The sequence below is a fragment of the Ruegeria sp. O6 genome (assembly GCF_056535045.1).
This window is the reverse complement of the sequence record NZ_JBQERM010000007.1, coordinates 114,970-172,640: the sequence shown is the minus strand read 5'-3', so window position 1 is coordinate 172,640 and position 57,671 is coordinate 114,970. Positions and strand designations below refer to the sequence as shown.

Genomic DNA, 57,671 nt, shown 5'->3' with positions numbered 1-57,671 from the left:
GTCGCGGTCACGGCGGCTTATTGGGCCTTCATGCTGACCGACGGGGCGCTAAGGATGTTGGTGCTGCTGCACTTTCACACCATGGGGTTCTCACCGGTTCAGCTGGCCTATCTGTTTGTACTTTACGAGATTGCTGGGATCGTCACCAACCTGACCGCAGGCTGGATTGCCGCCCGGTTCGGGCTAACGTCCACCCTGTATGCAGGATTGGGGCTGCAGGTGGTGGCGTTGCTTGCCATGACACAGCTTGATCCGCACTGGACCGTTACCGCCTCGGTCAGCTTTGTGATGATGGTGCAGGGGGCAAGCGGAGTGGCCAAGGATCTGGCCAAGATGTCGTCGAAATCATCAGTCAAATTACTGGCCCCGGCCGAAAGCGGCGGGTTGTTTCGGTGGGTCGCTGCGCTGACCGGATCAAAAAATGCCGTCAAAGGCCTGGGTTTCCTGTTGGGCGCGGCCATGCTGGCCACGTTGGGATTCATGGTGGCAATCCTGGTCATGGCGGCGGTTCTGGCACTGATCCTGTTCGCAGTTATCCTGTTCATGCCAGCGGGCCTGCCGAAGGGGCGAAAAGGGGCGAAATTCTCGGAAGTATTGTCAAAATCCGCCAATGTGAACTGGCTGTCCGCGGCGCGGGTCTTTCTGTTCGGTGCGCGCGATGTCTGGTTCGTGGTCGGCATCCCGATCTATTTCTATGCCGTCCTGTCGGATGGCACCGAGGACGGCAACCGTTCCGCGTTCTTCATGATCGGAACATTCATGGCGCTGTGGGTCATCCTATATGGTGCGGTGCAGGCTATCGCGCCAAAGATTCTTCGTGCGGCGGATCGAACCGAAGGTGATTTGATCCGCGCGGCACGTAATTGGGCGATTGTCCTTTTCTGCGTTCCTGCGGCTCTAACATTCGCCGTATCGCTGTCAAATGGGCCTGAAACCTGGCTGACCACAACGCTTGTGGTTGGGTTGCTGATCTTCGGAGCGATATTTGCGGTGAATTCATCGCTGCATTCCTATCTGATCCTGGCCTTCACCCGGTCCGAACGCGTGACAATGGACGTCGGATTTTATTACATGGCAAATGCAACAGGCCGGCTGATCGGCACGGTTCTGTCCGGCCTGACCTATCAGATCGGAGGATTGCCAATGGTCCTCGGCACCGCGTCCGTGATGTTGGCCCTTGCTGCGCTGACTTCATGCAAACTGACAGACCAAACCTCCGACGCACTGACGTGACCGTTTTTGAACGAAACCTCATTGACTGAATCGCCCTCGCCATGATTGGTAGCGATCTGATCGGCGGGGCTGCGCAAGGTTATAGAAAATCGAATGGCGCGAATTTTACATGTTTCGGCATATGCCTTCGCAATGTTCAGTAAACCATGACGACTCCGCTGGCCGCTGAATCCCGGTATCCGACATATTATCCTGTATTTTTGGTGACCCCGGCAGGATTCGTACCTGCAACCTGCCCCTTAGGAGGGAGTTATTCATCTTTGATTTCCTTCTTTGTTTTCCGTTTCTTAAGTGATTTTGGCTTTGCCGCTTGTACAGGCTTCGTACGAAAACGCGCCCTGATGGCGGCTTCGTCGGTCTCTGCATGGGCATAGATACGCATCGGCAGATTGGGATCTTACCACCGCCCTGCCCTGGCTGCTGTCACTGGGTCAACGCCCTGCCGGACCACCAGTTCTGTGAAAAACCCATGCCTCCCGGCGGGGTGCGCCGAAAGGTATGGAATGCCCGCACGCTTGCAGATCGTCTTCCAGCGGTTGTTAGAGCCGGTCGAGCTGCCGTAACCAAAAACACGGGGAGACAGGAGCTGTCCGGTTTTCAGGTTCTTGGGCCGCTTCGGCTGCAAGGCCTCAAGCTCAGCCATCATTTCGGGAGAAACTGCAATCCAGCTTTCGGCATGGCCTTTCTGAGCCTTGATACGAACCTCGCAGGTTTCGGGTCTCAGATCGTCCGGCTCAATTGAAATCGCCTGGTCAATGCGCGCTGCCGTCTCAAACATGAAGCGCGCCATCGCGGCATTGTAGGGATCGGCCGCCGCGCAAAACGCCTCGATCCATTCGCGCGTTGCCGGGATGCGCTCAACTCGGCTGGTTTTCTGCCTGCGCTGATCTTGGGCAATCCGCTCGAACTTGTCATACCGTTTAACCCGCAGGAGTGGCGTCCCCTTGAATTCGTGCGCGTTGTTGATGACCGCGCGCGCCGGAGTCACGATCTCGCGCCACCAAGTATCTGTGCAAGCCTTCGGTTTCAGTTTGGGTCCAAGGCTCTTGAGTAGCGCCCCCGTGATCGCACCGAGAGGCAAGTCCCCGATTTCTTCCAGTATCGGCAGGAGCTGCTTCGCCGTTTGGGGCGACGGGAGATAAATCTCAACGGCGTCAGCAAATCGCAAGGTGTGTTCTTCGCCGATGACATGCTTACGGATCTGAAGTTCCGTTTCATCCCTTATCCAGTCCCTTGCGCAGCCTCAGTAGTCGCTCGCGTGCTTTTGCGATATGGACCGGCGATCGGTCGACCGTTGTATTCGATCCAGCCCTTGACCCAGTAGACCGATCCGCGTTGGTAGGGTTCGAGCGGCATCCTTGGCTCTACATCAAAATTCTGTCGAGTTGCGATGGGGTGATAATCATCGCATTTCCAATCTTGAATCGTGCACCCAGCCGATTTGCCTTCTCTCGAACCGTTCGTTCGGTAATCCGGATCCCACGGCTGACCAACACCTCGACCCACTGGTCCGGTGTCTTGCCCGTTGCCAGAATTTCCGAACCGAAAGAGGAGCCGGGCGCACCATTCATCTTTATTGGCCCATCGCTTTCTGTGACGACTTGATCAGCGCTTCGAGGTGCTCGGGTGTCAGCTACATCAAACGACCGATATTGTAGAAGTTCCCGGTCCTGTGCGCCTTTTCCCGGATAAGCCGGGGCGAAACATGCACGCCGTGTTCGCGCAAGCTCACGCTCCACGCCTCTGGTGTCTGACTCTGCGTTAGAAGCTCCGACATTTCTCCACCTGCAATCTTCGTAAACTCTTGCAAGAAGTTGCAGGCCATAGGTAAGAAGTCACGCGACAGTACAAATATTCTACATTTTCGGAACATATGTTCCGAAATCAGGAGTGCCATGCCGTTTGTTCCGCAGAAACCGCCTACACCTGAAGAAGAAGAGCAGGCCAAACGCGAGCGAATGAAGCAAGATTTGCTCGATTACAGGCGGGCATATCATTCCCCTGTGTCGCCTCTGCATGAAAACTTGCGAACCCTTCGAATCAACCGACAGCTAAAGAAACAGGATATGGCTGATCTGATGGGGATCACGCCGCGCACATATTATACCTATGAAAGTGGCGCGCGGCCTGTTCCTTCAGACTCACTTGCTAGGCTCGCAACCATGATCGACGTCGATCTGGATATGCTCCTAATGGGACGTTCTCTCAAGCCGACACCACAGATCATTGAGAGTGCAATCGACGACCTCATGAAAATCCTTGAGTTTCTGGATCGCGAGTATCCAACCATGGATTGGAAGACCCGGATGAAAGTTGCTCGACATGCCGTCATGGCTGATACAGGTGACTGGCCCCGCGTGGATCCCGAGATGATCCGTGGATCAGTTAAAGTCCTTACCAGGTACAAATTTCATCCGGAAAATCTCCCCCAACCACCTAATCCTGACGACTACGGCGATGATGATCGACCGCACGGTTATGAACGGGACATGGCTGCCTGGCAGGCCATTGTTGATCAAGATCTTGGAGACGACACCTAAGGCTTCAGCAGCGTCCAAGCCTCAACGCCGAACCCCTCGGCCACCCGATACAGGTTGTCGATCGAGATGTTCTGTTCCGAGCGCTCGACCGCGCTGAGATAGGTTCGGTTCAGCCCGGCCTCGTTCGCCAGATACTCCTGCGACCAGCCACGCTCGGCGCGCAGCTTGCGCATATTGCGCGCGACGATGTCTCGCAGGGGGCTCTTGGGCGTCGTTTTCATGCACAATGCTATTGTGCTTTGACGCTTTTAAATCTACCTGTTTTAACATACATTCGACGAGTTGGAGAGTACCCATGCCCCAATGCCCCACTGTATGACCGAGATCCACGAAGAGGCACGGGTTTGCCCGTCCTGCGGCGCAAAGAAGGGCGTTCTGGGCGCGGGGTTCACTGGGCGCTACCTGAAGGTTCGGGCTGGTATCGTGGCGGCGATTGGCCTGCTGCCGCTCCTCGTCGGGCTTGGCTTTCTTGTCACAGGCGACGTCATTGGCTTCATGCTGCTGGGTGGGCTTGCCGCCATACCTTTCGCCATCGCTGCCGGAATCTTTGTCGCATCGGAGGGGCGCGAAAAATGGTATCGCTGAACCTTCACGATCCGGACGGCGTGCAGCGCCGCTTGCAGGCCTTTCTTGTCCAGTTCACCGTGCCGCATTGGGTTACGCAGACCCAGACCAACGCCACGATTGAGGATCAGGAACGCGCCGCAGGGGGGCTGGACCTCGTTCTGGATATCCTGCTCGATGCGCAGCTCGGGCTGGAGGCCGATCTGGTTCCTGCCGATCAAGAGCAATTCTGGCACAGCCCGCGCTGTTTGCACGCGCCGGAAACGGGGGCGCAATTCGATATCCGCGTGGGTGCGCGCGGCGGCTATGGTCTGCGCGTCACGGCGGGCAACGCTGTGTTCACCGATAACGCAATAAGCTTTGAGGCCCTGACCATGGCACTGCGCAGCTTCGCTGCCCTGCACCGCGAGGCCACCGCATGAGCGAGCAGAAGCACACCTCTTTCTACATCAGCGCCGAGGGCCACAAGGCTCTGCGGCTGGAGGTGATCAAACGCGGCCTGTCGATGAGCCAACTCATCGCCCGCGCGCTGGCCGATGCGGGGGTCGATATTCCGGCAGAGGATTTGAAGAAATGAAAACGCTGTTCACCGCCGCGCTGATCGCGCTCGCCAGCCCTGTCATGGCCGGGGGCTGATATTTCGAGGCATCACTGGAAGGCGGGGCCGAATTCTGGACCTTCACCAATGCGACGGGCGATGTCAGCCCGCGCCGCCAGACGGGGGATGAAATCTGGCTCATACGCTCGGACGAGGTGAGCGAGCTGGGGCCGGACGGGGCCTGCACCTTTGACAACTGCGCCGTGAAGGTGCTGCCAGGCGGGCAAGTTCCAGAAGCGCGGGAACGGGTGCAGCTCACCTTCTCGAACGGCGAGATGCTGGACTTCGAGGCGCGCGGCGGCGAGATTCTGTTCGACAACTATTCCGCCGCAGGCATGGGCGCGACCGCGCTGTTCGTCGAAAACATCCGCGCGGCGGAATGGGCCGAAGTCGGCTTTGGCGGGCTGGCGCACAGGTTCAGCCTTGCCGGATCGGCTAAGGCGCTGGATGCAATCAGGGTGTATCTGCAATAGGCGTGCGATGGAGATATAGGGCGATAGCACTATCACACGATCAAATGAGGGCGCGGTATGGCGCGGTTTCTGGTCTGGAGCGACCTGCTTGACGAATTCTGGGGCGGCTTCGACCTGCCCGATCTGTCCGCTCCGCTGGACGGGATTCTGATAGCGGGCGATACGCACACGCGAGGGCGGCATCTGGAGATTCCGGCGTATGCCGCGCACAAATATAGCTGCCCGGTCGTGGTGATCTGGGGCAATCATGAACCCTATGGCTCGGTCTGGGCGGAACTGTTGACCGAGGAGGAGCGCCAGCTTACCGAACTGCGCGCCGAAGGCCTCGACGTCCGCGTTCTGCATGGGGCCGAGACCGAAATCGCGGGCGTCCGTATCATCGGTGCGACGCTCTGGACGAATCTGCAACTCTATCCAGAGTTCGACGACCTCGCGCGGATCATGGTCTCGGCCTACATGCAGGACTACCATGCCATTCACACCGCGCCCGATACCCGCTTTACCATCGACGACATGCTGGAACGTCATGCGCAGGACAAAGCTGCGATCCCCGCCGCCCTGCGTGCCCCATATGATGGCCCGACCGTAGTTATGACCCACCACCTGCCGCTGCGCGAACTGATCGCCCTGTGCGCATCATCGGCGGCCACGTGAAGCGCGCGATGAACAACGGGTTTGCCTGCGACCTCTGGGACGAGATCCGGGGCTTCGACATCGACACATGGATTTGGGGGCACAGCCACGAGGGAGAGAGCCGGACATTCGAAAGCGACCACGGACCGATCCGCTTTGTCACGAACCAGCGGGGATATCCAGGTGAGGAGGTGTCGTTCGATCCGGCCTTTGTGCTGGAGGTCTGAGAGTGTCAGGATAGGGCGATAGCGCTATCCCGCTGCCGCATGATCGCTTCGAGCCTATTTTGTCGGATGCTGCGTCGTGCATGAATGTCTGGCTCCAATTCAAGCAGGATGCGTTGCTCTCCGCAAAAAAGTTGCAAACGGTAGTCTTGGGCTTTCTTTACCAATTGTGAATAGAACATTTCCGGCACGCTTTCGGAGATTCCATGCAACACAGTTTCAGCCACTTCTTAAGGCACGGCGGTGACGGCAAGTACGAGATCGCGCAGCGACACGGTCATCTGATTGGCCGCCGCGTAGGATTATCGCTCAAGTCGACATTTCCTAACTACACAGCTCTACGGGCCGATTTCAGCGAACGCCTCGACCAGGTGATCTCCGAAAACACTCGGATGCTTCTGAACGCGCTGACCCCGCCTGACACAGTGCCAATTGTCTCCGAAGCTGAATTGCGGGATGTGTCAGATGCAAAGTCAGAAGCGCTCGACGCCTGGGACGCGCGCCTTGAGAGAATATTCGGCGAATACCAAAACCATCCGCAACGGTTGCGGCCACTGCGCACAGACATGGAAGAACGTCTCGTTCGGGCTTTTGCGGGAGTAATAAATCGGCTTCGGCAGGAAAGCTTGGGGATTCAGCAATACATCTGGCGCTCGCGAGATGATGCCAAGGTGCGCGACAGCCATGCGGCCTATGACGACCGCGTTTTCCGCTGGAACAATCCACCGGAGGGCGGGCATCCCGGCGAGGCACACAATTGCAGGTGCTATGCCGAGCCAGTGTTGCCGGGCGTTCAGAGCAATGTGGTACTCGCTGACTTTGCACCCACGGCAAATGGTGTCCCCGCTCTCGATCTGACGGAGGCGATGCGTGGCTTGCGCGCTCTGACGGGCGTCGGCGCGGCGCTTCTTGCGTCTGATGCGCTGCAAAACTGGACGCAAGCCATGCGTGATAGGCGCGTGGACGATGCTGGCGCGCGACTGGGGGTCGATGTAACAACTGTAGAAGGTCGCCTGGCGGCGACAGCCTATGCCCTCGTGCAGGAAGGGATTAGCACCGGCGAGTATCCGGTCCTGCCCAAGACCCCCGAATTCGCACGAATAGGGGCCGAAGCGGCAGCGCTTTATGAGTTGCTAAATCCCGGCACCATTCTTGATACGGGCGTTGGCGGTGATCCCGCGAAACAGCGCGCTTTGCAGGATTTCATCGCAGCCGCCGGGGCAGCGTTCGCGCGCGGTGAACTGCGGCTTCAGGATGGGGAACTGGCGCAAGGCTGGGTCGAAGTCTTTCCTGAGCTTGCGGAGGATGAACGCCGCTTGGGGCAACTGCCGGGCTTCACTCCGGAACGGGTCGAGCAATGGCTTGAAACCTATCCGATTGAAGAGCTTGGCCTGCCGAACCACACCGGATCGCCAATTCCTGATGATCCGACCGACAACATTGTCTCAACGCCGATCCCGGAAGGGGCGGGGCCGAATATTGTCGAAGCCCGACCTGGGGCCACAACGACACCTGGCGGCAACAGAATTCTGCCCCACGGTGGCAAAGGGGGCGGGCGAGAATATATTGGCCTCAAAGGCCACGATGTTGAGCAAATTGACGAGATCATCGCCAATCCTCGTCCAGATCTGAGTGGTATCGTTGAAGGGCGCGGCAGATACAAAGGGCAGGATATGACCCTGTTGACAGGCCAGGATGGCCATTGGGTTCTTCTTGACCCCGATGGTAACGTCTTCGCTGTAAGCAATCGTAATCTGCCGCTTGGGCACAAAGAGAACCAACCGGACGACATCATCCGTCCTCTGGAGGAGCAATGAATACACGGTTTGAAGACCTGATAGAGCAGGCACAAACAGGGGCAGGCACTGAATGGATTTCCGAAGCCGAGCTTCTGGACTTCAACGAATATCTTGCCACGCGCGGCTTTGGCATTTCAAGAATGGAGGTCGCACAGGCAGCCGGTGGGACCGTCAAGCGAAATTTCGGCTACGGCATCTTGCCTGCCCCAATCGGCGACGACCCCGAACACTGGCTCAATCATTTCGATCCCCAACGTTCCGCCGCATATGTTCGCGAAACTGTTCAGTTTGCCAAAGAAGACGGCGCCCTGTTCGACTACAAGGTTTGGGCCGAGCTGCCTTAAATCACCGAGAAGCTTGGTCAAAAAACATACGTTTCTGCCCTGCCAACCCTGAGCCGCCATTGGTGCGATCGCAGAGAAACGAGGCTTTGTCTGCATTTCTGCCGTCTAACACTTCTAGCTGGGCTGATCTTTGAAGCTGCGCTTCCGCCAACTGAACTGCCACTATGATGCTTTTGGGGACAAGCGCTGACGCCCGCCAGAAACCCCACAATCGCTCGATCCTTGGCGTCTCGCTCATGTAGATTTTCCGGCTCCCGTTGCACACACCGGCCCTGCCTGACATCGCCCCCCACATGGCAGGGATAGCGACTGCCGCCCCGTAGGGGTATGGGCTTAAGCGGAGCACTCAAGTTCGCCTGTCCGCAAACAAAGCCACCTGATTTCGTCGTTTGTTCTTGATTAAGGTGACTCATGTAGACATTGTGTCAGAAAAATTCCCAGAGGGGCGATGACACATGCAGGCTGACTTTTCGACTCTACTGGCGCAGGCCGGATACACTGTGCCAGAGGCCGCGCGCGTGCTTGGCTATTCTGAAGGCCACATCTATCGCTGGAAGCGCGGTGAGGAAATCCCCCGTGAAAGCGTGATCCGCCTGCTGAACATGGAGATCGAGCGGCGGCGCGATACGGGCGATGCGGAAAAGACCTTTACCTTCATTGATCTCTTCGCCGGGATCGGCGGGCTGCGGCGGGCTATGGAGAGTGCGGGCGGGCGCTGCATCTTCACCTCTGAATGGGACAAGTACGCCCAGCAGACCTATATGGCGAACTTTCCCGACAACCGGCTTCCGGTGGGCGATATCCGGGAAGTCGACGCCGAAGACATCCCCCGGCATGACGTTCTGGTTGCGGGCTTTCCCTGCCAGCCCTTCTCGATCGCCGGTGTGTCCAAAAAGAATGCCCTCGGCCGCGCGCATGGCTTTGAGGATGAAACCCAGGGAACGCTCTTCTTCGATGTGCTGCGCATCCTGATGCATCACCGCCCTGCGGGTTTCATGCTGGAAAACGTCAAGAACCTGAAAAGCCACGACAAGGGCCGGACCTTCGAGGTGATCCGCCGCAAGCTGACTGAGGAGCTGGGTTACACGCTGGAGACCCGGATCATTGATGCCGGGCATTTCGTGCCGCAGCACCGCGAGCGGATTGTGATGGTCGGCTTCCGTGAAGCGACCGGGTTCAGCTTTGATGACGTGCAACTTCCGACTTACGGCACCAAACGGATGCGCCATATTCTGCATCCCGAGAATGGCACGGAACAGCCAGAGGGCCATTTCACCGTTGGGTCGGATGCGGTGGTCAGCGACAAATACACCCTGACCGACAAGCTCTGGGCCTATCTGCAAGGCTATGCCGCAAAGCATAAGGCCAAGGGAAACGGTTTCGGCTTTGGCATGGTGGACGGGGACAGCATCTCGCGTACGCTTTCGGCCCGCTATTACAAGGACGGCTCTGAAATTTTGGTCAGCCGGGGTGAAGGCAACAACCCGCGCCGCCTGACGCCACGCGAATGTGCGCGCCTGATGGGCTACCCGGATGACTTCCGGATCCCGGTCTCGGATACGCAGGCCTACAAACAGTTCGGCAACTCGGTCGCGGTGCCTGTCTTTGCCGAGGTGGCAAAGGTGATGGCTCCGCACATCCTCGCGCTGACGAGAGCTGAACCGCTCAAAAAAGTTGGCTGACGTTCACGACAACAAGACCCGCAGCCGGAATATGGCGGCGATCCGTGGCGCTGATACCAAGCCTGAAATGCTGATTAGGCGCGGGCTTTATGCCCGTGGTTTTCGTTATCGGCTCCATGATCGAAAACTGCCGGGTAAGCCGGACATCGTGCTGCCAAAGCACCGTGCCCTGATCTTTGTGAATGGCTGCTTCTGGCATGGCCACGACTGCCCGCTCTTTCGATGGCCCGCAACGCGGAAGGAGTTCTGGCGCACGAAGATCACCGGCAACATCGAGCGGGACGCCCGGAATATCGACATGCTGATCGCGTCAGGCTGGCGTATCGCGATTGTCTGGGAATGTGCGCTGAAGGGACGTGGCAGGTTGTCGCCGGAGGTGGTGATTGACTCCCTGGCCCGATGGATATGTTCTGGTGACCAAAGGCTGACTCTTGAAGGCCTGAACACGAAAACAGGCGATTTGAGTTGAGCGAGCAAGGTATTTTCGATTTTGAGGGTGAAGGCGGCGGGCAGGCTGGGCTTCTGACGGACCTTCTGAGCCGGGCCGAACGGGTTCTGGTCAAGAAGCTTTCGAACAATGACCGGGACTGGGCGCGCTATGCCAACAAGCACCAGGCTGGGGTCTATATCCCGGCGGAACAGCGCGAGGGCGGGTTCTTTCCGCCGCTGGAGGTCAAGGCGCGCAAAGACCCGGATGCGGCCCCGATCCGGGAGGCCTGGTTCGAAACGCTCTGGCCGCAGGCTTCGGGCGATGCGCAGGCCAAACGCACCCGGATTGTGCATTACACGAGCAAGGGCCCTGAGACGCATATGACGCGCCTGCCGAAAGAGTGCTTTGAGCAGCTTTCGCCAGCCTCTTTCCTCGTGATGGGGCGGTATCGGCAGGGTGAAAACACCGTCTATGAATGCCTGACCATCGATTCCGCCAGCGATGAAGCCGACCTGCTACTGATGCATCTCGATATCACGCCGGATTTTCTGATCGGTGAGTTTGAGCCCGCCGTGATCCGGGCACGGGAACAAGACCGCGTTCTGGACTTCGCGGAAGAGCTGATCGCGGCCTGGAAGGCCGGTACGATCGTCGAATTCGGCCGCTCTCGTGCGGCCATGCCTAAACCCCTGGAACTGGCCGGGCTGGCGCGCGCCCGTTACCTGGAAATCCACGGTCTGGACTGCCTAGATCCTTTTGCCATCGAGCGCCCCGGTGATGCGCTCCGTGAAATCAGCCGCAGCATCGAGTGGGATATGTTCCGCGACTTCCAGCGCCGCGAGCGGGCTGTCGAGCTGGTGCGCATCGTCTTGGGTGACAAGCCACGCGACATGACCGTCGCAGAGATCATCCGGCAGCTGATCAATGAACTGCCCCGGATTGACGCGCTGATGCTGTCTGCCAGCCAGCAGCGGAAATCACGGGCGGGCTATTCCTATGAACACCATATCGAGGCGATGCTGAGCGGCGGGAAGATCCCCTTCGAAAAGCAGGTGGTCATCGAAGCGAAGAAGCGCCCCGACTTCATTCTTCCCTCGCTGGCCTTCATCAGCAGCGGTGAAGTCCTCGCCGCGACAGGCCTGATACTGAGCGCCAAAACCACCCTGCGCGAACGCTGGAAACAGGTCGAGCGTGAGAAGGGTGAACGCAGGCTGTATCTCACCACGGTCGATGAGAATATCGCGGGCAACGCCATTCAGGACATGGCGGGCATCGGCGTCCAGCTCGTAATCCCCGAGAGCCTGATGGACGCCAAAGAAACCGAATATGCCGGGCACGCGAATGTGCTGACCTTCCGGCGGTTCTGCGATGAAGTGGTGCAGCCGAACTTGGCGGTTTGGGCGTAGTGCGATGGCCGGTTGTTTAGGCATGAAGGGCGGGAAGACGTCAATCGCTGCAAACGCATGAGAGCCGGTAGGCATCCAAGGGCACGGCACTCTGGAGGACGGGCCAGGATCAAAACTAGGCACCAAGGCCTCCGAGGTTGCATCTCAAGGCAAGTGAACGGCCCACCACCCACTATTTAATTTCCAACGCCCACTGTGAATTCATAAAGCGAATAGTCAGACATGTGAAGACTGACAGGGCCCTTGGCGGTTGAGCGCGGCTACCCACCCGCATGACAAGCATATATACAGACACCAGCGCAGCAATTCCTGCGCGGGAGAAACCGATATAATGAAACTTACACGCATTGAAATCTTCAATTTTCGCAAGTTGCGGCGCGCCCGTCTGGACCTTTCGGACAAGCAGACGCTGCTCGTCGGGGCCAACAACAGCGGCAAGACATCGGCCATGAAGGCGCTGCGCAAATTCCTCAAGGATTGCGGCGGTATCGACTCGCGTGATGTTACAGCCTCCAACTGGGCCGCGATCGAACAAACCGCTAGCGCCTGGACACAGGAGGCTGAGGCGGATCTCAGCCCGCTCCTGGCTCAGCTTCCGTTCCTCGACGTCTGGCTCCATGCTGACACGTCAGAGTTGCACCATGTCGCGCATTTGATCCCAACACTTACCTGGACTGGCGGTCTGCTGGGCGTGCGCCTGCGCATGGAGCCAAAGAAGGGGGCGGACATCAAGGCGCAGTACCTGGCTGCGCGAGAGGCCGCTCAGACGCTACGACCCGGCGGCGCAACGGCCGACGGCTTCGCGCTTTGGCCACGCGACTTTCGGGAATTTCTGGACAAGCGCCTGAAGGACCTGTTCGAGCTCAACGCCCATATTTTGGACCCTGCGAGCTTCACCACGACAGGGCCGGTGGAGCCAAATCCCCTGCCGCCCTTGTCGGAGGGGATCGGTGCGAACCCATTTGCTGGCCTCATCCACATTCGTGAGATCAACGCGCAACGCGGTTTCGCAGATGCAGGAGACAGTAAGGGCGACGACGATGAGCCGAGGAACGCAACCAGCCGGAAGATCGCCTGCCAGATACAGCCTTATTTTCGCAAACATATCGACCCCGAAACAGACCCCACGCCGAACGACATCAAAGCGCTCAAAGCCATCCATGATGCCGAAACCACCTTCAATGCCCGTCTCAAGGATGGTTTCGCCGATGCCATCAAGGAACTGGAAAATCTTGGCTACCCCGGCGGACTTAACAATCCGAAACTCTCCATTGCCACGCAGATCAAACCCGTTGACGGACTCGATCACCCGGCGGCCGTGCAATACGATATCTCTGGCAACGCATCTGGGGTGAAACTGCCTGAAAGCTACAACGGCTTGGGCTTCCAGAACCTGATCTCCATGGTTTTTCAGCTCATGCGTTTCCGGGATGACTGGATGCAGGTGGGCAAGTTCAAATCACAGGTGGTGACCCCGGACGACAGGGGCATCGAACCCCTGCAACTGGTGCTGATTGAGGAGCCGGAGGCGCATCTGCATGTTCAGGTGCAGCAGGTCTTCATGGCTAGGGCACATAAGGTGCTGCGCAACCATGAGGATCTGGAGAGGGAGGACTCGGCTTTTACCACGCAACTGGTGGTGAGCACCCATTCGGGCCACATTGCGCACGCCGCTGCGTTTGATGAGTTGCGCTATTTCAAGCGCGAGCTACCCGGTAACGGAGTTGTGCCTACGGCCAGTGTGGCGAATATGACGGGGCTCTTTGGCGCGGACACACAAACCCGTCGCTTCGTGACGCGCTATCTGCTGAGCACACATTTTGACCTGTTCTTCGCCGACGCCATCATCGTGATCGAGGGCGCCGCGGAGCGGATTCTGCTGCCGCATCTGATCCAGCATCACTACCCTGACCTGGCTGCGGCCTATCTATCCTTCCTAGAGCTGGGGGGCAGCCACGCGCACCGCATGCGTCCCTTGATCGAGGCACTGGAGGTGCCGACGCTGATCATCACCGATCTCGATGCCGTGGCGAAGGTCGACAAAGACGGAAAGACTGTCTCGCAATCGGCCCGACCACGCTCGGGAGCGGCTCAAATCACCGTGAACCACGTGCTGAAAACCTGGCTCCCCGGAATCGTGGAGATCGATACGCTAATGGCCGCGCCGCCGAATACGCTCTGTCATACCGATGCCACCCGCCCAATCGCCGTCGCCTACCAGACCCCGCAAGAGGTGACGCAGGGTGCGCAGACCCAAGCCATCACGCCCATCACGTTTGAGGATGCTCTTGTTCTGGCCAATGCGGAGACCGTGACGGACGCAGCAAAGGCAGGGTTCGCTTGCCGCATGACTCGTGCTTTTGCGAAATCCATCACCGCAGAGCCCACGCCTGAGGACCTTGCCACGGCGCTCTTTGATCGATTGGCAAAATATCCGGAGAAGGCCGCCTTTGCCCTGGATCTTCTATACATCGAAGACATCAAAGTGTTGCGCGCGCCCCCCTATATCGAGAAGGGCTTGATCTGGCTCGCCGACACACTGACGGGCGGGGAGGGCGCGGCGTGACAGACGTGACCGACGACAACCGCGATGCTGACGCTGACGCGACGATCCGCGCGTGCCTGTCCCTCGATAAGCCACACAGCTTCTTTCTCTTTGCCGGGGCGGGATCTGGAAAGACGCGATCTCTCAAGGAGGCACTTGAGGGATTGGACGCACAGACCCTGACCACCTTGCGCAAACACAGCCGCAAGATTGCCGTCATCACCTATACTAACGCCGCCGCAGATGAGATCACACGCCGCGTCAAGGCCGATCCGGTGTTTCAGGTGCAGACTATCCACAGTTTCGCCTGGTCGCTGATCGAGGGGCGCACAGCTGATATTCGGGGCTGGCTAGAAAGCAACCTGCGGACAGAAATTGCCAAGATCCAGGCAGCCCATGCGAAGGGCCGGGCGGGCAACGCCCATGACGAACGCGTCAGGAAGATGGCCTCCAAGACAAAGCGGCTGGAGCGCCTGGCCGAGATCCGCACCTTCACCTACGCGCCAGAAGGGGACAATTTCGGCCGCGATGCGCTTCAACATACCGAGGTAATTGCGCTCGCCGCGCATTTCCTGACCGAAAGCGAGACGTTTCAGAACATCGTTCTGGCGCGCTACCCGTTCATCCTGATCGACGAGAGTCAGGACACGATGAAACCGTTGATGGAGGCGCTTTTGACCTTCGAAGCGCGCCATCGCGGCCGCATCGTCTTGGGGTTGCTCGGGGACACGATGCAGCGCATTTACACCGATGGTTTGCGCGATCTCGACAAACGGGTGGGGGATTTCGCGCAACCGGCCAAACAGATGAACCACCGCAGTCGCGCGCGGATCGTGGACCTGGCGAATGCGATCCGGCGCGACGATGATGGCCGCCAGCAGCGGGCGCGCGCAGACAAGCCGGGGGGCACCGTGCGTGTCTTTCTTGCGCCAAGCGAGGGCACGGATCGCGCAGCCTTCGAAGCCTCCGCCCGAGCGGAAATGGCCCGCATCACCGGAGATTCCGCGTGGCAGAACGCGGAGGCGATCAAGACCCTCACGATTGAGCGTCACATGGCCGCCGCGCGTCTTGGTTTCAGTGAGCTGTTTGAGCCCCTGAGCAAACCCGACAAGCTCAAGGACGGGTTTCGCGACGGTACCTTGCCCGCGATGCGGCTTTTCACCCACCGGGTCTTGCCTTTGGTGACGGCACAACGGAATGGGGATGCCTTTGCCGCGATGGCAGTGCTGCGCGACGGCTCACCGCTGGTCGACAAGCGAGATATCCGGGCAGGGCGCGCGGGCCAAGCCACTGGCCTCGACGTGGCACGGGCAGGCGTCGCGGCGCTGAAGGCGCTGTTTGAGGGCGAACGGGATCCGAGTTGTGCCGAAGTGTTAGCGGTCGTGGCCGAGCACCGGCTGTTCCCGATTCCCGACCAGCTTCGGCCCTGTTTGCCGGACGGCAGTCCCGTGGCTCAGGACATGGCCGACATCCTTGCCGAGCTTGGTTCCTTCTTTGACGAGCTGGACCAGACCGCGTCCAAGGCCACACCAGCCACCGACACCACTATCACCAAGGCTTGGACGCTGGCGCTTGGTGCCCCGTTTTCCCAGGTGGCGCGCTACCTCGCCTATGTTGAAGACCGCAGCCCCTATGGCACCCACCAAGGGGTCAAGGGGCTCGAATTTGCCCGGGTCATGGTGATCGCCGATGACGCCCACACGCGCTTCAAGGGGCTTGCTTCCTACGAGACACTGTTCGAGGTGAAGCCCCTTGGGTCAACCGCGCAGAAGAAAGCAGACAACGGTGAGGAAACCACGATCGAGCGCACACGCCGCTTGCTCTATGTCACTTGCACCCGTGCTGAAGAGAGCCTCGCGCTTGTGCTCTATTCCGAGGCCCCCGACACGATCCGCACGTTCCTGAGCTCCAACGGATGGACGGCCGAGGACGAGGTCGTGATGGCTGCGGCCGACGGAACCTATCAGGAAGCTTCAGTGCAACGCTGAACCAGTTCTGTAGTGACCGCTTTGGGCTAACAGGATTCAGAATTGCCAAGCAAAGCGTCTACAAATCTAGGGACACCTCATTGCACCCATCGTGCTTCTTGCGCTTTCTATGGTTTGTACCCATCTTCGGTGTATGGACCTAATATACCCAATAAATTTCGTCGGCCACGATGAGTGGATAGACAGTGGATACGAACCCAAACTGGCGCATGGCGACGTCGTCACTCGCGACGGTGAAGTTCTCGGAAGCTGGCGAGTCGTAGATTACGACTCCAAAGACGAATATTCGAGTGGGCGCTTTGAGTTCATCTTGAACGGGGCAAGTGCGGTGAAATTTTCTGAGGATTTTGCGATGCTCGATGTCCGGACCAGCCGTGGGTTCACGTTATCAAACCTGACAAGAGCAATCCGCGCATGGCACCAAAATGAACAGCAATGAGAATTGGCCCACGTTTGCTTGCCTTGGTTGGGGGTCATTGATCTGGGAGCCTGGAGGCCTGCCCATTTCGCACGAATGGCACGGAGACGGACCAGACCTGCCGCTTGAATTCGCGCGAAAATCAAAGGATGGCCGCATGACACTTATTGTGTGTAAGCAGGGTACTCTGTGTTCGACACTTTGGAACACTTTGTCATCTACATCGCTAGATGAAGCGCGCGAGGCACTTGCCGAGCGCGAAGGCCTTCCAAGTACTAAGAATGCAGCATTTTGGACTGGTTCTGGCTCATCTGGTCACCATGGTGCGGAGCTTGTTGGGGCTTGGGCGAATAAACGTGGCTTCGCGGGCGTCGTATGGACTGGTCTTCCCCCAAAATCACCAGTCACGGATCAGAACGACGACCATCCGTCAATTGAGGATGTCATCTCGCATCTTCGCGGTCTCAAGGGAAACTCTGCGGTTCGGGCCGAAGAGTACGTTCGCAGAGCTCCAAACCAGATTTCGACTTCATACCGAGCTCGCATTATCGAAGAGTTCGGTTGGAACTGACTGATCCATCGTAGAATTCCAAACCAAGGTCGGCTCTAAAGACGCTGCAATGCCGCATCGGTTGGCAAGGCCAATGTCCTCAATTGGTCGTTCATGAAATTGCGAGCCGGTGACGGGCAGGTACGAAAGGCGGCGAGAACTGTTCTACGGATCATTCATCGCTTGTGTGGGCGGGTTGTGTGCCAATGGGCTGGCGCCTCGCTGACAGGCTGGGTTCAGGGGCGCAGCGCCTGATCGACATTTTGCGGGTGGGTGCGTCAGCAGCCGGGCCCCGCAAAATAATATTCGGTCACCAATACTTAGCGAGAACCACGAAGTTGGATCATGATGGATCAACTTAGGTCATTTTCCCGACCCCGATATCAGTCTGACGTGAAACGAAACACAGCCTTGGATTGTGGCGGGTCAGACACCGCATTCTGGGGGACTAGCGCGGCAACACCAAGCGCACGGTCGAGATCTCGCCGCGCTGAGGCTTCGATGTCGCGCCACGCTGGGGTTGCTTCAATTGTCCCCGCCAGAGTGTCAGGCCGTGAGGGCCAGCCGAACATCCGCTGCGCCGTGCGGGCGATCCGGTCTGCCAGTTCTTCCCACCGGAACCAGCGGGGTATCGCGGCGGCCAACCGGCTGGTCCAGTCCGTCACCATTGCCAGCATGTCGCGAAACCTCTCCGAAAGGCTGACACCCGGAGAGTCTGCGCTCAACGCATCGAGCCCCTCAAGAATGATCGGATCGACGCAGGCATGAAGTGCCGCGTTTTCATCGGCGTTTCGGGCCGGATAGCCACGCGGGTCTGTCCGGCGATCCAGACGCGCCAGCAGACGTTCATCTGTTTCTGCGACAGCAAGTGCGCTGATCAAACCTTCCGCTGCCAACCTCTGCCCAAGTTCAGCTTCTTGCAGCCACTGCGCAGCCGAGCGCTGTGAAGCGGCCAGCTCGCGTGCTTCGGCCTGCTCGGCCCGATCGTTGGCTGACGTCGCGCGTCGTTCTGCTTTTTCCGCATCCTTCAGGAGTGCGATACGGTTCTGCTCAGCCTTCCAGGTTGTCCTGTCTAGGCGGCGGCGCTTTGGCCCGGTGCGGGCCTGCCCGTGTTTTGATCCGACCTCGCTGTGATAGCGATCCTGCCAAGTGCTCATCACCCTCCGATAAGATCGCGATGGCGATCCTGACCAGCGATTCCTTATGTGCTCGTCCTGGGCAACGTGCCCTTCATGGCACAGCTTTGAATTCATGCGCGGGTTGGCGTCTGAGATCAGGGGCAAGGCGAGAATATGCAGGTGCGGATGAGACTCATCGCGGTGTTCGACGATCGTCATGACTTCGAGGCTGTTCGCCTCTGCATCGCGCTTGGCGAAGGCAATCACGGCTTCGCGCCACGCCTGATATTCTTCATTATCCGCGTCTTCGACGGTATCGAGATAGCTGAACACCGATGCCACCAGAACGTGCGTATCGACACGGATCCCGCGCAGTTCGGCCTTCTGGTCGGGGCATTGCTTGCGCAATTTTCTTAAGACCCGGTTCTGCTCGGCCACGCGTGCCTCGATCATGCCAATCAGGTCGCGCGGCTGCATCCCTTCTAGGATGCCGGGAGGCTGAGGGCATGGAACATACGGACAAGCACCCTCCAGCCGCTCAAGCTCTTCGATGATCGAGCGAACGGACCTGCTCTTGGAATTACCTTTCTGGCTGTAGGTTTGCTTATGGGCGAAGATAGATTTTCCCGTTACTGGCGGCACGTCAGTCATGGCACCCACCTTTGGCGAAAGCGATCAGTTCACCCAGCAGCCGGTCAAGAACGGCACTTTGGCGTGCTTCGCTCCGCACCATGCTGATGAACGCCGCAGCAGTATCCCTCACCCGGCATTTATCAGAGCGCCCAGCATTGTGATCGGCCACCAAAAGGCACAGAGCTGCCCTCGATCCGCCCAAAATCTCGCACTGGCGCTGCCAGATACCCTGCGCGATACCGATCTGACAGCCGCGCTCCCGCGCCGCCAGCTTAAGGCTTCGCCATGTTGCTGATCCCCCTGGCTCACCCATCGCGTAAAACTCAATAAGCTCACGAAACTCCAGGCCAGCCAGTCGCAAAGCAAGCGCGGGGCTGACGCGCACCGGCCGCGCTTCGCACTGCTTCTCAGCCCTACAGGTTTTATTGATATTTTCTTTACTTGTATTGGGTGGGGGTGAAATGTCGCACTGGTGGGGCTTTTCACCCCTACGGACTTCCGCAGAAAAATCTTCCCAGACCTCTTCCAAGGCTTCGGCCACCTGCTTCAGGCGCTCGAAGCTCTGAATGGTAGACGGGCGGCGGTTCGGCAGGATTTCTTCAGCGGCCTTTATTGCACCCTCGAAGCACAGCCTGCGAATGTCTCCGAACAGCTTTTTGATCCGGGCGCGCAGCCGTTCGGCCTCCTCCTCTTCAAAGGTCGCCATTCGAGCCGCCGCCTGAATCTCGGCGGCACGCGCAATCAGGGGCGCGAGGTTGATCCCGAATTCGTGGCCGATCCTGCCATCTCTTCGGGAGCCTACGCGGCGACTGTGATCGGAAGCTGATTTCGCCAGAAAGCCCCGCTCAATTAAACTAGCCTCGATCCGTGCGACCTGCCGCCGGTCAAGCCCGGCCTGCGATGCGGTTTTCGTTATCGAAATCCAGAAACCGCAAATCCGGCCAGCAACGTAATCTTCATCCATTATGTTGGAGATCGCGACCTTCAGATAGGCGATTGCGCCCTTGCTGAGTCCGAGCTGCCGCCGGGCTCTCTCGATCAATCCAAAGAACTGCCAGCGCGTCATGCCCTCCGGGAGGCCACCATGCGTAAGATGCTGCGTCATGACAGCACCTCTTTTCTGGACGGCATCTCTCTGGTGATGCTATAAGCGTCGGGAAAGTCGGATACTTTCACATGCACTTTGACCCCGGTTTCGGTTACCGCCGAGCCGGGGTTTTCATTTGGGCTGCACCTGGCCGCAGCAGCGTGAAGAGCGGATATCTGTACAGGTTTTGTACAGACGAAGCCCGGATTCCGTCCGAAATGGACCGGAAAATCATGCAAACTGCTGCATGAAGCTCCAAGGTTAATCCGGCAGTCATTTGATTTTAAATAAGAATTTGGTGACCCCGGCAGGATTCGAACCTGCAACCTGCCCCTTAGGAGGGGGCTGCTCTATCCAGTTGAGCCACGGGGCCGTGCCAGGCTCTCTGTAACCGGGATTTTCCGGGTTGTCATCGCCTTTGCACAATTGTTGTACACACTGACCTGTTCACGCTACCATCGGACAAAACAACAACGCAGGTGCCTCCCGTGAACAGTGAAACCAAACGCCCGCTTACCCTTCGTGATGTGTCCGAGGCTTCCGGAGTATCCGAGATGACGGTAAGCCGGGTTCTGCGTAACCGGGGGGATGTGTCTGACGCCACCCGCACCCGCGTTCTGGCCGCCGCCAAAGAGCTTGGCTATGTCCCCAACAAGATCGCGGGCGCATTGGCGTCCAGTCGGGTTAATCTGATCGCGGTGATCATCCCTTCGCTTTCGAACATGGTCTTCCCCGAGGTGATGACGGGCATCAACCAGGTGTTGGAAGACACCGAATTGCAACCCGTGGTCGGGGTAACCGATTATCTGCCCGAGAAAGAGGAAAAAGTGCTGTACGAGATGCTCTCGTGGCGGCCCTCTGGCGTGATCATTGCGGGGCTTGAACATACCGAAGCTGCGCGCGCCATGCTGGATTCGGCGGGTATTCCAGTGGTCGAGATCATGGACACGGATGGCAAGCCGGTGGATGCGATGGTGGGGATCTCACACCGCCGCGCGGGGCGCGAAATGGCGCAGGCAATCCTGAAGGCCGGATATCAGCATATCGGTTTCATGGGCACCAAGATGCCACTGGATCACCGCGCACGGAAGCGGTTCGAAGGCTTTACCGAAGTTCTTGGCAAACACGGGATCGAGATCGAGGATCGCGAGTTCTACTCCGGTGGATCGGCCCTGGCCAAGGGGCGCGAAATGACCCAGGCTATGCTGGAACGCTCGCCCGAGCTGGATTTTCTGTATTACTCGAACGATATGATCGGGGCCGGTGGTCTGCTGTACCTGTTGGAACAGGGTATCGATATTCCGGGACAGATCGGCCTGGCAGGCTTTAACAATGTCGAGCTTTTGCAGGGCCTGCCCCGAAAACTCGCGACGATGGATGCCTGTCGTCTGGAAATCGGCCGTCAAGCTGCCCAGATCATCGCCGAACGTCTGGAAAATCCTGATACCGAGATCGAGACACGCGTTACTCTGACCCCCACGATCAGCTATGGTGACACGCTGAAACGGCGATGAACACACCCCTGAAAAGGCTCGACAACCGGACGGCACGGGCGATCTTCATGGACCGCCACGCTTTGGGCGAACAACCCTCGGGTTCAGGCAAAGGTGTCGCGCTTCTGGATCTGATCCAACGGCTTGGGTTTGTTCAGCTTGACAGCATCAACACCGTTGCCCGAGCACATGACATGATCCTGTTCTCGCGCAGGCCCGCCTATCGCAGCGCCAACCTGAAAAGGCTCTATGAAAGGGACAATGCGCTATTCGAGCATTGGACGCACGATGCGGCGGTCATTCCGATGGAGTTCTATCAGCATTGGCATCTGCGCTTTCAGCGGGATGCGGATATGTTGAAGGCGCGGTGGAAGAACTGGCGGCGGGATGGGTTCGAACAGCAGTTTGACACAGTGCTGCAACACATCCGCGACCATGGGGCGGTGTCGTCATCGGATGTTGGCAAGGATGAAAAGAAGGGCTCGGGCGGGTGGTGGGACTGGCACCCATCTAAAACCGCGTTGGAGTATCTGTGGCGCTCGGGTGCCCTGACCGTCGTTGGTCGGGATGGCTTCCAGAAACGCTATGATCTGACAGAGCGCGTGATTGAAACACATCTCTGCCCCGGCAGCACGCCCTGTGATGCCGAGGGGACCGTGGATTGGCTGTGCAACGCCGCACTGGACCGGCTGGGATTTGCAACATCCGGAGAGTTGGCGGCTTTCTGGGACACCGTCAGCGCGGCTGAGGCAAAAGACTGGTGCGCCGCGGCGCTGGAAAGTGGCGATATTGAAGAAATCGAGGTTACCTGTGCCGATGGGCGCTTGCGCAAGACATACGCCCGACCAGATCTGACGACCGAAGTACCGCAGCCACCAGGCCGCATTCGCGTGCTCAGCCCGTTTGATCCCATGCTGCGCGACCGCAACCGGGCCGAGCGGCTGTTCGGCTTTCACTACCGCATCGAGGTTTTCGTCCCCGAGGCCAAACGAACCTATGGATACTACGTTTTTCCGCTGCTTGAGTGCGACCGTATGATTGGCCGTATCGATATGAAAGCCCACCGCGATCGTGACCTGCTTCACGTCAAAGCGCTCTGGCCCGAGCGCCGGGTCCGCTGGTCAGATGCCCGTACCCGACGCCTGAACGCCGAGCTGGACCGGGTGCGGCGACTGGCCGGTGTGGAACATGTGACTTTCGCCAAGGACTGGCTGAAAGAACCTGTTTAGGGTCTATTCTGCGTCTGACAGGGTCAACTTGACCGGCTCCAGCCTATCAATCTTACCTGTCAGAACATCCCCCGCAACAACCGGACCAACACCAGCCGGTGTACCGGTCAGGATCAGGTCACCGGGGCGCAGGTGGTAAAAGCCGGACAGGTGCATGACAATCTCGTCGATCTTCCAGATCAGCTCCTCCAGGGTCGCGTTCTGGCGCAACTCTCCGTTTACGCTTAGCTGAATGCGTTTGTCATCCTCCGGGGTCCAATCGGCAGCTGGTGTCAACGGGGCAAAGACCGCTCCGTTTTCGACGTCCTTTCCCAGATCCCAGGGCCGCTGCTTGTTGCGCTCGCGGATTTGCAGATCACGACGCGTCATATCCAGGGCGCAGCCATAGGCATAAACGGCTTCCCACGCCTGCGCACTGGTTGCGCGAAACACGGGCTTTCCAATGGCCAATGCCAATTCCATCTCATGATGGTAATTCTGGGTCCCGGCAGGATAAGGAACCGTCGCACCCGAGAGTACGGCGTTCGGGGCGGATTTGGTGAAGTAGAAAGGTGCCTCGCGATCCACCTCATTCCCCATTTCTGCGGCATGGGCGGCATAATTTCGACCGACGCAGAAGATCCGTCCAATGGGATATCCGGCTGCCGCGCCGACAACGGGGATGGTGATCGGGTCCGGAAGCGAAAAAAGGCTGTTTGGCATGATAATCCCTGAAGGTTGCGTAGCTGCCATATTACGTCTGCCAGACCCTCCAGCAAGCCCGGAAAACACGCTGTATTTCGCCAATCTCGAAGTGGTGTTTCAGCGTGAAACGGCTCAATTCTGACCTGATTGACTGACGCCGTGTCAAAAATTGGTTTCATCAGTTTTTATGGTCTCACCAGTACACAAACAGGTCGAAACAACTCTTGGCTCAGTCAAAAGCCGGGCAAAATCCTCAGGTGGTCAGGACCGCTCCGATTTCGGTGCGGTGTCATAATTCAGAACAGCAGCTTTGGTAAAGCATTCCACCAAAGTGACGTCGGCAAACCATAGGCTGACCCATTTACCGGTCGGCTAAGCCTAAATCAGTTTCGGAGAATATAGGTGCAAGGCCCCTCCCCCAAGGGCCGAAAGACCCTGTTCAGAGCCACATCACAGGCTTTTCATATACTCCGAAGCACAGGCCGGACCGTCAGGTTTGACGTAACCGGTCTTGGGCCAGGCACCAACGACCAGTCCGGGTCTGGCCGCCCCGTCGGAGACTCCCCCTACAGTTTCCGGCGGGGTCACTGCCGAAGACATCTCATGCAGTGCCAATGATCAGGATTCGAGGTCCTTCAACTCGTTCAGCAGATCCAGCAGTAACTCATGCTTGTCCGGTCCAAGCTGAGATCGAATACGTTCCGCCTGGGCCGTGCTTGCAGCCAGATTGGCACGAATGATCTGAACCCCTTTTGTGCTGATCTCAACAACCTGACGTCGTCGGTCTGCCGGATGGCTGCGCCGCGTGATCAGTCCGCGGTTCTCCAGCTTTTGCAGAATGCGCGTCAGGCTTGGCAGCAACAGGCAGGCGCGATCGGCGATGTGGGTCGGCTCTTGCGGGCCTTCTTCATTCAACACCCGCAACACCCGCCACTGCTGTTCCGTGACACCAGCGTCAGCCAGCATTGCTCGAATGGGTCCCATAACCTTTTCCCGCGCCCGCAAAAGCGCAATGGGCAAAGATCGCGACGTCAGAGGGAGATCGTCGGTCATAAGAAAATTATCACCGAAATCCGGGATATAAGCAAGCAACCCGACACGCAGCAGCAGCACCCACACCCGAATTTGCACCGTCATGCGGGCCGATTTCAGGCTGGACAATTAGGAGCGACCGTTGATGATGCGACCGAGATCCATTTCATGTCCTTCTCACCTGCTCCGGCTCAAATATGAGGTTTCAGCATGTCAGCCCCAAAAAATATGTTCAAACAGGCTCTAATAAAGGGCGAACAGCAGATTGGTTGCTGGATGAGCTTTGCTGAATCCGTCACCGCCGAGATCATGGGAACCGCGGGTTTCGATTGGCTGGTGATTGATGGAGAACACGCCCCAAATGATATCCGCTCGATCCGGGATCAGCTGACGGCTTTGGCCAGCAGCGCATCTCATCCCGTTGTTCGGGTCCCTGTTGGAGAGACCTGGATGATCAAGATGGTTCTGGATGCTGGTGCCCAAACAGTACTGGTTCCGATTGTCGAAAGCGCCGCTCAGGCGCAGGATCTGGTCCGTGCCTGCCGCTATCCACCGGACGGGGTGCGGGGTGTTGGTGCAGCCGCATCTCGCGCCACGATGTATGGGTCGACAAGCGACTATATCCAGACCGCAGATCAGGAAATCTGCCTGTTGTTGCAGGTGGAAACCCGCGCCGGAGTGGCCGCGTTGGATGACATTCTTCAAGTCGAAGGTGTGGATGGCGTTTTCATCGGTCCCGCTGATCTGTCAACCGACATGGGGTACAAGGGCAACAGCGCCGCACCCGAGGTGCGTGCGGTCATCGCGGACGCCCTGGCCCGGATCAAGGCCGCAGGCAAAGCGCCGGGCATCCTTGCCACCAATAACGAAGCGCGTCAGGCCTATCTGGACATGGGCGCCCAATTTCTGGCGGTCGGTATAGATGTGATGCTGCTGGCACAGGCGGCACGCGCGCTGGCCGCGCAATGGAAACCTTCCTAGACACTCAAGTGCGCATGGCCGCAGCGGCCTGCGCATAGCCGCCCGAGGCTCCATCAACAAAATGCACATGGTCATCCCGGGTGGCCGAGGGGACGATACATGTCATCATCGCCTCGTCCTGTGCGTGCAAACCGTATCTGATTTTCCCACGGCGACGCGCCTCTTCAAGCAGGTGTTCGATTTGGCGCAATGTGTCCGGATCGCAGTCGAGCGTCATTTTCAGCCCGTCATCAAACTTTCGGTAATCGGCATTGCTGCTGACCATATGTCTGTAATGGTCCGGCTCAAAGCGTCCCATCCGCAGGCCAGTTTTGAATAATACCGCGATCAACAGGTTCTGAACCAGTAGAACGAGTTTGTGCAAAATCACATGACGCCCGTTGCGCGACACATGTGCGTCGATGTCAAGGCCAGGCGGAGGCCATGTCATGGGCGGACCCTTTTCCGACACCGGATGGCCTGCACGCTCAAGCGCTTCCGACGCAGACAAGACGGATTGCGCAAGATCGGCAAAGTCCCGTTCGGTTGCTGATGGTGTGGGCTGTACGACCAGTGAAACGATTTGACCGTGACGGGCCGGGCTGTTGGACCACCTGCAAGACAGGCCTGTCAGATCCGGCTGTGCACCTGGTACTGCGGGTGTGACCATATTTTGCCCGGCTTTCATCCCGGCCTCGGCCCAGGCCAGACCGCCGCCGGAAAACATGGCGTAATCCACTCCGGCAGAGGGTGCATAGCGCGCAACACGCAGATCCTTACCCGCTTTGCGAATATCAGCCACCGATACCAGCGCCGCCCGTAATGGCATGGAGAACTCTTCATCCGCCCAGCGCCGCAAATCCGCCAGCGTAGTCCGGGCGGTTTCAGCTTTTCCGGGCGGGACAGCAAACCCCGCCCCATCGCCGCCAAAGACATATGGAAACAGCGCGCCGTCCATTGCATTGATCATGGCCGAAATTACCGCAGCGCCCACAGTATTGACGGTCTTGTACCGGCCCCGCGCGATTTCGCCTGTTGAATCGACAATGTCAGCAACACCCAGAACCCAATCATCGGGCAGTTTTGAAAACTGCGCAGGGTCTGACAGACGGGTAAAATCGCGCTGCAAGGGAAGGTTTTCGTAAAATGCAGACTGGAGGTCTTTCATGCTCCCCTCGGAATCAATGTTTTGACAAAGATAGCCGGAAGGCGAGCCATGTCCTGACTTTGAAACATAATACACAGGCTTGTGCGTTGCATCACGGCGTGCCAAGCATTTTCCTCGGACGAGCAGGAAAGGGCTGAAGATGCAGGCAGGTTTGGTGGTTTTATGCCTGGGCTATGTGCTCAGCCAATTTTTCCGCGCTTTCCTTGCGGTTCTCAGCCTGGATCTGGAACGTGATATCAGTGCCATGCCCGAAGATTTGGCCTTTGCTTCCGGTCTTTGGTTTATTGTATTCGCCGTCATGCAGATCCCGGTCGGATGGGCGCTGGACAGGATTGGTCCCCGCCTCACGTCCGCCGCGCTGCTTCTGGTGGGCGGGGCAGGTGGAGCGGCGGTTTTTGCAGCCGCAACAACGCCCCTGCACATCAGCATAGCCATGGGCCTGATCGGTGTCGGGTGCTCTCCGGTCCTAATGGCCTCCTACTATATCTTTGCGCGTGAATACCCCCCGGCGCGGTTTGCCACATTGGCCGCCGTGATGTTGGGCGCAGGGTCCGTTGGAAATCTGGTGGCTTCTTATCCAACCGCGCTTGCCGTGGAATGGATGGGGTGGCGCGCAACGATGGTCGGGCTGGCCACAGTGTCCGCCGCAATCGCATTGGGCCTGTGGCTGACTGTTCACGACCCGGCGAAGGTCGAAACAGAACACAAGGGATCCCTGCTGGATCTGCTGAAGGAGCCTGCCCTGTGGCTGATCCTGCCCCTGATGCTGGTTGCTTACGCCCCCTCTGCTGCGCTGCGAGGGCTTTGGGCCGGGCCTTACCTGAACGATGTCTTTGGCTTAAGTGCCACTCAGATCGGCACTGCAACGCTGATCATGGGTGCGGCTATGATTGCGGGCACTTTTGTCTACGGACCGCTGGACCGCGTTTTTGGTACCCGGAAATGGGTGGTTTTCGCTGGCAACGCACTGGGCGCAGCTGCGTTGGGCTTGCTCTGCCTGTGGATCGAGGATGCAACATGGCTGTCTGTCCTGCTGATGGCCGTAATCGGCTTTACCGGTGCCAGCTTTCCGGTCATCATGGCTCATGGCCGTGCCTTCGTGCCTCCGCATCTGGTGGGGCGTGGTGTGACATTGCTGAATCTTTTCGGCATCGGCGGCGTTGGCATTGCTCAATTCGTCACCGGACGTATTCACGCAGCCACCGTGCAAGACGGATCAGCGGCACCCTACACCGCAATATTCGGGTTTTTTGCGGTCACCCTTGCCATTGGTTGCGTGATCTATCTATTCAGCCGCGATAGTGTGGATTGACGCAGCCATCAGGAGAGCCTGTTGAAAGACCCCATTGTCATAGCCCCAAATCTAAAACGCAGACTTTCGGGCGTAACGGCTACCATAGCAAGGCTGGTTCCGCTGCAAGCGCAATGGATCGATATCGCCGCCACTGGCCCGGGTCTGCCCGCCGACACCCCGCACATCCCGCTTGGTCGACTGCCTTTCCTGTCGCGTCGTAAATGGCGGGTCTGGCACGCGCGCCGCAACACCGAGATGTTGCTGGGCCTCATCCTGCGCGATGTGTTCCGGTTGAAACTCAAAATGCTGTTCACAAGCGCGTCCCAAAGGCCGCACACAGGCTATACCAAATGGCTGATCGGAAAGATGGATGCGGTCGTTGCAACCTCGCGCAAAACCGCAGGGTATCTTGAGCGAGACTCGCAGGTGGTGATGCATGGCATCAACCTAGAAGACTTCGTTCCGCCTTCAGACAAGGCCGCCGTCCGTGCTCGGCTGGGGCTGCCGGATGGGGTACTGTTAGGGTGTTACGGCCGCATTCGACACCAAAAAGGCACTGATGCCTTTGTCGACGCCATGATTGACGTGTGCGGGCGGTTCGACACAGTGTCAGGCATCGTCATGGGCCGGGCAACCGAGAAACACACCGCATTTCTGGCCGAACTGAAGGATAAGGTCGCAAAGGCTGGCTTGTCGGATCGCATCCTTTTCAAGCCCGAGGTGACCGTAGATCAGATTGCTGAATGGTATCAGGTTCTGGACCTGTTTGTTGCGCCACAAAGGTGGGAGGGGTTTGGTTTGACCCCTCTTGAAGCAATGGCCTGCGCTGTTCCGGTTGTAGCCACAGATGTCGGTGCGTTCTCCGAGATCATAACTGATCCATCCTTTGGCAAGGTGGTGGCCCCCGATGATGTTCCCGCCTTGGTCGAGGCGATTGCCCAGATGTTGAAATGCAATGATTCCCTGTCACAAGCGGGTCAGGCATCCCGCACCCATGTCGAGCAGAATTTTGACATTCAGGGCGAAGCAAAGACGCTGGTTGCGCTATATGAACGACTTTTGAACGATTGAACCGCTTGAATTCAGCATCAGTCGTTGAAAACCCCGCTGATAGCCCTTTTTTCTTCGCCGCAACGCGGCTATGAACGCGCGTCCTTAACTTTGGAGACATGAAATGGGCTATCGCGTCGTAGTCGTCGGCGCCACGGGCAACGTGGGCCGCGAAATGCTGAACATTCTGGCTGAACGCCAGTTCCCGGTTGATGAACTTGCCGCCCTGGCAAGCCGTCGCTCGCTGGGTACCGAAGTAAGCTTTGGCGACAAGACCCTTACGACCAAAGATCTGGACACGTTCGATTTCACCGGCTGGGACATGGCGCTGTTTGCCGTGGGTTCCGAGGCGACCAAAGTCTACGCTCCAAAGGCGGCGGCCGCGGGTTGCGTGGTGATCGATAACTCGTCGCTCTATCGCTATGACCCGGAGATTCCGCTGATCGTGCCGGAATGTAACCCGCAGGCGATCCACGACTACAAGAACAAGAACATCATCGCCAACCCCAACTGCTCGACAGCGCAGATGGTTGTCGCACTGAAGCCGCTGCATGACCGCGCCAAGATCAAGCGCGTTGTTGTGTCGACCTATCAGTCAGTTTCGGGTGCCGGCAAAGAGGGCATGGATGAGCTTTGGGATCAAACCAAGGCCGTCTACAACCCAACCACCGAAGTCGCTCCGAAGAAGTTCCAGAAACAGATCGCCTTCAACGTCATTCCGCAGATCGACGTCTTCATGGAAGACGGCTCGACCAAGGAAGAGTGGAAGATGGTTGTCGAGACCAAGAAGATCGTCGATCCGTCGATCAAGGTCACCGCAACCTGCGTCCGCGTTCCGGTCTTCGTCGGCCATTCCGAGGCCGTGAATATCGAGTTCGAGGAATTTCTGGACGAAGACGAAGCCCGCGATATCCTGCGCGAAGCGCCGGGCATCATGGTGATCGACAAGCGCGAAGCCGGTGGCTACGTCTCGCCCATCGAGTGCGCAGGCGACTTTGCCACATTCATCAGCCGCATCCGCCAGGATTCGACCATCGAAAACGGTCTGAACCTGTGGTGCGTCAGCGACAACCTGCGCAAGGGTGCCGCCCTGAACGCGGTTCAGATCGCCGAACTGCTGGGCCGTGAGGTCCTGAAAAAGGGCTGACAATCCAGCCTTTGCAAAAACTAAAAAAGAAACCCGCTGTTTGATCAGCGGGTTTCTTTTTAGAAAGCCAAACTTGCGGAACAAGACTGGCTTTGTGCATCAAGCATTTGGAATGTTGATAATATATTCAAACTACAATATTCAACTTTTCTGATCCGATAAAGCGTTGGACTTACTAAAACACTATCTCGGTTAATTAAATGGTGAACCGCCGTGGCTCGAGCCTTTTTCGATAAGCTAGAAGCAATCTTACGTCCAACTCCCAAAATCCGTATCGAAAATTTCGAGCGCGACCCAAAAGTAAGCTACGTCTCATCTAATAGCCCATTGAGCCAAGGCCCGTTAGGTTCAGAAATCGCTCGAACAGGACGCCTAAACTCGAATGAGTTTGCCGCCTGCATTGAAGAACTCAATCTTCCTCATACTCACCATCGCAAGTATTGGGAGCTGGCTTTCATTTTACAAGCTTTGCGCGAACGCGACCTACTCCAGCCCGGAATCAAGGGCTTGGGTTTCGCAGTTGGTAAGGAAAGAATCCCTGCCTACCTCGCAGCGAAGGGCTGCGAAGTTCTAGCGAGTGATCTGGCTGACAACAACAAGGGTAATGAAGGTTGGGAGACAACTGGCCAATGGAGCGCATCAGTCGAAGATTTACTTTTCTCTGAGATCTGCTCAAAGGAATTATTTAAGAAGAGCGTCAAATTTCGCCCCATTGATATGAACGATATTCCCAGCGATATCTCAGGGTACGACTTTACCTGGTCCACGTGTTCTTTCGAGCACTGCGGTTCTCTCGAACTCGGAGTTCGTTTTTTGGAGAAACAGATGGACTGCCTGCGTCCCGGTGGGGTCGCTGTGCATACAACGGAATTCAACCTATCATCAAACACCCGGACGTCAAAAGGCGGAAAGACCGCAATCTATCGCCTACGTGACATTGAAGATGCTGTGAAACGCCTTCAATCCAAAGGACACAAAGTGGAGCCGTTGGATATTCGCTTAGGCGACGATCCACTTGATTTAACCGTGGACAGGCGCAAAGGGGATCCAAGACAGTACTCTGGCACCAAGCACATGCGATTGCTGATGAAGGGGTACGTTACAACTTCTATAGGCTTGATAATCACTAAGTCTACAAAGCCAGTGCTGCGTTAGTTTAAGAAACGCGCAATGAAATTGTGTTGAATAGACCCGAGAATTTTCGGCACCTCGGGTGGCAACCGTTAATCAGAAAGCAAGGACGACAAAACCTTGCATCTGGGCTCGAAGCGGACCTCCGGTAACTTACACAGACCCACTTTCATCACCCGTTCCTCTCTAGTGGAACCTTTAGGCTCATCAGTCCGAACGAAATGTTCAAATACCGGTCCTGAATTCGGAACATTCCCCCGACCAGTTGACAAATTCAGGCGTGCTTGCCAGCTAAGCACGGATCTGAACGCAACGGATGAGACAGAGCAGACAACAGGTGGTGCCCTGCACAGGGCATCAGAGGCAGAGCATGGGAAATTCGGCCAAACGCAGAATTGGAAGATACCTGATCACAGGATGTACAGGCATTCTGGTTGGGCTTATCCTCATCGGGTTTACCGGACAATTCCTGGCGGTCGGAGATTCCTTTGCGCTTTTCCGCCCGCAAGCTGGCGTTCTGCTTTTGCCGTGTGCCGCGATCCTGCTGTATATGCGCGCCAGATACCTTGCTTTGGTCACCCTGGCCTTTGCCGCTGTTGCTGTGGGATCAATCGCAACCAGTTTCGCCGCCCCGCCCAAGGACTGCGACGGTCCGTGTCTGACCCTGTATCAAAAGAACCTCATGAGCCGGGCGTGGCCCCGGTATTCGCTGGCCGACGACATCATTGCATCCGATGCTCAGATCGTGACGTTGCAGGAAGTCTCGAGTCACAACCGCGAATACATGAGCAACCTGTTCGAGCATTACCCCGAAAAGGTGATCTGTGAGTTTCGTCCCGAACAAAACGTTGCCATCCTGACAACTTTGCCGATTGTCGAAGGGTCCGGGTTTTGCCTGAAAGGTCATGGTCTTGTCGGAATACAAGTCGAAGCCCCGGACGGGTCTTTGGTCTGGATCGTATCGATCCACCTGAACTGGCCTTTTCCTTATGACCAATCAACCCAAAGCCGGATCATTGCGGAACGCATTGCGGATCTGGATGGCCCGGTTCTGATAGCCGGGGATTTCAACATGGTTCCTTGGGGTGCAAGCGTCCGGCGGATAGCGGCGGCAGCAGACAACCAGAGTTTTGGGGCCGTCCTGAACACTCATGATCTTGGCAGCTGGCACCTACCGTTGCCAATCGACAACCTTTTGCTCCCGAAGGGAACAACCGGAACAGTCGAACTGCGCCCGTTCATGGGATCCGACCATTTCGGCAAATTCGCGCGGTTTCGTTTGGATTGATCCGCGAGGCCCCCGCTGCCTTGGTGGACATACCAGAACGTATGTCGCGATCCCAAGAAGGGTCTAGGTGTTATTTTCGATCAGCACTTTCAGATTATTCAACCCCCGCTCGTAATCGCCGCCAACCCATTTATCCATCATCACCCCCATCCAGCGGGACATGGGGTTGAGCCCCAGATCGGATTCGAACCCCCAAGTCACATTGGTTGAGTCACCATCGGGTTTCAGAGTGAACGAAGCCGACGCCGTGCCCATCTGCCCAAAGTCCAGATCTGTTTTGACCAGTTGATTTTCCACGCTTTCGACGATTTCCTGCGACCCCGTACCGACCTGTGCGTGATCCGAGCTCCAGTTCAACTTGTTACCGACACCTTCCTCGGGGCCACTGTAGCTTAGTTTCGTCTCCGGATCGCGTGACAGCCAGGGTGACCATTTCTCGGTCGCTTGCATGGAATTCACAAACGGAAAGATCACTGCAGCCGGGGCGTCGATGGTGATGCTGCGGGACACTTCCGCCTTGCCGGGCAACACGTATGAGACGGCGACGAACAGAAAAACAAGAAGGCACAGCCCTGCGAGAATTCGTTTAAGTATCTTCATAGCAAGCTCCAAAATCAAACGTCATGTGTGGAGCATACGAAAAAACGGCCCGGAATCAGAGCCGTATTCCGCATCATTTATTTGCTATGAACTGTCGTCAGACCGGAACGAATTTCTTCTGTACGGGATCGTAACTCTCTAACCCGCCAGCTCCGATATCGGTCCACAACCCGTGCAGGCTCAGGGTGCCCTGTTCGACCGCTGACGAGATAAACGGGAACGTCATCAGGTTTTCAAGCGACGCGACAACCGATTGGCGTTCCAGCTGTCGGGCTTGTTCGAGGCTGTCTTCGATATCAGCGACAAGTTCGAATTTTGGTTTCAGAATGTCCATCCAGCGGCCGACAAAGCTTTCCTTTGCATCCAGTTGCGGCGCCTGACCCTTGCACATGTCGATACAGCCCTGAACGCCACCGCATTGCGAATGGCCAAGAACCATCAGATGCGCAACCTTGAGAGAAGTGACGGCGTACTCGATTGCTGCGCTGGTACCGTGATGATCGCCGTCCGGCGCATAGGGTGGCACCAGATTGGCGATATTGCGGTGGATAAAGAAATCGCCCTGATCCGCACCGAACATCGAGGTCACATGGACCCGGCTGTCGCAGCAGGAAATCACCATCGCCCGGGGCCGCTGCCCTTCATCTGCCAGCCGCTTGAACCAGACCTGGTTTTCCGAATATGTGGTCGCTTTCCAGCCGTGATACCGCGTGACCAGATAGCTCGGCAAAGGTTTGGCAAATTCCATTACGGTGTCCCCGTTCTTGTCGCTGACCGATCCTCTAAACCGAATTCTAGGAAAATTCGAGCAATTATCCGATTTCTCTGCAAGGTTTTGCAAAGGAATTTGTCACCAGTATCAAACCTGCGCCGTGGGGGCGTCAGAATTAGGGTGAATGTGGTGGAAAAAATAATCACGCTTGAACACAAGGAATCCGTCCGTCTGGATTCGGATCAACTAAGTGGCCTTTACCGTCAACTGGGCGACAAGAACGCGCTGGATGTGCTGTGCCGCACCATCGAAGAACTGGCAGTGCGCCTGTCGAACTGCGAACGCTTTTGGCGTCAGCGCGAATGGGCCGAACTGCGCAAATGCGCAAGGTCCCTGGTCGCGATTTCCGAACAGGTCGGGATGACGGTTCTGGCCAGGGTTGCAGGGGACGTGGCGCAGGCCGTCGATGCCGGTGACGCGGTAGCCGCAGGTGCAACGCTGGGACGTCTGATCCGCGTTGGTGAGCGATCATTGACAGCCGTCTGGGATCAACAGGACCTTTCCGTCTGACAGGGGTTGCGGGCAGAATATGCGCGGCTAGTCTGTGCACAGAAACAATCTGTCGAGGCGCCCATGACACTGTCCTTCGCCCCATCCTCTGACCCTTCCGTACCGCTTCATGTGATCGCGCAGCCGGATTTGGACGGCTGGCTTCTGGATCAGCCCGAGCGCGTGCAGTCCTGGGTCGCAGCAAACGGGTTTTCCGGTGCGCTGGGGCAGGTCCTGCTTGTGCCAGCCACGAACGGCGCAATTGAATTCGCGCTGGCCGGTTACGGAACCGAAGAAAAACGTGTGCGCAAACGGTTCCCCCTTGCCGCGGCGGCCATGGCCCTGCCGGAAGGCACCTACGGCATTGCTTCGGGCATTCCTGCGGATTTATTGGAGATGGAGTGTCTTGGCTGGCTGATGACCGCCTATGCTTTTGATCGATACGCGTCCCAGACCGGAGGGTCAGCGGCATTGATTGTGCCTGATGGCATCAACGCCGCCCGTATCGAGGCCATGGCAAATGCCGAGGCTCTGACGCGCGATCTGGTCAACACGCCCACTTCGGACATGGGACCGGATCAGTTACAGCAAGCGGTCGAGGTTCTGGCGAATGAGTTCGGCGCGTCTTGCAAGGTGATCACCGGCCATGCGCTGCTGGATCAGAATTTTCCCATGATTCACACGGTAGGGCGGGCCGCGGCGCAGGCCCCCCGGCTGATCGAGCTGAACTGGGGCACTAGTGGCCCCAGACTGACACTAGTGGGCAAAGGTGTATGTTTCGACACCGGCGGGCTGAATTTGAAACCGGGCGCTTCCATGGGCCTGATGAAAAAAGACATGGGCGGCGCGGCCAATGTGCTGGGACTTGCCCGGATGATCATGGCGCTGAACCTTCCCCTGCAACTGCAGGTTCTGATCCCGGCCGTTGAAAACGCGGTATCAGGCAATGCCTTTCGCCCCGGTGATATCCTGACCTCACGCAAGGGCCTGACCGTTGAAATCAACAACACCGATGCCGAAGGGCGTCTGGTTCTGGCTGATGCGCTGACTTTGGCGGATGAAGGGAGTCCCGATCTGGTGATCTCGATGGCGACGCTGACCGGTGCGGCGCGCGTGGCCGTGGGCCCTGATCTGGCACCGTTTTACACCGACGACGAAAGCTGCGCCGTGGCCTTGGCACAAGCGGCCAAAACGTCTGCTGATCCGGTCTGGAGAATGCCCTTTCACACACCCTACGAGGCGATGATCGAACCCGGCATTGCCGATCTGGACAATGCCCCCTCGGGCGGGTTTGCCGGGTCTATCACCGCCGCGCTGTTTCTGCGCCGGTTCGTAGGGTCCACCCGCTATATCCATTTTGACATCTACGCGTGGCAACCCAGTAATGAACCCGGCCGCACAAAAGGTGGTCTGGGTCAGGGAACACGCGCAGTGCTGTCGGCCTTACCGGAGGTATTGGGGTTATGACCAAGCACCGCATATCCAAACCGGTCGTCGACCTGTTGCGTGTCCCTGACGGGCCGCGTGACCGGCAATTGCTGCTGGGGGACACGGTTCATGTCAAAGAAAACCACGGCGGGTGGAGCAGGATCGTCGCGGAAAAAGACGGATATGCTGGTTGGCTGGAAACAGACCACCTGTCCGAGGATATGCCTGCGACTCATTGGATCAATGCGCCAGCAACACATGCCTACGCGGCCCGCGATATCAAAAGCTGCGATCTCGTGTCTCTGAGTTTCGGAAGTAAAATCCATGCGACTGCCGAAACGGATCGGTTTGTGCAGACCGAGTTGGGTTTTGTCCCAAAGGTTCACACGGCCCCAATTGCAGAAAAACCGCGTGATCCGGTTGCCGTGGCCGAGCTGTTCCTGGGCACGCCCTATCTGTGGGGCGGCAACAGCCGGTTCGGTATCGATTGTTCAGGGCTTGTTCAGGCCGCGCTGCTGGCCTGTGGTATTCCGTGCCCCGGCGACAGCGGCGATCAGGAACAAGCCTTGGGCGCTGTCCTGTCAGCTGAATCACCTGCGCAGCGCGGGGATTTACTGTTCTGGAAAGGGCACGTGGCCTGGGTTTCGGACGACAACATGATTTTACATGCGAACGCCAGCCATATGGCGGTTGTGTACGAGCCAATGGACCGGGCGATTCAGCGCATTCAGGATCAGGGCGACGGGCCTGTTACAGCGCGAAAAAGGCTCTAATCCGGGTTTACGGCCCGGATGAGCTTGCGTTCCAGCACCCGCAGTACCGCGCGCAGATCATGGCCGCGTTTCAGGATGCGGCCATCCATACCTATGACTGAGTACATCCCCTGCCGGGACTTCAGGCGCGGGTGCTTTTCGACGCGGTAGATCGGGTGCTCAGCGGTGCGACGGAAGATCGAGAACACTGCCATATCGCGCAGGTTTGAGATACCATAGTCTCGCCACTCTCCAGCGGCGACCATCCGTCCATAAACGGACAGGATTTGCGACATCTCATGCCGGTCAAAGGCCACGGGCATCTGCGCTGCGTTTGCCGAAAACCGGTTGGGAGGCTGCATGTTCATACCGCCAGCCTTGCCGGAAATCATGTTTGAATCAAGCCTGATGCGCTGTTGCCCGGCTTTTACAACACAAGTGTTACCGTCGACCAACCTGACGGCAGATCAGGATTACCGGCAGCAGGCCGACCGCCAGAATGACCAGCGACGGCACGGCGGCGCCCTCAAGCCTCTCATCCGAGGCAAGCCTGTACGCCTGTACGGCCAGTGTGTCGAAGTTGAACGGGCGCATGATCAGGGTGGCAGGCAATTCCTTCATCACGTCCACAAAGACGATCAACAGCGCGGTCAGCAGCGACGGCGTTAAAATGGGCAGGTGAACGCGCCGCAATGTTCCCAGCGGGGTTTGCCCCAACGAGCGGGCCGCGGCATCCATATTGGCATGAACCGTGCTTTGACCCCCCTCATATGCGCTGAGCGCGGCGGCAAGGAATCGCACCATGTAGGCGGCGACCAACAGCCAGATTGAACCGGTAACCAACAACCCCGTGGACACATCGAATGTCTGCCGCATCCAGGCATCCAGCGCGTTGTCAAAGCTGGCGAAAGGTACAATCAAACCGACTGCGATGACGCCACCGGGCACGGCATATCCCAGCCGCGCCATGTAGGCCGTCGCCGACGACGCGCGCCCGGGTCTCAGACGTTGAAAGAACCCGACACAGATCGCCGCAAAGACAGTGACGACCGCGGCCGTGCCAGCAAGGGTCAGCGAGTTCTGGATGAAACCGATATAGCGCCGCGACAGCAGGTTCTGTTCCGATTCCAAACCCATCTCGACCAGTATGATAACGGGCAACAGAAACCCGAAAATAACGGGTATCGTACATAACAGGAATGCCGCGACGGCGCGAAGACCGGTCAGGTGTTCCGCCGGTTGGGCAGCATGTTTCTTTCCGGCCTGATAGTATTTTGCCTTACCGCGCTGGGTGCGTTCGGCCACAGCCATGATCAGTGCAAAGACAAGCAGGCACCAGGCCAGCTGCGCCGCCGCCGCACGGTCGGCCATTGAAAACCAGCTGGTGTAAATCCCGGTCGCAAAGGTCTGCACACCGAAATAAGACACGGTTCCGAAATCGGCGATGGTTTCCATGATGGCCAGAAGAACACCACCGGCAATTGCCGGGCGCGCCATCGGCAGCGAGACGCGCCGAAACGCCAGCCATGGATTGTTGCCCAGCGCCCGAGCAGCCAGAAACGCCGAAGCACTTTGTTGCAGGAACGCAGCCCGCGCCAGCAGGTAGACATAAGGGTACAGCACCAGAATCAGCATCACCGCAGCGCCCCCGGTCGAACGGATTTCAGGGAACCAATAGTCGCGCGGCCCCCAACCCGTTACATCCCGCAAAGTGCTTTGAACGATACCCGGATGATCCAGAATAAAGGTGTACGCATAAGCAAGCACATATGCCGGAAAAGCCAAGGGCAAGACCAGCGCGATCTCAAGGATCCTGACACCGGGAAAGCGGGTCATCGTCACCAGCCAGGCAGCGCCCGTGCCGATACTGAACGTACCCGCCGCGACCAGCACCACAAGGATCAGGGTCGTCACAGTATAGCTGGGCAGCACCGTTTCCACCAGGTGCGAGATCGTATCTGTCCCGCCCGTCACTGCCGCCAGAACCACGGCCACCATGGGCAACAGGCATGCGGCAGCCACAAGATAAGCAACTGCGGCCAACAGCCGTGTGCCGCGTACACCGCGATTGCGTGATCCGTTTTCTGAATAGTCGATCTGGGCCATTATCCCGGCTTTTGATTGGCAAAGGCTTAGGGTACGCCTTTAATCGACCAAAATGCTCGGAAACACCAGTGCGTCGGTCAACAAATCTGCGGCACAAACTGCCGCAGACCTGTTATTCACCACTATTCGTAGACGCGCTGATCCTCGATCACCAACCCGTCTTTGGGCAGCGAGCCGGGGGCGACGACTTCGATTGCGCCTTTCAGTTTCAGCACTTCGGCCACCGATCTGGCATATGCCGTATCATCCCCGCCTGTGCTTTCGATCTGGACAGTCATCGAATCCATCTCGCCCTGACGGGTGGCGATGACACGAGCCTTGACGATTTCCTCATGCTTGTCGACCAAAGCGGCAACCTGTTCCGGACGCACGAACATACCTTTGATCTTGGTCGTCTGATCTGCACGCCCCATCCAACCTTTGATCCGGGTGTTCGTGCGACCGCAGGGGGAAATCCCCGGCATCACGGCGGAAAGGTCGCCTGTCGCAAAGCGGATCAGCGGGTAATCGGGGTTGAGAGAGGTCACCACGACCTCACCCACCTCACCCGGTGCCACCGGAGTTCCGGTTCCAGGTGTCACAATCTCGACAATCACGTGCTCGTCGATGATCATCCCGTCGATCGCGGCGCTTTCATAAGCAATATTGCCCAGATCCGCTGTCGCGTAACATTGCAGGCACGAGATACCCCGGTCGGCGTATTCCTGTCGCAGAGACGGGAACAAGGCCCCACCTCCAACGGCGGCTTTCGAGAAATGCAGTGAAACGCCCATCTCATCGGCTTTGTCCAGAATGACCTTCAGGTAATCCGGCGTTCCTGCATAGGCCGTACAGCCAACGTCGCGGGCGGCAGTCACCTGCAACTCGGTTTGTCCGGTTCCTGCGGGCAGAACAGCCGCGCCGACAGCCCGTGCGCCATTTTCAAAGATCATACCGGCTGGGGTTAGGTGATACCCAAAACAGTTCTGGACAATGTCCCCTGCGCCAACACCCGCGGCATTCAGGAAACGGCCCATGCGCCACCAGTCGTGATCAGTGCTGCCCGGCTCATAGATCGGTCCCGGCGACTGGAACACATGATGGAAATGCCGCGCCGGTTTCACTGTAAATCCACCAAACGGGGGGCGTTTGGCCTGTGCTCTGGTCAGGTCCGATTTCCGCAGAACCGGCAATGTTGGCAAATCTTCAACTGATTTTACCTTATTAGTGTCTGATTCTGACAGATGCGACGCAAATCCAGGGGCCGACATCGCGCGTTTGATCTGCTCCACTAGTGCCCTGGCCTGGTCCGAGGCGCGTTCGTCTGCCGAGCGTGTTTCGAGTGCGTCGAAATAGGTCATAGCCATATCCTCCATCCGCTCACAGCCACCTTTTGCGACGACGATAGGACCGCACATCGCGAAAGCTTTTGCGGCCTTCGTCGGACATGCCCAGGTAAAACTCTTTCACATCCGGGTTTTCGCGCAGGTCGGCTGCCGGGCCATCCATCACGACACGCCCGGATTCAAGAATGTAACCGTAATGTGCAAAGCGCAGGGCGACGTTGGTGTTCTGCTCTGCCAGCAGAAAGGACACGCCCTCTTTTTCGTTGAGGTCCTTCACGATACTGAAAATCTCTTCGACCAGCTGCGGAGCAAGACCCATTGAGGGTTCGTCCAGCAAAATCGTCTCGGGCCGCGACATCAAGGCCCGCCCCATGGCAACCATCTGTTGTTCCCCACCCGAAGTATAGCCTGCCTGCGACCGGCGGCGTTCCTTGAGCCGGGGAAAATATGCGTAAACCATCTCAAGATCCCGCTGGACCGCAGCCGCCCCGTCTTTGCGGGTGTAGGCGCCGGTCAGCAAGTTTTCTTCGACGGTCAGGTGCTCGAAACAGTGGCGGCCTTCCATCACCTGAATGACACCCTTTTCAACCAGATCGGCCGGATCGCTTTCATGCACGTTCTGGCCGCGATACTTGATCGAACCTTTGGTGACTTCTCCGCGTTCGGAATGCAGCAGGTTCGATACGGCCTTGAGCGTGGTTGTCTTGCCCGCACCATTGCCGCCCAGCAACGCTGTGATGCCGCCCTTTGGAACGCTCAGGCTGACGCCTTTCAACACGAGGATCACGTGGTTGTAGATCACCTCGATATTATTGACCTCAAGCAGGGTTTCCGCCTGCACGTCAGTGGTTTGTGCCGCATCCAGCATCAGCGCGTTTCCTCATGCCTGCCCGTTCCGGGGCTGTTCGTGAGGAGCGGCAGGTGACCCGCCGCTCCGGTTGTCTGAACGCCCCGGATCACATCCGTGGCGCAACATGCCTTACTCGCAACGTGGCGAGATGCTGTTTTCGGTTGCGTAGGCACCGGAATCTTCTTCGATCAACGCGCCGATAACTTCGGCATCTGTCGGTTTGAAGTCCTGTACCGGGTTCCAGGCACCAGTCGCCGCATCCCACTGAACAACACCGACAAGGCCGGGGCCGCCGTGGTTTTCGCAGGAAACCGAGAATTCAGGGCCGAACCCGGACATGCCAAGCGCTTCCATCTTGGCGTTGGTCATTTCCAGTGCTTCCATGCCGTCGCGCATCATCGACGCGTCGATATCAGCGGTTCCGTGCATCGCCTGCGCCGTTTTCACAGCCTCGGCTGCCAGCATGGCGGCATAAAGACCACGGTTGTACTGAACTGTACCCAGCTGATCGCCGGCACCTGCAGCCTTGCCCGAGTCAACGACGTACTTTTTCAGGTCGTCATAGACCGGATAGTCCATGCCAAGGCCGGTAAAGGTCAGCGCCTTGTAACCGGTCGCTTTTTCGCCAGCAGGCTGAACGTCGAATTCCGCGCCAGACCACCAGACACCGATGAAGTTTTCCATCGGGAAACGGATGTTGGCCGCTTCCTGAACCGCAACCTGGTTCATGACGCCCCAGCCCCACATGATGACATAGTCAGGCTTTTCGCGGCGAATTTGCAGCCATTGCGACTTCTGCTCCTGGCCCGGGTGATCAACCGGCAGCAAGGACAGCTCATACCCATGCTTTTCAGCCAGAGTTTCCAGCGTCCGGATCGGTTCCTTGCCGTAAGCAGAGTTGTGATAGACCAGCGCAATCTTCTTGCCGCTCAGGTCACCGCCATTTTCATCCAGCAGATAGTTGATCGCACCGGACGCACCGTTCCAATAGTTGGCCGGATAGTTGAACACGTGGCTGAATACTTTGCCGTTCGCAGCCGAGGTCCGGCCATACCCCATCGTGTGCAGCGGAATGCCGTCTGCGGTCACTTTGGGGATCAGCTGATAGGTGATACCGGTCGACAGCGGCTGATACACCAGCGCGCCTTCACCTTTGGTGGATTCATAGCATTCCACGCCTTTTTCGGTGTTATACCCGGTTTCGCATTCGATCACGTTTGCTGGTACACCGCCGATGCCACCGTCCCGCTCGTTCAGAAGCGTGAAATAGTCGGCGTAACCGTCCGCGAATGGAATACCACCGGCCGCATAGGGCCCGGTTCGATAGCTGAGCGACGGGAACACAAGATCCGCCATCGCAGGTCCTGCCGCCATCAGGGCGCTCAGCGCCACGGTTGCCAGTTTCTTGTTCATCGGGTGTCTCCTCCCTTGATTGATCCGATATTGAGTTCGGGCTTGATCACCCGTCTTTATGATTGGGCCAGCCCTCAATGCGGGAACGGCCAGAGTCTGAGTTTCTCTTTCGCAACGCGCCACAACTGTGCCAGACCGTGGGGCTCCAGGATCAGGAACATGATGATCAGTGCGCCCACGATCACCAGCTGAAGATGGGCAACGATATCGGTCGGCCAACCCAGAAGATCGACGCCAACCAGTTTGAGCAGAACCGGCAGCAGCACGAGGAAGGCCGCCCCGGCAAAAGACCCGAAAATCGAGCCTAATCCGCCGATAATCACCATGAACAGCACCAGGAATGACTTCTGAATGCCGAATGCTTCGCCCACCTCGACCGCGCCGAGATAGACGGCAAAGAACAAGGCCCCTGCGATGCCCACAAAGAACGAGCTTACAGCGAAAGCGCTGATCTTGGCTTTCAGCGGGTTCACCCCGATGATTTCGGCGGCGATATCCATGTCGCGGATCGCCATCCATGTCCGCCCGGTCGTGCCGCGGGTCAGGTTGCGCGCAATAATCGCGCTAAAGGTCAGGAAGATCAGGCAGAACAGGTAGGTCGCCCAGGCCGGGGCGTTCGGTCCCGAGATGATAATGCCGAACACGTCACGCTCGGGCGCGTTGATCTGACCCGAGGCCGAGTAGTTGTAAAACCACGGCACCCGGTTGAAGAGCCAGACCAGAAAGAACTGTGCCGCAAGCGTGGCCACCGCCAGATAGAACCCCTTGATCCGCAGGGAAGGCAGGCCGAACAAGACGCCTACAATCGCTGTGATACCACCAGCCAACAGGACATGAATGAACATGCTGACATCTGGAAATGCGGTCATCAACTTGTAGCAGGCATAAGCACCCACTGCCATGAAACCGCCTGTACCAAGGCTGACCTGCCCGCAATAGCCCACGAGTATGTTCAATCCGATCGCCGCGATGGCATAGATCAGAAAGGGCAGCAGCAGGGCGTTTGCCCAATAGTCGTTGATGATGAACGGAATGATCCCGAACGCCACCGCCAGAACGACATAGTACCGGTACCGGTCGAACTTGATCGGGAAAGTCTGGCTGTCATCCACGTAGGAGGTTTTGAAATCTCCGGCCTCACGATAGAACATCTGTTACTTTCCCCATTCTTCCTGCGCCCGGTTACGGGTCGCGGCGTCCAGCTGGCTGGACCCTTTGGCATATCCGCTCGCCTCAGAGGCGCGCACCAGTTTCAGGTAGGCCAGAACGCCCATGATCAGACCGGCAAAGGCCAGGATCGCGGCAATCGTCAGCTGGCTGTCAGTCAGGTCATTCGAGGTCAGCGCGATATAGCCAAAGGCCCAGAACCCCGCCCATGCGATCACGTTGATGATGGCGATCAGCTTGGTCATGCGTTACACCCTCTCGATGATCTTCTCGCCGAACAGACCCTGCGGTCTAAACACCAGGAAGATCAGCGCCAGCACATAGGCAAACCAGTTCTCGGTCGCGCCGCCGACCAGCGGGCCAACCGAGAATTCGAACAGCTTCTCGCCCACACCGATGATCAGACCGCCGACGATGGCACCGGGGATCGAGGTGAACCCGCCCAGCATCAACACCGGCAGCGCCTTGAGTGCGATCAGCGACAGTGAGAACTGCACGCCCGATTTGGTGCCCCACATGATCCCCGCGACCAGCGCCACGAACCCGGCCACCGACCAGACCATGACCCAGATGAAGTTGAGCGAGATCCCGACCGAAAGTGCCGCCTGATGGTCATCCGCCACCGCGCGCATGGCCCGCCCCTGCTTTGTGTACTGGCTGAAGGCCACCAGCGCCGCCACCAGAAGCGCCGCAATCACGGTTGCCACGATGTCGAGGTTGTCGATGAAGAAGCCATAGCCAAAGATGTTAAAGGTGAACTCGTCGATCCACAGGTTGATGCCCTGCGGCAGACCCACATCCAGCGTCTTGATCTCGGAGCCCCACATAAGGTCGGCCACGCCTTCAAGGAAATAGGCCAGACCGATCGTGGCCATGAACAGGATGATCGGCTCCTGCCCAACCAGATGCCGCATGACAAAGCGCTGCACACACCAGGCCAGCAGAACCATCACACCCATTGTCAGGATGATCGCCAGCAGGGCGGGGATGTTCCAGCCGAAGTTATAGACATGAGTGCCGAAGGTCGCGTTGATCAAATGCGCGAAAGGCACCTGCCCGTTCATGATCCCGACCAATGTCATCGCCGCAAACAGGGCCATAACCCCTTGCGCGTAATTGAAAATTCCCGAGGCCTTGTAGATCAGCACAAAGCCCAGCGCGACCAGCGCATAAAGCACCCCGGCCATCAGACCGTTAAGGATGACCTCCGTGGCAAAGATTAACTGCTCAGGCATATGTGCCTCCCCGGATATCTGCTTTGTTCTCAGTCATGGCTGACCCCCAGATAGGCGTCGATGACTTCCTGATTGTTGCGCACCTCGTCGGGTGTACCGTCACCAATCTTCTTGCCGTAATCCATCACGACCACGCGGTCGCTCAGGTCCATCACCACGCCCATATCGTGTTCGATCAGGGCGATGGTGGTGCCGAATTCGTCATTCACATCGAGGATAAAGCGGCTCATGTCCTCTTTCTCTTCGACGTTCATGCCCGCCATCGGTTCATCCAGCAGCAAGAGCTTTGGTTCTGCTGCCAGTGCGCGGGCCAGTTCGACGCGTTTTTTCAGGCCATAAGGCAGGCGCGCTACGGGCGTCTTGCGGATGTGCTGGATTTCAAGGAAATCGATGATCTTCTCGACCGCCTCACGGTTTTCAACCTCTTCCGCCTCGGCCTTTCCCTTCCACCAGGCCTGCTGGAGGATGTTGGTCTGCATGAAGTTCAAGCGCCCGGTCATGACGTTGTCCAAAACACTCATCCCCTCGAACAGCGCGATGTTCTGGAACGTCCGCGCGATTCCCTGCTGCGCCACCTCAAAGGGCCGCATCGCTGGGCGTTTTGATCCGTGGAACCAGACCTCGCCTTCCTGCGGGACATAGAACCCCGAGATAACGTTCAGCATGGATGATTTTCCGGCCCCGTTCGGCCCGATGATGGCGCGAATTTCGCCTTCGCGAATATCGAACGAGATGTCCTTGATCGCCACGACGCCGCCAAAGCGCAGGGTGATGTTCTTCATTTCCATCACCACGCCGCCGATCTTGCGACCGTCTTCGGTGACATATCCTTCGGCGTTATCCAGCATCAGTCACTCCCTGACTTGCGCATAAACGGGATGGCGGGCGTGGCGATGGCCGCAGGTCTAGCGGTGCAATGGCGGCCCTCATTCCGCTGCCACCTTGTGCTGCGCACCCGGTACAACCGGCGCATCCACGATTTTCAGCGTCGCGCTGATCGATCCCTTGCGCCCATCTTCATAGGTCACTTCGGTCGTGGTCGACACGCTTTCGGACCCGTCATAAAGCGCCGCAATGATGTCGTGGAACTTCTCTTCGACAAACCCACGCCGCACTTTCCGGGTGCGCGTCATCTCACCATCATCAGCGTCCAGTTCTTTGTGCAGAACGACAAAGCGATGCACCTGGCAACCGGACAGCATTTCATCAGCTGCTACCGATTTGTTGACCTCTTCCACATGCGCCCTGATTGTCTCTAACACACGCGGATGGCCTGCCAGTTCCTGATAGGAGGCATAGGCCACGTTGTTGCGTTCCGCCCAGTTGCCGACCGCTGTCAGGTCGATATTGATGAAGGCCACGCAGCGATCCTTGCCGTTTCCGAACAGAACGACCTCGAGAATATCGGGATAGAATTTCAGTTTATTCTCGACATATTTCGGCGCAAACATGGACCCGTCGGCCATTTTGCCCACGTCCTTGGCGCGGTCGATGATCCGCAGATGGCCGCTGCTTTCCTCGATGAACCCGGCATCACCCGTTGCCACCCAGCCTTCGGCATCTTTGGTCGATGCCGTGGAATCCGGGTTGTTGTAATATTCGACAAACACGCCGGGCGAGCGGTAATGGATCTCGCCCTTGTCGTCGATCCTGATCTCGACATCCGGCGCGGGCACGCCAACCGTGTCGGCCCGAACCTCGCCATCCGGCTGTACGGTGATGAACACGGTTGCTTCGGTCTGGCCATAAAGCTGTTTCAGGTTGATGCCCAAAGATCTATAGAAATCAAAGATTTCCGGTCCGATCGCTTCACCCGCTGTATAGCCAACCCGGAACCGGCCATAACCCAGCGTATCCTTGAGCGGCCCGTAGACCAACAGGTTACCCAGCGCGTATTTCATCCGGTCGCCAAAGCCGACGGGTTTGCCATCCAGCAACTTGCCACCCACTTTTTTGGCATGCGCCATGAAGTGATGGAACATGCGCTGCTTCAGCTTGCTCGCATCCTCCATCCGGATCATCACATTGGTTAGCTGGCTTTCAAACACGCGTGGTGGGGCGAAGAAATAGGTCGGCCCGATTTCGCGCAGGTCGGTCATCATCGTGTCGGCGCTTTCCGGGCAGTTCACGCAGAACCCGCACCAATAGGCCTGACCGATGGAAAAGATGAAATCCCCGACCCATGCCATTGGAAGATAGGAAAGGATATCTTCATCGCGGGTCAAATGGTCGAAGATCGCTGAATTCTTGGCGCTTTCGATCACGTTGCGGTTCGAAAGAACCACCCCCTTGGGCTTGCCCGTTGTGCCCGAGGTATAAAGCATGACGCAGGTGTCGTTATAGGTGATCTCAGAGATGCGCTTGTCCAGCTCTGCATCAAACCGCTGATGTCCTGCCTGACCTTCGGCCATGAGGTCTTCCAGCGCGTTCATCTGGCTGTGGTCGTATTTCCGCATCCCCCGCTTGTCGGTATAGAGGATGTGCTTGATCTGGTGCACTTTTTCCTGAATCTCGATGACCTTGTCGACCTGTTCCTGATCACCGCAGACGACATATTTCGCGCCGCAATGCTCCATCACATAGGTCATCTCTTCGGCGACTGCGTCCTGATACAGAGGCACCGGAACTGCACCGACCATCTGTGCTGCGACCATGGTCCAGTAATGTGCTGGCCGGTTGCGTCCGATCACGGCAATGTGGTCACCGCGCTCAACCCCAATTTCAAGAAATCCAAGGGCGAGCGCGCGAATTTCCTTGGCCGCTTCAGCCCAGGTCCAGCATTGCCAGATCCCAAATTCTTTTTCCCGATAGGCCGGGGCATCCCCGAACTGGGTCGCGTTGCGGTGTAGAAGCGCCGGAAGGGAATGCAACCCTTCGGCGCCCGACTGCGTCTGAGCCAATCTTTTTCTCCTCCCCATCCGGCCTCCTCAAAGCCGGAAATGGCGGATCCGGGAAAGCCCCCGGATGCCAGTGCCCCGATTTGGAACACTCGCACGATCAGCGTCAACTTTTTCCTGATGTTTTCTCAATTCTTACGAATTGTAACAGGTGCAGAGGGGTGATGTTACGTTTTGTACAATATGAACATGTCGGGCTATTGAACGGTTATGCGCTGCACAGGTTGTTATGCGGGTTCGACGAACAGGACGAAAATTGCGAAGAGGCACAACCAGAAGAGAGAGCAACTGCGCCATCTATTAATCTCAGAACGACGCGAAAATTGTCTCTGAAATCACAAACCTGCGACAACCACAGCTTCCGTTTTTCGCCACGGATAGCTGGACATTACCAGCTATCTATTCAAAGTGAGGCGACTTACAATTCATTTGAGGACAGAAGGTTGGGACTCAGGCGATTTTTCAGGCGGCATTTTCGCGCGCAAACTCATACTCCAGCGCAAAATCAGGAATACCAAGCAGGTGCCGGGCACCCTCTTTACAACTATGTTTGCGATTTTCCAGCTTTGGATCTAATTCGTGAGTTCGCCGAACCCAATCCGAAAGCAACAGACGGGGTGGTGACCAACTTTCTTGGCGTCAGAATTGAACCACGCGTGATGTCCAGCATCCTGGAACCCCTGGCAGGCAAGGTAGAACCTATTCCCGATCCGGGTAATTGGCATGCAGACATCGCAGAATGGGCGGCAACACTTCTGTCTGTGAAAGAGGCCTCAGGTACTTACCGGATTATTGAACTTGGTTGCGGTTGGGGATGCTGGCTAAATAATATGGGCTTCGTCGCCAAAAAGAGAGGGTTAAGCGTCGACCTGATCGGTATCGAAGGTGACAGCTCTCATCTGGAAAACGCCGAGCGCACGTTTCAACTGAACGGCTTCAACCCAAGTGAGTACCGCCTTGTCAATGGGGTGGCCGCCAGCAAAGAGGGCATCGCGCTTTTCCCAAAATACGAAGAGGCGCACGAAAACTGGGGCGCAGAGCCGATTTTCTATCCGGACGAAAAGGTTCTGGCCGAATCCCGCGCCAAAGGTGACTATACAGAGCTGAATTGTTATACGCTTGAAACCCTGTCTAATGGCGAAGCTGTCGATCTGCTACACATCGATATTCAGGGCTCGGAGCTGGACTTTGTGCAGAGCAACTTCGACGGCATAGAAAATCTTGTAAAGCGCGTGTTTATCGGAACGCACTCTCGCTATCTTGAAGGCGCTTTGCAGGAGTTTTCCTGACAAAGGGATGGACGCTCGAAATGGACCGCCCCGTGATTCACAGGTTGATCGAAGGTCGGCCACAGATCGAAATTGATGGCGTGCTGCTGTTCAAAAACCCGAACCACGACAAGCTACCGCTTCATTGACAGAAATGCGGTTTGCGTCTGGCGTTTGGCGCTATTGGTTTCTTGTGACGGTGCGGGAATGCCGCGCCGTCCGATGACCGTCTGTATTTAGCAGCCGCATCATCTTTTACATTATACAGATATCCAGATTAGCTTTGACCTATAAGTGGTATCCGGTAGCCTTGGGCTTTACCGTACCAAACAGGTCCTGTGTGCAGCAGGGACGCCGGACCGGCAAACAGAATTCGACCTTCGGCAGGTTGGCGCGGTTACTGATACTTAGCTTTTAATGCTGCTTTTTTAAAACGACCAACAGATGTTGAGCGCAACGTGTACAGCAACCCCAAAAGTTTCGTGTTCAAGGGCATTGTCTTATCGCGGTAAACGAGACTTGCCTCATAGGGCTTGTTGGCGTCGCAAAGTTCAATGATTTCACCTGCGGCCAAAAGCATCTCTTCCATCAAGGCTTCGGCGGCTTCCGCCTTGCTTGCCTCATCCTCTGAAATTGTTTTGTCTCTTTGGGACTTTCGGCGGAAATCCACGATGGCAGCAGGCACGTATTCAGTGACCCGATTTCTGAATCGCGTCATGTCAGAGCCATTGGCCTGAGTGCCGTCCGATTTGGTGTAGGAGTTGTAATCACCGTATAGGGCCAGGATCGTGCTCGTCTGGTGAAACAAAAGATCTTGCCGTGCAAAATCGAGTTCGACGTAGCGGTCAATTCGGGCCTGTTCTTCGATCATGACCGTTATCGCAGTCTTCGCATCATCTGCTTTGGCACTATGAACCGCCAAAACAAATAAGGCCAAAATCAAAGCAATCCTGGACCCCCAAAGCTTTCCAACTCGACTTGCAATCATAACGAGGTACTCCTTCACCATTGAGAAAGCACTCGAACACTACCACAAATCGGCAAATAAATCCGCCAAGCCGAAATTCGGGCCGTTAGCGCCTGACGCCTTTTGAGCCCCTACAACCAATCCCGCAGGATCGGGATCAGGGGCACATCCGCGGCCGGCATGGGGTAATTGCGCAGGTCATTTGCGCGGACCCATTTCAGCGCCTGCCCCTCTTTCGACTGTGGGATGCCCTGCCATTTGCGGCAGGCGAACAGAGGCATCAGCAGGTGGAAATCATCATAGCTGTGGCTGGCGAAGGTCAGGGGGGCGAGGCACGAGGCCCAGGTATCGATGCCCAGCTCCTCGTGCAATTCGCGGATCAGGGCGGCCTCGGGGGTTTCGCCGGGTTCGATCTTGCCGCCGGGAAACTCCCAAAGACCGGCCATGGATTTACCCTCGGGGCGTTGGGCCACCAGCACCCGGCCCTCGATGTCGATCAGGGCGACAGCTGAAACCAACACGGTTTTCACGAGCGGTAATCCGCGTTGATCTCGATATATCCATGCGTCAGATCGCAGGTCCAGACGGTGGATTTGCCCGCGCTCAGGCCCAGATCAACGGCGATGACCAGATCCTGACCTTTCATATAAGCGGCGGCTGCGTCTTCGCTGTAATCGGGGCTGACCCAGCCTTTTTCGGCCACAAGGATGTCGCCGAAAGAAATGCTCAGCAGGTCGCGATCCGCCGCGGCACCGGATTTACCGATGGCCATGACGATACGACCCCAGTTCGGGTCTTCGCCCGCGATGGCGGTTTTGACCAGCGGAGAGTTGGCGATGGCAAGGCCGTGGATCTTGGCGTCAGCGTCTGTTGCGGCCCCTTTTACGCGGATTTCGACGAATTTCGTGGCACCTTCGCCATCGCGCACCACTTGCTGGGCCAGATCCAGCATCACGGCTTCCAACGCCTCGGCGAAAGCCGCGTTGCCGGTGGCGTCCACACCCGAAGCGCCGGTGGCGCACAGCAGCAGGCTGTCCGAGGTGGATGTATCGCTGTCCACGGTGATGCAGTTGAACGTCCGGTCTGTCTGCGCGCTCAGCATCGCCTGCAACGCTGATTGTTCGACCTGCGCGTCGGTGAAGATATAGACCAGCATCGTCGCCATATCTGGCGCAATCATGCCCGAACCCTTTGCAATCCCCGCAATAGAGACTGTTTTGCCATCAATTTCGACCTGCGCCACGGCCCCTTTCGGGAAGGTGTCCGTGGTCATGATCGCGCGTGCGGCGTCTTCGATCGCGTGACGGCTGAGACCCGCCTTCAGCGTTTCAAGCTTGGCAATGATGCGGTCATGCGCCAGCGGTTCACCAATCACGCCGGTTGAGGAGGTAAAGACCCGCTCGACCGGAACACCTGTCGCCTTCGAGACGGCCTGCGTCACCTCGGCCACCGAGGTCTGACCATAATGCCCGGTAAAGGCATTGGCATTGCCCGAGTTCACCAGGATCGCCGCCGGGCCATCGCTGGGCCCGCCGATCTTGTCCTGACAATCCAGAACCGGGGCGGCACGCGTGGCTGAACGGGTAAAGACCCCGGCCACAGATGTGCCCGGGTCCAGCACGGCCAGCATGACATCGGTGCGGCCCTGATATCGCACGCCCGCCGCGACGGTGGCGAACCGCACACCGTCAATTGCAGGCAAATCAGGGAAGGACGCTGGCGCCAGCGGCGAAACCTTGGTGATCTTGGCCACGGGGATTACTCCTGAATCAGGTCCAGCTGGCGCAGGACTTCGGGTCCGGCACCTTCCAGAGCGGGGCGGTCGATCTGGGCCTGCTGTGTCAGTTCATCGATGCGCGCCTGAATGGCGTCCTGCTGAACAGTTTGCGCAAGCTCTTCGCGCACGGCGTCCAGCGCGGGCGCTTCGGTTTTGCGCTTGTCGTTCAGCTTGACCACATGCCAGCCGAACTGCGTCTGAACCGGATCGGACACCTGCCCTTTTTCGAGCGCGACCACGGCTGTTTCGAATTCCGGTACCATCTGGCCCTTGCCGAACCAGCCCAGCGCGCCGCCATTGGGGCCGGACGGACCGGTGGAATGCGCGCGCGCGAGTTCGGCGAAATCGGCGCCGTCATCAAGCTGCGCCTTGAGGTCGTTGGCCTGTTCTTCGGTCTCGACCAGAATGTGGCTGGCATCGAATTCGTCTTCACCCGCGAAATTGTTGTACTGCGCGTCGTAGGCTGCCTGAATGGCCTCGTCTGTGACAACCGTATCGGTCAGGGCTGTGACGGTCTGAACCGCCAGAAGTGAGCGTTCTTCATTTTTCAGCCGCAGCGTGTTCAGTTTGTTCAGCCCGTCCTGCTGTTGCCCCAGCAATTGCTGCTGGATCAGCTGTTCCAGCACGAAGTCGAACAATACGTCATCTTCGGCCTGCTGGTACTGCGGCGGCAGGGCGGCAACGGTAGCGATCACGTGACCCAAAGTGATCTCATCCCCGTTCACACGCGCCACCACGGTGGAAGCATCCGGCTGTGTTTCGGCGGCCAGCGGCAGGGCCATCATGGCGGTCAGAGCCAGCGATGGCAGAAAAGTGAGGCCTTTGGGCATTGAATCATCCTATTTCCTTGCCGCGGCAGGGCGCAGCGTTGACACTCTGGAACCTGCCGCTTACATCGCTTTGAAGCCTTGGACAGGGCCGCCTTTCACCCCCCGTATCTATGGGTTGCGCGCAAGGTGGGCAAGCCTGTCAAAAACCAAGACAAGAACAGATCCGCTGGAGTGAACATGCTGGGACTCGGAACGCTCGCCAAAAAGGTGTTCGGAACACCGAACGACCGCAAGATCAAGGCGACCCGCCCCCTGATCGAAAAGATCAACGCGCTGGAACCCGAGTTCGAGAAACTGTCCGATCAGGGCCTGATCGACAAGACAGAAGACCTGCGCAAACGCGCGCTGGATGGCGAAAGCCTTGACGATCTGCTGCCCGAAGCCTTTGCCAACGTGCGCGAAGGCGCCCGCCGCGCGCTGGGGCTGCGCGCCTTTGACGTGCAGCTGATGGGCGGTGTGTTCCTGCATCAGGGTAACATCTCGGAAATGAAGACGGGTGAGGGCAAGACACTGGTCGCGACCCTCCCTGCCTATCTGAACGCGCTGACCGGCAAGGGCGTGCATGTGGTCACGGTGAACGAATACCTGGCCAAGCGCGACGCGGAATGGATGGGCAAGGTGTTTGCTGCCGTGGGCATGACCACCGGCGTGATCTGGTCGGGCCAGCCTGACGCGGAAAAACTGGCCGCCTATTCCTGCGACATCACCTATGCCACCAACAACGAGCTGGGTTTTGACTATCTGCGCGACAATATGAAGGCCGATCTGGAACAGGTTTACCAGAAGCACCACAATTTCGCGATTGTGGACGAGGTCGATTCGATCCTGATCGACGAGGCGCGGACGCCGCTGATCATCTCGGGCCCGGCGCAGGACCGCTCGGACCTGTATACCGCCATCGATGCGCTGATCCCGAGTCTGACCGACGAACACTACACGCTGGACGAAAAGGCCCGCAACGTGACCTTCACGGATGAGGGTAACGAGTTTCTGGAGCAGCAACTGTTGGCTGCCGGCCTGATTCCCGAAGGCCATTCGCTGTATGACCCGGAAAGCACGACCGTTGTGCATCACGTGAATCAGGGTCTGCGCGCGCACAAGCTGTTCCAGCGCGACAAGGATTACATCGTGCGCGACGGCAATGTTGTTCTGATCGACGAATTCACGGGCCGCATGATGCCGGGCCGCCGCTTGTCCGAGGGCCTGCATCAGGCCATCGAAGCCAAGGAAAACGTGCAGATTCAGCCTGAGAACGTGACGCTGGCCAGTGTGACCTTCCAGAACTATTTCCGCCTTTACGACAAGCTGGGCGGCATGACCGGGACCGCCCTGACCGAAGCAGAGGAATTTGCCGAGATTTACGGCCTGGGCGTGGTCGAGGTTCCGACCAACAAGCCGATTACCCGTGTGGACGAGGATGATCAGGTCTATCGCACCGCCATGGAAAAATATGGCGCGATGATCGAAGAGACCAAGAAAGCCCAGGAAAAGGGCCAGCCGGTTCTGCTGGGGACCACGTCGATCGAGAAATCGGAACTGCTGAGCCAGATGCTGACCAAGGAAGGCATCGCCCATAACGTTCTGAACGCCCGCCAGCACGAGCAGGAGGCGCAGATCGTCGCAGATGCCGGCCGTCTGGGCGCGGTGACCATCGCCACCAACATGGCCGGTCGCGGCACCGACATTCAGCTGGGCGGCAATGTCGAGATGAAGGTGCTGCAAGCGATTGCGGACAACCCCGAGGCTGATCCGTCGGAGCTGCGCGCCGCAGAAGAGGCGCGCCACGCGGAAGAAAAAGAAAAGGTTCTGGCCGCAGGGGGCCTTTATGTGATGGCGTCCGAACGCCATGAAAGCCGCCGCATCGACAACCAGCTGCGCGGCCGTTCGGGCCGTCAGGGCGATCCGGGCCGTACCGTGTTCTACCTGAGCCTTGAAGACGACCTGATGCGCATCTTTGGCTCGGAACGGCTGGACAAGGTGCTGACCACGCTGGGCATGAAAGAAGGCGAGGCGATCATTCACCCGTGGGTGAACAAGTCGCTGGAACGCGCGCAGTCCAAGGTCGAGGGCCGCAACTTTGACATGCGCAAGAACGTTCTGAAATTCGACGACGTTATGAACGATCAGCGCAAGGTGATCTTTAGCCAGCGTCGCGAGATCATGTCGGCCAATGACCTGTCCGAGATCGTCTCGGATATGCGCGAGCAGGTGATTGACGATCTGATTGACGAATACATGCCACCGAAATCCTATGCGGAACAGTGGGATACCGATGGTCTGCATACGGCGATCAAGGACAAGCTGACCATCGATGCCCCGGTTCAGGACTGGGCTGCCGAAGAAGGTGTGGATGACGAGCAGGTGCGCGAGCGCCTGATCAAGGCCGCTGATGAGATGATGGCCCAGAAGGCGGTTGCCTTTGGTCCCGAAAACATGCGCAACATCGAAAAGCAGGTGCTGTTGCAGACCATCGACAGCAAATGGCGCGAGCATCTGCTGACGCTGGAACATCTGCGCTCGGTCGTGGGTTTCCGCGGCTATGCCCAGCGCGATCCGCTGAACGAATACAAGAACGAAAGCTTCCAGCTGTTCGAATCCATGCTGGACGGTTTGCGGGAAACCGTGACACAGCAATTGTCGCGCGTGCGTCCACTGACCGAAGAAGAGCAAAAGGAAATGCTGGCGCAGATGGCGGCGCAACAAGCACAGGCACAGCAGGCCGTGGACAAGGCCGCAAGTCAGGCCGAGGCCAGGGCCGAAGCTGCGGCGTCAGGCGATGCGCTGCCGGGGTTTGACGAGAGTGATCCGTCGACTTGGGGTAACCCGTCGCGAAACGACCCGTGCCCCTGCGGATCCGGCAAGAAGTTCAAACACTGCCACGGCAGATTGACCTAACGTTAACACCCTCTGATCACAATGAGTCCGTCTCGCGGCCACAAATTGGCCGCGATTCGTGGCAAGAGTGCAAACTGCTCCTTCAACTGGGGAGGGTGTCTTGTTTGTAGTTCGCAACTACGTAACCATGTGCGGAACGGTCGCTTGTGCCTTGGGCATAGGCTATCTGATGCAGAACGGACCAACTGCGCAGCAGAACCGCGCGCAGGACGGTATTGATGTGGCCTCTGCTGCCGATCAGTCTTCGATTCTGTCGGGGCTAGACAGTATTGTGCTGACATCAGCCACCGCGTCAGATGCCGATCCGGTCAATGTGACACCGGCACCCCGCGCTGTACCCACTGCCCCCAAGACATCGAACTGCCGGATCAGCGCGCACGCAAAAGCAGCGCCCGGTGCCTTGGCGCACCTGTCGCTGAAAGCGCCGTGCCACAAGAATGAGCGGATAGAAATTCACCATAGCGGCCTGACCGTTAGCCAGATGACGGATGCCAGCGGCGCGCTGGACATGGCGATCCCGGCCCTTTCGGAATACGCGATCTTTCTGTTTTCTTTCGAAGATGAAACAGGCACCGTCGCCACCACTCACGTTCCCGAAATTGCCGGCTTTGATCGTGTTGTCTTGCAATGGCAGGGTGATACCGAGTTGCAGATTCACGCGCTGGAATTTGGTGCCAGTTATGGCACGGATGGCCATGTCTGGGATGACGCATCTGCAGAAGGCGCCGGTAAGGTTATGCGTCTGGGTCAGTCCGGTTCCGGTATGACGCAGAATATCGAAGTGTATTCTTTCCCGGCCAGTACGTCGGATCAATCCGGCACGATTGACCTGACCGTCGAGGCCGAAGTGACCGATGCAAATTGCGGCCACACGCTGAACGTGCAGTCGCTGGAGTTGTTGTCGGACCGCCGCCTGCGGTCGCGCGACATGTCCGTGACCCTGCCGGATTGTTCGCGCGCGGGCGAGTTTCTGGTGTTGAATAATCTGCTCTCAGACCTGACAATCGCGGCAAAGTAATCCGCAGGCAGGCTTGAACCTCTTATGACATTTTTCCGTGTGGCGGTGGCTGCGCTGTTTTCCGTGACGGCGGCGACCGGTGCTTTTGGGCAGGACATCACGTTGACCTCGCATGATGGCAAGGTCGAAGTGACCGGCAATCTGCTGAGCTTTGACGGTGAGTTCTATCGCGTCGATACGCAATTCGGGACGTTGACCGTGGATGGTTCGGGCGTCACATGCGAGGGGCCCGCCTGCCCCAACCTGATCGATTTCGTCGCCGAAGTTCAGTTTTCCGGATCATCGGTGATGGCTGAAACGGTGCTGCCCGCCCTGATCATCGGCTTTGCCCGTCAGGAAGACCTGACCGCGACCCCCGCCCGCGTGGATGAGGACACCTTTGTTTACGAGCTGCATCAGGCGGGCCGGTCGGCCCCGCTGGCACGGTTTTTCTTTGACGTGGGCACCACGGATCGCGGGTTCAGTGATCTGATCGCAGACCGGGCGGATATCGTGATGGCTCTGCGCGAGATGCGCGAGGCCGAGCGGGAGGCTGCCGAAGCTGCGGGGTTGGGCGATCTGAAGCGCGCCCGTCGGTCGCGGGTCATTGCACTGGATGCCATGGTCCCGGTCGTGGCCCCCGACAGCGTGATGCGGCAGGTTTCTCTGGCAGATATGGCTCGTATTCTGTCCGGAGAGATCAGCAACTGGGCACAGCTGGGTGGGCCGGATGCCCCTATTGCACTGCATGTGCCAGAGGCCGGGTCGGGTCTGGCGCAGGCGGTCGAGGATCAGATTCTGAAAACCGCCGGTGTGGACCTGACCGATACGGCGATCCGCCACAATCGCATACATGACCTGACCGCGGCCGTGGCAAAGGATCCGTTTTCCATCGGGGTCGCCAGCAAGGCATCGGCCCATGGCACCCGCGCTTTGCCGTTGACCGGCGGGTGCGGGCATCCGCTGGCCGCGACCCGCCAGTCGATCAAGACTGAAGATTACCCGCTGAATATGCCCATGTTCCTGTATCTGCCGGAACGACGCCTGCCCCGGATTGCGCGGCAGTTTCTGGCCTATAGCCAAAGCCCCGAGGCGCAGATGGCCATACGTGACGCAGGATATGTGGATCAATCGGCTGAAACCCTGCCGGTTGGCGTGCAGG

The 57,671-nt window shown here is 57.8% G+C and carries 53 protein-coding genes and 1 tRNA gene (2 of these 54 only partly in view); 30 read left to right on the top strand and 24 right to left on the bottom strand.

All coding sequences use genetic code 11. The features are described 5' to 3' along the window. A protein-coding gene (gene arsJ, locus ACR0DY_RS11600; protein ID WP_480546040.1) for an organoarsenical effux MFS transporter ArsJ crosses the window boundary here: on the top strand, window positions 1-1,233 show its 3' portion. It extends 33 nt beyond the left edge of the window; 1,233 of the gene's 1,266 nt are visible here — the last part of the coding sequence; the start codon falls outside the window, past its left edge; it ends in the stop codon at window positions 1,231-1,233. 397 nt (window positions 1,234-1,630) lie between these two features. On the opposite strand, the gene ACR0DY_RS11595 is transcribed toward arsJ, so the two are convergent. Further along, a complete protein-coding gene (locus ACR0DY_RS11595) occupies window positions 1,631-2,221 on the bottom strand; it encodes a tyrosine-type recombinase/integrase (protein ID WP_480482372.1) in 591 nt (196 codons plus the stop codon). A gap of 907 nt (window positions 2,222-3,128) precedes the next feature. On the opposite strand from ACR0DY_RS11595, the gene ACR0DY_RS11590 reads away from it, so the two are divergent. Continuing rightward, complete coding sequence (locus ACR0DY_RS11590) at window positions 3,129-3,773, top strand: helix-turn-helix domain-containing protein (protein ID WP_480482374.1); 645 nt, start codon at window positions 3,129-3,131, stop codon at window positions 3,771-3,773. Here ACR0DY_RS11590 and ACR0DY_RS11585 read toward each other — a convergent pair. Further along, window positions 3,770-3,994: a helix-turn-helix domain-containing protein gene (locus ACR0DY_RS11585; protein ID WP_456036516.1), complete on the bottom strand. Its 225-nt coding sequence runs from the start codon at window positions 3,992-3,994 to the stop codon at window positions 3,770-3,772. The genes ACR0DY_RS11590 and ACR0DY_RS11585 overlap by 4 nt on opposite strands. Before the next feature lie 82 nt (window positions 3,995-4,076). Here ACR0DY_RS11585 and ACR0DY_RS11580 point away from each other — a divergent pair, with 82 nt between their 5' ends. The 13 genes from ACR0DY_RS11580 to ACR0DY_RS11520 all read left to right on the top strand — a co-directional run bounded on the left by ACR0DY_RS11580 (window position 4,077) and on the right by ACR0DY_RS11520 (window position 16,459). After that, entirely contained in the window at window positions 4,077-4,358 is a 282-nt protein-coding gene (locus ACR0DY_RS11580) for a hypothetical protein (RefSeq protein WP_480487020.1), read from the top strand. Continuing rightward, window positions 4,346-4,759: a hypothetical protein gene (locus tag ACR0DY_RS11575; protein WP_480482378.1), complete on the top strand. Its 414-nt coding sequence runs from the start codon at window positions 4,346-4,348 to the stop codon at window positions 4,757-4,759. Before ACR0DY_RS11580 ends, ACR0DY_RS11575 begins: the two co-directional genes overlap by 13 nt. Further along, a complete protein-coding gene (locus ACR0DY_RS11570) occupies window positions 4,756-4,914 on the top strand; it encodes a hypothetical protein (RefSeq protein WP_480482380.1) in 159 nt (52 codons plus the stop codon). The genes ACR0DY_RS11575 and ACR0DY_RS11570 overlap by 4 nt, the downstream gene beginning before the upstream one ends. 176 nt (window positions 4,915-5,090) lie before the next feature. Then, complete coding sequence (locus ACR0DY_RS11565; RefSeq protein ID WP_480482382.1) at window positions 5,091-5,408, top strand: hypothetical protein; 318 nt, start codon at window positions 5,091-5,093, stop codon at window positions 5,406-5,408. Window positions 5,409-5,465: 57 nt separating this feature from the next. Further along, window positions 5,466-6,062, top strand: coding sequence for a metallophosphoesterase family protein (locus tag ACR0DY_RS11560; RefSeq protein ID WP_480482384.1), 597 nt, complete (start codon window positions 5,466-5,468; stop codon window positions 6,060-6,062). Window positions 6,063-6,070: 8 nt separating this feature from the next. Beyond that, a complete protein-coding gene (locus ACR0DY_RS11555; protein WP_480482386.1) occupies window positions 6,071-6,268 on the top strand; it encodes a hypothetical protein in 198 nt (65 codons plus the stop codon). A gap of 203 nt (window positions 6,269-6,471) precedes the next feature. Then, on the top strand, window positions 6,472-8,082 hold the full coding sequence (locus ACR0DY_RS11550; protein ID WP_480482388.1) for a phage minor head protein: 1,611 nt from the start codon (window positions 6,472-6,474) through the stop codon (window positions 8,080-8,082). Continuing rightward, window positions 8,079-8,408 carry a hypothetical protein gene (locus ACR0DY_RS11545; RefSeq protein ID WP_480482390.1) on the top strand — a complete coding sequence of 110 codons (330 nt, stop codon included), beginning with the start codon at window positions 8,079-8,081 and terminating at the stop codon, window positions 8,406-8,408. Before ACR0DY_RS11550 ends, ACR0DY_RS11545 begins: the two co-directional genes overlap by 4 nt. 455 nt (window positions 8,409-8,863) lie before the next feature. Then, window positions 8,864-10,090 (top strand): DNA (cytosine-5-)-methyltransferase, encoded by a 1,227-nt coding sequence (gene dcm, locus ACR0DY_RS11540; RefSeq protein ID WP_480482392.1) that lies wholly within the window; start codon window positions 8,864-8,866, stop codon window positions 10,088-10,090. 31 nt (window positions 10,091-10,121) lie between these two features. Beyond that, complete coding sequence (locus ACR0DY_RS11535; protein WP_480482394.1) at window positions 10,122-10,559, top strand: very short patch repair endonuclease; 438 nt, start codon at window positions 10,122-10,124, stop codon at window positions 10,557-10,559. Next, the gene (locus tag ACR0DY_RS11530; RefSeq protein WP_480482396.1) at window positions 10,556-11,926 is read left to right on the top strand and encodes a type II restriction endonuclease; all 1,371 of its coding nucleotides are present in this window, start codon (window positions 10,556-10,558) and stop codon (window positions 11,924-11,926) included. Before ACR0DY_RS11535 ends, ACR0DY_RS11530 begins: the two co-directional genes overlap by 4 nt. A gap of 331 nt (window positions 11,927-12,257) precedes the next feature. Beyond that, complete coding sequence (locus tag ACR0DY_RS11525) at window positions 12,258-14,492, top strand: ATP-dependent nuclease (protein ID WP_480898318.1); 2,235 nt, start codon at window positions 12,258-12,260, stop codon at window positions 14,490-14,492. Then, window positions 14,489-16,459, top strand: a complete 1,971-nt coding sequence (locus ACR0DY_RS11520) for a UvrD-helicase domain-containing protein (protein ID WP_480546042.1) — start codon at window positions 14,489-14,491, stop codon at window positions 16,457-16,459. Before ACR0DY_RS11525 ends, ACR0DY_RS11520 begins: the two co-directional genes overlap by 4 nt. A 1,351-nt stretch (window positions 16,460-17,810) precedes the next feature. Here the strand turns inward: ACR0DY_RS11520 and ACR0DY_RS11515 are convergent. The 3 genes from ACR0DY_RS11515 to ACR0DY_RS11505 form a co-directional block, all read right to left on the bottom strand. Continuing rightward, window positions 17,811-19,196, bottom strand: a complete 1,386-nt coding sequence (locus ACR0DY_RS11515) for a plasmid recombination protein (RefSeq protein ID WP_480546043.1) — start codon at window positions 19,194-19,196, stop codon at window positions 17,811-17,813. Next, complete coding sequence (locus ACR0DY_RS11510; protein WP_480482404.1) at window positions 19,189-20,283, bottom strand: helix-turn-helix domain-containing protein; 1,095 nt, start codon at window positions 20,281-20,283, stop codon at window positions 19,189-19,191. Before ACR0DY_RS11510 ends, ACR0DY_RS11515 begins: the two co-directional genes overlap by 8 nt. Window positions 20,284-20,561: 278 nt before the next feature. Next, window positions 20,562-20,638: transfer RNA gene (locus ACR0DY_RS11505), tRNA-Arg, on the bottom strand. A 115-nt stretch (window positions 20,639-20,753) separates the two neighbouring features. On the opposite strand from ACR0DY_RS11505, the gene ACR0DY_RS11500 reads away from it, so the two are divergent. Together ACR0DY_RS11500 and ACR0DY_RS11495 are read left to right on the top strand one after the other, a co-directional pair. Continuing rightward, entirely contained in the window at window positions 20,754-21,779 is a 1,026-nt protein-coding gene (locus tag ACR0DY_RS11500; RefSeq protein ID WP_267366879.1) for a LacI family DNA-binding transcriptional regulator, read from the top strand. Continuing rightward, complete coding sequence (locus ACR0DY_RS11495) at window positions 21,776-22,987, top strand: winged helix-turn-helix domain-containing protein (RefSeq protein WP_480482406.1); 1,212 nt, start codon at window positions 21,776-21,778, stop codon at window positions 22,985-22,987. Before ACR0DY_RS11500 ends, ACR0DY_RS11495 begins: the two co-directional genes overlap by 4 nt. 3 nt (window positions 22,988-22,990) lie before the next feature. Here the strand turns inward: ACR0DY_RS11495 and ACR0DY_RS11490 are convergent, their stop codons facing one another. Both ACR0DY_RS11490 and hpaR read right to left on the bottom strand, forming a co-directional pair. After that, on the bottom strand, window positions 22,991-23,689 hold the full coding sequence (locus tag ACR0DY_RS11490; protein WP_480482408.1) for a fumarylacetoacetate hydrolase family protein: 699 nt from the start codon (window positions 23,687-23,689) through the stop codon (window positions 22,991-22,993). Between the two features lie 600 nt (window positions 23,690-24,289). After that, on the bottom strand, window positions 24,290-24,724 hold the full coding sequence (gene hpaR, locus ACR0DY_RS11485) for a homoprotocatechuate degradation operon regulator HpaR (RefSeq protein ID WP_480482410.1): 435 nt from the start codon (window positions 24,722-24,724) through the stop codon (window positions 24,290-24,292). Between the two features lie 189 nt (window positions 24,725-24,913). On the opposite strand from hpaR, the gene ACR0DY_RS11480 reads away from it, so the two are divergent. After that, a complete protein-coding gene (locus tag ACR0DY_RS11480) occupies window positions 24,914-25,684 on the top strand; it encodes an HpcH/HpaI aldolase family protein (RefSeq protein ID WP_480546045.1) in 771 nt (256 codons plus the stop codon). 4 nt (window positions 25,685-25,688) lie between these two features. On the opposite strand, the gene ACR0DY_RS11475 is transcribed toward ACR0DY_RS11480, so the two are convergent. Further along, window positions 25,689-26,831 (bottom strand): DUF3095 domain-containing protein, encoded by a 1,143-nt coding sequence (locus ACR0DY_RS11475; RefSeq protein WP_480898315.1) that lies wholly within the window; start codon window positions 26,829-26,831, stop codon window positions 25,689-25,691. 139 nt (window positions 26,832-26,970) lie between these two features. On the opposite strand from ACR0DY_RS11475, the gene ACR0DY_RS11470 reads away from it, so the two are divergent. The 5 genes from ACR0DY_RS11470 (at window position 26,971) to ACR0DY_RS11450 (ending at window position 32,741) form a co-directional block, all read left to right on the top strand. Then, the gene (locus ACR0DY_RS11470) at window positions 26,971-28,143 is read left to right on the top strand and encodes an MFS transporter (protein WP_480898312.1); all 1,173 of its coding nucleotides are present in this window, start codon (window positions 26,971-26,973) and stop codon (window positions 28,141-28,143) included. A gap of 21 nt (window positions 28,144-28,164) precedes the next feature. After that, window positions 28,165-29,196: a glycosyltransferase family 4 protein gene (locus ACR0DY_RS11465; protein ID WP_480898310.1), complete on the top strand. Its 1,032-nt coding sequence runs from the start codon at window positions 28,165-28,167 to the stop codon at window positions 29,194-29,196. Between the two features lie 103 nt (window positions 29,197-29,299). After that, a complete protein-coding gene (locus ACR0DY_RS11460) occupies window positions 29,300-30,322 on the top strand; it encodes an aspartate-semialdehyde dehydrogenase (protein ID WP_480474325.1) in 1,023 nt (340 codons plus the stop codon). Window positions 30,323-30,535: 213 nt separating this feature from the next. Next, a complete protein-coding gene (locus ACR0DY_RS11455; RefSeq protein WP_480482420.1) occupies window positions 30,536-31,477 on the top strand; it encodes a class I SAM-dependent methyltransferase in 942 nt (313 codons plus the stop codon). Window positions 31,478-31,823: 346 nt separating this feature from the next. After that, window positions 31,824-32,741 carry an endonuclease/exonuclease/phosphatase family protein gene (locus ACR0DY_RS11450; RefSeq protein ID WP_480546049.1) on the top strand — a complete coding sequence of 306 codons (918 nt, stop codon included), beginning with the start codon at window positions 31,824-31,826 and terminating at the stop codon, window positions 32,739-32,741. Between the two features lie 63 nt (window positions 32,742-32,804). On the opposite strand, the gene ACR0DY_RS11445 is transcribed toward ACR0DY_RS11450, so the two are convergent. Together ACR0DY_RS11445 and ACR0DY_RS11440 are read right to left on the bottom strand one after the other, a co-directional pair. Next, the gene (locus ACR0DY_RS11445) at window positions 32,805-33,341 is read right to left on the bottom strand and encodes an SRPBCC family protein (RefSeq protein WP_480506899.1); all 537 of its coding nucleotides are present in this window, start codon (window positions 33,339-33,341) and stop codon (window positions 32,805-32,807) included. Between the two features lie 97 nt (window positions 33,342-33,438). Continuing rightward, complete coding sequence (locus ACR0DY_RS11440) at window positions 33,439-34,089, bottom strand: carbonic anhydrase (RefSeq protein ID WP_480486999.1); 651 nt, start codon at window positions 34,087-34,089, stop codon at window positions 33,439-33,441. Window positions 34,090-34,233: 144 nt separating this feature from the next. On the opposite strand from ACR0DY_RS11440, the gene ACR0DY_RS11435 reads away from it, so the two are divergent. The 3 genes from ACR0DY_RS11435 to ACR0DY_RS11425 all read left to right on the top strand — a co-directional run bounded on the left by ACR0DY_RS11435 (window position 34,234) and on the right by ACR0DY_RS11425 (window position 36,803). Then, complete coding sequence (locus ACR0DY_RS11435; RefSeq protein ID WP_267363938.1) at window positions 34,234-34,623, top strand: hypothetical protein; 390 nt, start codon at window positions 34,234-34,236, stop codon at window positions 34,621-34,623. 63 nt (window positions 34,624-34,686) lie between these two features. Further along, window positions 34,687-36,069: a leucyl aminopeptidase family protein gene (locus ACR0DY_RS11430; protein ID WP_480482426.1), complete on the top strand. Its 1,383-nt coding sequence runs from the start codon at window positions 34,687-34,689 to the stop codon at window positions 36,067-36,069. Then, window positions 36,066-36,803, top strand: coding sequence for a C40 family peptidase (locus tag ACR0DY_RS11425; protein WP_480482428.1), 738 nt, complete (start codon window positions 36,066-36,068; stop codon window positions 36,801-36,803). Before ACR0DY_RS11430 ends, ACR0DY_RS11425 begins: the two co-directional genes overlap by 4 nt. Here the strand turns inward: ACR0DY_RS11425 and ACR0DY_RS11420 are convergent. The 10 genes from ACR0DY_RS11420 to ACR0DY_RS11375 form a co-directional block, all read right to left on the bottom strand. Beyond that, window positions 36,800-37,150, bottom strand: a complete 351-nt coding sequence (locus ACR0DY_RS11420; protein WP_209598949.1) for a DUF2794 domain-containing protein — start codon at window positions 37,148-37,150, stop codon at window positions 36,800-36,802. The two genes, ACR0DY_RS11425 and ACR0DY_RS11420, sit on opposite strands and share 4 nt — an antisense overlap. 73 nt (window positions 37,151-37,223) lie before the next feature. Then, window positions 37,224-38,888: an ABC transporter permease gene (locus ACR0DY_RS11415; RefSeq protein ID WP_480482431.1), complete on the bottom strand. Its 1,665-nt coding sequence runs from the start codon at window positions 38,886-38,888 to the stop codon at window positions 37,224-37,226. Window positions 38,889-39,010: 122 nt separating this feature from the next. After that, window positions 39,011-40,228, bottom strand: a complete 1,218-nt coding sequence (locus ACR0DY_RS11410; protein WP_480482433.1) for a phenylacetate--CoA ligase family protein — start codon at window positions 40,226-40,228, stop codon at window positions 39,011-39,013. 19 nt (window positions 40,229-40,247) lie between these two features. Then, window positions 40,248-41,081, bottom strand: coding sequence for an ABC transporter ATP-binding protein (locus ACR0DY_RS11405; protein ID WP_480482435.1), 834 nt, complete (start codon window positions 41,079-41,081; stop codon window positions 40,248-40,250). A gap of 111 nt (window positions 41,082-41,192) precedes the next feature. Further along, a complete protein-coding gene (locus ACR0DY_RS11400) occupies window positions 41,193-42,476 on the bottom strand; it encodes an ABC transporter substrate-binding protein (RefSeq protein ID WP_267363927.1) in 1,284 nt (427 codons plus the stop codon). 74 nt (window positions 42,477-42,550) lie between these two features. After that, entirely contained in the window at window positions 42,551-43,627 is a 1,077-nt protein-coding gene (locus ACR0DY_RS11395) for a branched-chain amino acid ABC transporter permease (RefSeq protein WP_480482437.1), read from the bottom strand. A gap of 3 nt (window positions 43,628-43,630) precedes the next feature. Next, window positions 43,631-43,888 carry a hypothetical protein gene (locus ACR0DY_RS11390; protein ID WP_209506939.1) on the bottom strand — a complete coding sequence of 86 codons (258 nt, stop codon included), beginning with the start codon at window positions 43,886-43,888 and terminating at the stop codon, window positions 43,631-43,633. Between the two features lie 3 nt (window positions 43,889-43,891). Further along, window positions 43,892-44,878 (bottom strand): branched-chain amino acid ABC transporter permease, encoded by a 987-nt coding sequence (locus tag ACR0DY_RS11385; RefSeq protein WP_480898306.1) that lies wholly within the window; start codon window positions 44,876-44,878, stop codon window positions 43,892-43,894. A 29-nt stretch (window positions 44,879-44,907) separates the two neighbouring features. Next, window positions 44,908-45,726: an ABC transporter ATP-binding protein gene (locus ACR0DY_RS11380; RefSeq protein ID WP_480898303.1), complete on the bottom strand. Its 819-nt coding sequence runs from the start codon at window positions 45,724-45,726 to the stop codon at window positions 44,908-44,910. A 78-nt stretch (window positions 45,727-45,804) separates the two neighbouring features. Beyond that, on the bottom strand, window positions 45,805-47,796 hold the full coding sequence (locus tag ACR0DY_RS11375; RefSeq protein ID WP_480773068.1) for an AMP-binding protein: 1,992 nt from the start codon (window positions 47,794-47,796) through the stop codon (window positions 45,805-45,807). A 143-nt stretch (window positions 47,797-47,939) separates the two neighbouring features. On the opposite strand from ACR0DY_RS11375, the gene ACR0DY_RS11370 reads away from it, so the two are divergent. Further along, complete coding sequence (locus ACR0DY_RS11370) at window positions 47,940-49,064, top strand: class I SAM-dependent methyltransferase (protein ID WP_480898301.1); 1,125 nt, start codon at window positions 47,940-47,942, stop codon at window positions 49,062-49,064. Window positions 49,065-49,440: 376 nt separating this feature from the next. Here ACR0DY_RS11370 and ACR0DY_RS11365 read toward each other — a convergent pair whose 3' ends face one another. From ACR0DY_RS11365 to ACR0DY_RS11350, 4 genes are all read right to left on the bottom strand, one after another. Continuing rightward, the gene (locus ACR0DY_RS11365) at window positions 49,441-50,031 is read right to left on the bottom strand and encodes a hypothetical protein (RefSeq protein ID WP_480826511.1); all 591 of its coding nucleotides are present in this window, start codon (window positions 50,029-50,031) and stop codon (window positions 49,441-49,443) included. Window positions 50,032-50,141: 110 nt separating this feature from the next. After that, on the bottom strand, window positions 50,142-50,540 hold the full coding sequence (mutT, locus tag ACR0DY_RS11360; RefSeq protein ID WP_209506934.1) for an 8-oxo-dGTP diphosphatase MutT: 399 nt from the start codon (window positions 50,538-50,540) through the stop codon (window positions 50,142-50,144). Next, entirely contained in the window at window positions 50,537-51,763 is a 1,227-nt protein-coding gene (argJ, locus tag ACR0DY_RS11355; protein WP_480831958.1) for a bifunctional glutamate N-acetyltransferase/amino-acid acetyltransferase ArgJ, read from the bottom strand. The genes mutT and argJ overlap by 4 nt, the downstream gene beginning before the upstream one ends. 5 nt (window positions 51,764-51,768) lie before the next feature. Continuing rightward, on the bottom strand, window positions 51,769-52,617 hold the full coding sequence (locus ACR0DY_RS11350) for a peptidylprolyl isomerase (RefSeq protein WP_480773066.1): 849 nt from the start codon (window positions 52,615-52,617) through the stop codon (window positions 51,769-51,771). Between the two features lie 177 nt (window positions 52,618-52,794). On the opposite strand from ACR0DY_RS11350, the gene secA reads away from it, so the two are divergent. From secA to ACR0DY_RS11335, 3 genes are all read left to right on the top strand, one after another. Next, window positions 52,795-55,512, top strand: coding sequence for a preprotein translocase subunit SecA (secA, locus tag ACR0DY_RS11345; RefSeq protein WP_480898298.1), 2,718 nt, complete (start codon window positions 52,795-52,797; stop codon window positions 55,510-55,512). Between the two features lie 100 nt (window positions 55,513-55,612). Further along, a complete protein-coding gene (locus tag ACR0DY_RS11340; RefSeq protein WP_480546055.1) occupies window positions 55,613-56,530 on the top strand; it encodes a hypothetical protein in 918 nt (305 codons plus the stop codon). A 24-nt stretch (window positions 56,531-56,554) separates the two neighbouring features. After that, window positions 56,555-57,671: the 5' portion of a phosphate ABC transporter substrate-binding/OmpA family protein gene (locus ACR0DY_RS11335; protein WP_480546056.1), read on the top strand. It continues 440 nt past the right edge of the window; only the first 1,117 of its 1,557 coding nucleotides appear in the window; it begins with the start codon at window positions 56,555-56,557; its stop codon lies off the right edge, out of view.

What these genes read in the sequence shown, in the direction of transcription:
- ACR0DY_RS11545 (WP_480482390.1), top strand. Translation starts at nt 8,079, where the DNA reads ATGAATACACGGTTTGAAGACCTGATAGAGCAGGCACAAACAGGGGCA.
- ACR0DY_RS11550 (WP_480482388.1), top strand. Translation starts at nt 6,472, where the DNA reads ATGCAACACAGTTTCAGCCACTTCTTAAGGCACGGCGGTGACGGCAAG.
- ACR0DY_RS11350 (WP_480773066.1), bottom strand. Translation starts at nt 52,617, where the DNA reads ATGCCCAAAGGCCTCACTTTTCTGCCATCGCTGGCTCTGACCGCCATG.
- ACR0DY_RS11395 (WP_480482437.1), bottom strand. Translation starts at nt 43,627, where the DNA reads ATGTTCTATCGTGAGGCCGGAGATTTCAAAACCTCCTACGTGGATGAC.
- ACR0DY_RS11535 (WP_480482394.1), top strand. Translation starts at nt 10,122, where the DNA reads ATGGCGGCGATCCGTGGCGCTGATACCAAGCCTGAAATGCTGATTAGG.
- ACR0DY_RS11420 (WP_209598949.1), bottom strand. Translation starts at nt 37,150, where the DNA reads ATGAACATGCAGCCTCCCAACCGGTTTTCGGCAAACGCAGCGCAGATG.
- ACR0DY_RS11415 (WP_480482431.1), bottom strand. Translation starts at nt 38,888, where the DNA reads ATGGCCCAGATCGACTATTCAGAAAACGGATCACGCAATCGCGGTGTA.
- ACR0DY_RS11460 (WP_480474325.1), top strand. Translation starts at nt 29,300, where the DNA reads ATGGGCTATCGCGTCGTAGTCGTCGGCGCCACGGGCAACGTGGGCCGC.
- ACR0DY_RS11575 (WP_480482378.1), top strand. Translation starts at nt 4,346, where the DNA reads ATGGTATCGCTGAACCTTCACGATCCGGACGGCGTGCAGCGCCGCTTG.
- ACR0DY_RS11430 (WP_480482426.1), top strand. Translation starts at nt 34,687, where the DNA reads ATGACACTGTCCTTCGCCCCATCCTCTGACCCTTCCGTACCGCTTCAT.
- ACR0DY_RS11490 (WP_480482408.1), bottom strand. Translation starts at nt 23,689, where the DNA reads ATGCCAAACAGCCTTTTTTCGCTTCCGGACCCGATCACCATCCCCGTT.
- ACR0DY_RS11560 (WP_480482384.1), top strand. Translation starts at nt 5,466, where the DNA reads ATGGCGCGGTTTCTGGTCTGGAGCGACCTGCTTGACGAATTCTGGGGC.
- ACR0DY_RS11380 (WP_480898303.1), bottom strand. Translation starts at nt 45,726, where the DNA reads ATGCTGGATAACGCCGAAGGATATGTCACCGAAGACGGTCGCAAGATC.
- ACR0DY_RS11480 (WP_480546045.1), top strand. Translation starts at nt 24,914, where the DNA reads ATGTCAGCCCCAAAAAATATGTTCAAACAGGCTCTAATAAAGGGCGAA.
- secA (WP_480898298.1), top strand. Translation starts at nt 52,795, where the DNA reads ATGCTGGGACTCGGAACGCTCGCCAAAAAGGTGTTCGGAACACCGAAC.
- ACR0DY_RS11580 (WP_480487020.1), top strand. Translation starts at nt 4,077, where the DNA reads ATGCCCCACTGTATGACCGAGATCCACGAAGAGGCACGGGTTTGCCCG.
- dcm (WP_480482392.1), top strand. Translation starts at nt 8,864, where the DNA reads ATGCAGGCTGACTTTTCGACTCTACTGGCGCAGGCCGGATACACTGTG.
- ACR0DY_RS11425 (WP_480482428.1), top strand. Translation starts at nt 36,066, where the DNA reads ATGACCAAGCACCGCATATCCAAACCGGTCGTCGACCTGTTGCGTGTC.
- ACR0DY_RS11365 (WP_480826511.1), bottom strand. Translation starts at nt 50,031, where the DNA reads ATGATTGCAAGTCGAGTTGGAAAGCTTTGGGGGTCCAGGATTGCTTTG.
- ACR0DY_RS11510 (WP_480482404.1), bottom strand. Translation starts at nt 20,283, where the DNA reads ATGACGCAGCATCTTACGCATGGTGGCCTCCCGGAGGGCATGACGCGC.
- ACR0DY_RS11450 (WP_480546049.1), top strand. Translation starts at nt 31,824, where the DNA reads ATGGGAAATTCGGCCAAACGCAGAATTGGAAGATACCTGATCACAGGA.
- ACR0DY_RS11470 (WP_480898312.1), top strand. Translation starts at nt 26,971, where the DNA reads ATGCAGGCAGGTTTGGTGGTTTTATGCCTGGGCTATGTGCTCAGCCAA.
- ACR0DY_RS11375 (WP_480773068.1), bottom strand. Translation starts at nt 47,796, where the DNA reads ATGGGGAGGAGAAAAAGATTGGCTCAGACGCAGTCGGGCGCCGAAGGG.
- ACR0DY_RS11410 (WP_480482433.1), bottom strand. Translation starts at nt 40,228, where the DNA reads ATGACCTATTTCGACGCACTCGAAACACGCTCGGCAGACGAACGCGCC.
- ACR0DY_RS11390 (WP_209506939.1), bottom strand. Translation starts at nt 43,888, where the DNA reads ATGACCAAGCTGATCGCCATCATCAACGTGATCGCATGGGCGGGGTTC.
- ACR0DY_RS11400 (WP_267363927.1), bottom strand. Translation starts at nt 42,476, where the DNA reads ATGAACAAGAAACTGGCAACCGTGGCGCTGAGCGCCCTGATGGCGGCA.
- ACR0DY_RS11495 (WP_480482406.1), top strand. Translation starts at nt 21,776, where the DNA reads ATGAACACACCCCTGAAAAGGCTCGACAACCGGACGGCACGGGCGATC.
- ACR0DY_RS11590 (WP_480482374.1), top strand. Translation starts at nt 3,129, where the DNA reads ATGCCGTTTGTTCCGCAGAAACCGCCTACACCTGAAGAAGAAGAGCAG.
- ACR0DY_RS11440 (WP_480486999.1), bottom strand. Translation starts at nt 34,089, where the DNA reads ATGGAATTTGCCAAACCTTTGCCGAGCTATCTGGTCACGCGGTATCAC.
- ACR0DY_RS11515 (WP_480546043.1), bottom strand. Translation starts at nt 19,196, where the DNA reads ATGACTGACGTGCCGCCAGTAACGGGAAAATCTATCTTCGCCCATAAG.
- ACR0DY_RS11475 (WP_480898315.1), bottom strand. Translation starts at nt 26,831, where the DNA reads ATGAAAGACCTCCAGTCTGCATTTTACGAAAACCTTCCCTTGCAGCGC.
- ACR0DY_RS11585 (WP_456036516.1), bottom strand. Translation starts at nt 3,994, where the DNA reads ATGAAAACGACGCCCAAGAGCCCCCTGCGAGACATCGTCGCGCGCAAT.
- ACR0DY_RS11445 (WP_480506899.1), bottom strand. Translation starts at nt 33,341, where the DNA reads ATGAAGATACTTAAACGAATTCTCGCAGGGCTGTGCCTTCTTGTTTTT.
- ACR0DY_RS11405 (WP_480482435.1), bottom strand. Translation starts at nt 41,081, where the DNA reads ATGCTGGATGCGGCACAAACCACTGACGTGCAGGCGGAAACCCTGCTT.
- ACR0DY_RS11555 (WP_480482386.1), top strand. Translation starts at nt 6,071, where the DNA reads ATGAACAACGGGTTTGCCTGCGACCTCTGGGACGAGATCCGGGGCTTC.
- ACR0DY_RS11370 (WP_480898301.1), top strand. Translation starts at nt 47,940, where the DNA reads ATGTTACGTTTTGTACAATATGAACATGTCGGGCTATTGAACGGTTAT.
- ACR0DY_RS11385 (WP_480898306.1), bottom strand. Translation starts at nt 44,878, where the DNA reads ATGCCTGAGCAGTTAATCTTTGCCACGGAGGTCATCCTTAACGGTCTG.
- hpaR (WP_480482410.1), bottom strand. Translation starts at nt 24,724, where the DNA reads ATGACCGACGATCTCCCTCTGACGTCGCGATCTTTGCCCATTGCGCTT.
- ACR0DY_RS11525 (WP_480898318.1), top strand. Translation starts at nt 12,258, where the DNA reads ATGAAACTTACACGCATTGAAATCTTCAATTTTCGCAAGTTGCGGCGC.
- ACR0DY_RS11570 (WP_480482380.1), top strand. Translation starts at nt 4,756, where the DNA reads ATGAGCGAGCAGAAGCACACCTCTTTCTACATCAGCGCCGAGGGCCAC.